61 protein-coding genes and 1 tRNA gene (1 of these 62 only partly in view) are annotated in these 54,297 nt (G+C 62.4%); 37 read left to right on the top strand and 25 right to left on the bottom strand.

What is annotated here, in order from left to right:
* On the bottom strand, positions 1-689 hold the 5' portion of the coding sequence (gene rocF, locus NKH80_RS23645; protein WP_352993838.1) for an arginase. The gene continues 232 nt to the left of window position 1, outside the view; 689 of the gene's 921 nt are visible here — the first part of the coding sequence; the start codon lies at positions 687-689; its stop codon lies beyond the left edge, outside the window.
* Between the two features lie 128 nt (positions 690-817).
* On the opposite strand from rocF, the gene NKH80_RS23640 reads away from it, so the two are divergent.
* Both NKH80_RS23640 and NKH80_RS23635 read left to right on the top strand, forming a co-directional pair.
* A complete protein-coding gene (locus NKH80_RS23640) occupies positions 818-1,255 on the top strand; it encodes an Lrp/AsnC family transcriptional regulator (RefSeq protein WP_352476949.1) in 438 nt (145 codons plus the stop codon).
* 208 nt (positions 1,256-1,463) lie between these two features.
* The gene (locus tag NKH80_RS23635; protein WP_352993835.1) at positions 1,464-1,787 is read left to right on the top strand and encodes a hypothetical protein; all 324 of its coding nucleotides are present in this window, start codon (positions 1,464-1,466) and stop codon (positions 1,785-1,787) included.
* 41 nt (positions 1,788-1,828) lie between these two features.
* On the opposite strand, the gene NKH80_RS23630 is transcribed toward NKH80_RS23635, so the two are convergent.
* The 6 genes from NKH80_RS23630 to cyoA all read right to left on the bottom strand — a co-directional run bounded on the left by NKH80_RS23630 (position 1,829) and on the right by cyoA (position 7,667).
* A complete protein-coding gene (locus NKH80_RS23630) occupies positions 1,829-2,050 on the bottom strand; it encodes a hypothetical protein (RefSeq protein ID WP_352993832.1) in 222 nt (73 codons plus the stop codon).
* A gap of 155 nt (positions 2,051-2,205) precedes the next feature.
* On the bottom strand, positions 2,206-3,381 hold the full coding sequence (locus NKH80_RS23625) for a DUF3182 family protein (RefSeq protein WP_352993827.1): 1,176 nt from the start codon (positions 3,379-3,381) through the stop codon (positions 2,206-2,208).
* 293 nt (positions 3,382-3,674) lie between these two features.
* Positions 3,675-4,103, bottom strand: a complete 429-nt coding sequence (gene cyoD, locus NKH80_RS23620; RefSeq protein WP_352993824.1) for a cytochrome o ubiquinol oxidase subunit IV — start codon at positions 4,101-4,103, stop codon at positions 3,675-3,677.
* Entirely contained in the window at positions 4,100-4,738 is a 639-nt protein-coding gene (cyoC, locus tag NKH80_RS23615; protein ID WP_352993821.1) for a cytochrome o ubiquinol oxidase subunit III, read from the bottom strand. Before cyoC ends, cyoD begins: the two co-directional genes overlap by 4 nt.
* Entirely contained in the window at positions 4,735-6,741 is a 2,007-nt protein-coding gene (gene cyoB, locus NKH80_RS23610; protein ID WP_352993818.1) for a cytochrome o ubiquinol oxidase subunit I, read from the bottom strand. Before cyoB ends, cyoC begins: the two co-directional genes overlap by 4 nt.
* 2 nt (positions 6,742-6,743) lie before the next feature.
* Positions 6,744-7,667 carry a ubiquinol oxidase subunit II gene (cyoA, locus tag NKH80_RS23605; RefSeq protein ID WP_352993815.1) on the bottom strand — a complete coding sequence of 308 codons (924 nt, stop codon included), beginning with the start codon at positions 7,665-7,667 and terminating at the stop codon, positions 6,744-6,746.
* A 637-nt stretch (positions 7,668-8,304) separates the two neighbouring features.
* Here cyoA and NKH80_RS23600 point away from each other — a divergent pair.
* The 13 genes from NKH80_RS23600 to NKH80_RS23540 all read left to right on the top strand — a co-directional run bounded on the left by NKH80_RS23600 (position 8,305) and on the right by NKH80_RS23540 (position 20,428).
* Positions 8,305-9,447, top strand: coding sequence for an extracellular solute-binding protein (locus NKH80_RS23600; RefSeq protein WP_352993812.1), 1,143 nt, complete (start codon positions 8,305-8,307; stop codon positions 9,445-9,447).
* Positions 9,447-10,298 (top strand): IclR family transcriptional regulator, encoded by an 852-nt coding sequence (locus tag NKH80_RS23595; protein ID WP_254815797.1) that lies wholly within the window; start codon positions 9,447-9,449, stop codon positions 10,296-10,298. Before NKH80_RS23600 ends, NKH80_RS23595 begins: the two co-directional genes overlap by 1 nt.
* A 23-nt stretch (positions 10,299-10,321) precedes the next feature.
* On the top strand, positions 10,322-11,227 hold the full coding sequence (locus NKH80_RS23590) for a sugar ABC transporter substrate-binding protein (protein ID WP_352993808.1): 906 nt from the start codon (positions 10,322-10,324) through the stop codon (positions 11,225-11,227).
* A complete protein-coding gene (locus tag NKH80_RS23585) occupies positions 11,191-11,352 on the top strand; it encodes a hypothetical protein (protein WP_352993805.1) in 162 nt (53 codons plus the stop codon). Before NKH80_RS23590 ends, NKH80_RS23585 begins: the two co-directional genes overlap by 37 nt.
* A gap of 141 nt (positions 11,353-11,493) precedes the next feature.
* Positions 11,494-12,477, top strand: coding sequence for an ABC transporter permease (locus tag NKH80_RS23580; RefSeq protein ID WP_352701066.1), 984 nt, complete (start codon positions 11,494-11,496; stop codon positions 12,475-12,477).
* On the top strand, positions 12,467-13,999 hold the full coding sequence (locus NKH80_RS23575; RefSeq protein ID WP_352993801.1) for a sugar ABC transporter ATP-binding protein: 1,533 nt from the start codon (positions 12,467-12,469) through the stop codon (positions 13,997-13,999). Before NKH80_RS23580 ends, NKH80_RS23575 begins: the two co-directional genes overlap by 11 nt.
* Positions 14,000-14,029: 30 nt before the next feature.
* The gene (locus NKH80_RS23570) at positions 14,030-15,025 is read left to right on the top strand and encodes an ABC transporter permease (protein ID WP_352993798.1); all 996 of its coding nucleotides are present in this window, start codon (positions 14,030-14,032) and stop codon (positions 15,023-15,025) included.
* A gap of 1 nt (position 15,026) precedes the next feature.
* Positions 15,027-15,812: an SDR family NAD(P)-dependent oxidoreductase gene (locus NKH80_RS23565; RefSeq protein WP_352993795.1), complete on the top strand. Its 786-nt coding sequence runs from the start codon at positions 15,027-15,029 to the stop codon at positions 15,810-15,812.
* A 17-nt stretch (positions 15,813-15,829) separates the two neighbouring features.
* The gene (locus NKH80_RS23560) at positions 15,830-16,621 is read left to right on the top strand and encodes a CaiB/BaiF CoA transferase family protein (protein WP_352993792.1); all 792 of its coding nucleotides are present in this window, start codon (positions 15,830-15,832) and stop codon (positions 16,619-16,621) included.
* A complete protein-coding gene (locus NKH80_RS23555; RefSeq protein WP_352993789.1) occupies positions 16,539-17,036 on the top strand; it encodes a CoA transferase in 498 nt (165 codons plus the stop codon). Before NKH80_RS23560 ends, NKH80_RS23555 begins: the two co-directional genes overlap by 83 nt.
* A gap of 2 nt (positions 17,037-17,038) precedes the next feature.
* A complete protein-coding gene (locus NKH80_RS23550; RefSeq protein WP_352507019.1) occupies positions 17,039-17,824 on the top strand; it encodes an enoyl-CoA hydratase/isomerase family protein in 786 nt (261 codons plus the stop codon).
* Positions 17,821-19,587 (top strand): CoA-transferase, encoded by a 1,767-nt coding sequence (locus NKH80_RS23545; protein ID WP_352993786.1) that lies wholly within the window; start codon positions 17,821-17,823, stop codon positions 19,585-19,587. The genes NKH80_RS23550 and NKH80_RS23545 overlap by 4 nt, the downstream gene beginning before the upstream one ends.
* A 7-nt stretch (positions 19,588-19,594) precedes the next feature.
* Entirely contained in the window at positions 19,595-20,428 is an 834-nt protein-coding gene (locus tag NKH80_RS23540) for an SMP-30/gluconolactonase/LRE family protein (RefSeq protein ID WP_352820287.1), read from the top strand.
* 25 nt (positions 20,429-20,453) lie between these two features.
* Here NKH80_RS23540 and NKH80_RS23535 read toward each other — a convergent pair whose 3' ends face one another.
* Both NKH80_RS23535 and NKH80_RS23530 read right to left on the bottom strand, forming a co-directional pair.
* Positions 20,454-20,795: an antibiotic biosynthesis monooxygenase family protein gene (locus NKH80_RS23535; RefSeq protein WP_352820285.1), complete on the bottom strand. Its 342-nt coding sequence runs from the start codon at positions 20,793-20,795 to the stop codon at positions 20,454-20,456.
* A 168-nt stretch (positions 20,796-20,963) separates the two neighbouring features.
* Entirely contained in the window at positions 20,964-21,458 is a 495-nt protein-coding gene (locus NKH80_RS23530; RefSeq protein ID WP_352820283.1) for an EF-hand domain-containing protein, read from the bottom strand.
* 169 nt (positions 21,459-21,627) lie between these two features.
* Between NKH80_RS23530 and NKH80_RS23525 the strand changes: the two genes are divergently transcribed.
* Positions 21,628-21,894 (top strand): DUF3606 domain-containing protein, encoded by a 267-nt coding sequence (locus NKH80_RS23525; RefSeq protein ID WP_352476970.1) that lies wholly within the window; start codon positions 21,628-21,630, stop codon positions 21,892-21,894.
* A 33-nt stretch (positions 21,895-21,927) separates the two neighbouring features.
* Here NKH80_RS23525 and NKH80_RS23520 read toward each other — a convergent pair whose 3' ends face one another.
* Together NKH80_RS23520 and NKH80_RS23515 are read right to left on the bottom strand one after the other, a co-directional pair.
* A complete protein-coding gene (locus NKH80_RS23520) occupies positions 21,928-22,476 on the bottom strand; it encodes a DNA-3-methyladenine glycosylase (RefSeq protein ID WP_352993781.1) in 549 nt (182 codons plus the stop codon).
* Between the two features lie 94 nt (positions 22,477-22,570).
* Positions 22,571-22,792: a hypothetical protein gene (locus NKH80_RS23515; protein WP_352736864.1), complete on the bottom strand. Its 222-nt coding sequence runs from the start codon at positions 22,790-22,792 to the stop codon at positions 22,571-22,573.
* 367 nt (positions 22,793-23,159) lie between these two features.
* Between NKH80_RS23515 and NKH80_RS23510 the strand changes: the two genes are divergently transcribed.
* Positions 23,160-23,678: a metallophosphoesterase family protein gene (locus tag NKH80_RS23510; RefSeq protein WP_352993777.1), complete on the top strand. Its 519-nt coding sequence runs from the start codon at positions 23,160-23,162 to the stop codon at positions 23,676-23,678.
* Positions 23,679-23,752: 74 nt separating this feature from the next.
* Positions 23,753-24,067, top strand: coding sequence for a hypothetical protein (locus NKH80_RS23505; protein WP_352993774.1), 315 nt, complete (start codon positions 23,753-23,755; stop codon positions 24,065-24,067).
* 106 nt (positions 24,068-24,173) lie between these two features.
* On the opposite strand, the gene NKH80_RS23500 is transcribed toward NKH80_RS23505, so the two are convergent.
* From NKH80_RS23500 to NKH80_RS23480, 5 genes are all read right to left on the bottom strand, one after another.
* The gene (locus tag NKH80_RS23500) at positions 24,174-24,407 is read right to left on the bottom strand and encodes a hypothetical protein (RefSeq protein ID WP_352539901.1); all 234 of its coding nucleotides are present in this window, start codon (positions 24,405-24,407) and stop codon (positions 24,174-24,176) included.
* A gap of 204 nt (positions 24,408-24,611) precedes the next feature.
* The gene (locus tag NKH80_RS23495) at positions 24,612-28,568 is read right to left on the bottom strand and encodes a type ISP restriction/modification enzyme (RefSeq protein ID WP_352993771.1); all 3,957 of its coding nucleotides are present in this window, start codon (positions 28,566-28,568) and stop codon (positions 24,612-24,614) included.
* A gap of 21 nt (positions 28,569-28,589) precedes the next feature.
* Complete coding sequence (locus NKH80_RS23490; protein WP_352975412.1) at positions 28,590-31,718, bottom strand: helicase-related protein; 3,129 nt, start codon at positions 31,716-31,718, stop codon at positions 28,590-28,592.
* Positions 31,719-31,938: 220 nt separating this feature from the next.
* Positions 31,939-32,015 (bottom strand) — tRNA-Arg (locus NKH80_RS23485).
* A gap of 162 nt (positions 32,016-32,177) precedes the next feature.
* The gene (locus NKH80_RS23480; RefSeq protein WP_352993768.1) at positions 32,178-33,098 is read right to left on the bottom strand and encodes a zinc-binding dehydrogenase; all 921 of its coding nucleotides are present in this window, start codon (positions 33,096-33,098) and stop codon (positions 32,178-32,180) included.
* A 311-nt stretch (positions 33,099-33,409) separates the two neighbouring features.
* On the opposite strand from NKH80_RS23480, the gene NKH80_RS23475 reads away from it, so the two are divergent.
* The gene (locus NKH80_RS23475) at positions 33,410-34,219 is read left to right on the top strand and encodes an AraC family transcriptional regulator (RefSeq protein ID WP_352993765.1); all 810 of its coding nucleotides are present in this window, start codon (positions 33,410-33,412) and stop codon (positions 34,217-34,219) included.
* 37 nt (positions 34,220-34,256) lie between these two features.
* Here the strand turns inward: NKH80_RS23475 and NKH80_RS23470 are convergent, their stop codons facing one another.
* On the bottom strand, positions 34,257-35,150 hold the full coding sequence (locus NKH80_RS23470; protein WP_352509371.1) for a D-alanyl-D-alanine carboxypeptidase family protein: 894 nt from the start codon (positions 35,148-35,150) through the stop codon (positions 34,257-34,259).
* A 221-nt stretch (positions 35,151-35,371) separates the two neighbouring features.
* On the opposite strand from NKH80_RS23470, the gene NKH80_RS23465 reads away from it, so the two are divergent.
* The gene (locus NKH80_RS23465) at positions 35,372-36,478 is read left to right on the top strand and encodes a hypothetical protein (RefSeq protein WP_352993762.1); all 1,107 of its coding nucleotides are present in this window, start codon (positions 35,372-35,374) and stop codon (positions 36,476-36,478) included.
* Between the two features lie 76 nt (positions 36,479-36,554).
* On the top strand, positions 36,555-37,175 hold the full coding sequence (locus NKH80_RS23460) for a nucleoside triphosphate hydrolase (RefSeq protein ID WP_352476977.1): 621 nt from the start codon (positions 36,555-36,557) through the stop codon (positions 37,173-37,175).
* Between the two features lie 44 nt (positions 37,176-37,219).
* On the opposite strand, the gene NKH80_RS23455 is transcribed toward NKH80_RS23460, so the two are convergent.
* Complete coding sequence (locus NKH80_RS23455) at positions 37,220-37,501, bottom strand: hypothetical protein (protein WP_352993758.1); 282 nt, start codon at positions 37,499-37,501, stop codon at positions 37,220-37,222.
* Between NKH80_RS23455 and NKH80_RS23450 the strand changes: the two genes are divergently transcribed.
* On the top strand, positions 37,494-37,622 hold the full coding sequence (locus tag NKH80_RS23450; protein ID WP_302893450.1) for a hypothetical protein: 129 nt from the start codon (positions 37,494-37,496) through the stop codon (positions 37,620-37,622). The two genes, NKH80_RS23455 and NKH80_RS23450, sit on opposite strands and share 8 nt — an antisense overlap.
* Before the next feature lie 21 nt (positions 37,623-37,643).
* Here NKH80_RS23450 and NKH80_RS23445 read toward each other — a convergent pair whose 3' ends face one another.
* The 3 genes from NKH80_RS23445 to NKH80_RS23435 form a co-directional block, all read right to left on the bottom strand.
* Positions 37,644-38,348, bottom strand: a complete 705-nt coding sequence (locus tag NKH80_RS23445; RefSeq protein ID WP_352993755.1) for a glutathione S-transferase family protein — start codon at positions 38,346-38,348, stop codon at positions 37,644-37,646.
* A gap of 135 nt (positions 38,349-38,483) precedes the next feature.
* Positions 38,484-39,692: a beta-ketoacyl-[acyl-carrier-protein] synthase family protein gene (locus NKH80_RS23440; RefSeq protein ID WP_254815821.1), complete on the bottom strand. Its 1,209-nt coding sequence runs from the start codon at positions 39,690-39,692 to the stop codon at positions 38,484-38,486.
* 4 nt (positions 39,693-39,696) lie between these two features.
* Positions 39,697-39,951 carry an acyl carrier protein gene (locus NKH80_RS23435; RefSeq protein WP_023677013.1) on the bottom strand — a complete coding sequence of 85 codons (255 nt, stop codon included), beginning with the start codon at positions 39,949-39,951 and terminating at the stop codon, positions 39,697-39,699.
* Between the two features lie 202 nt (positions 39,952-40,153).
* On the opposite strand from NKH80_RS23435, the gene NKH80_RS23430 reads away from it, so the two are divergent.
* From NKH80_RS23430 to NKH80_RS23410, 5 genes are read left to right on the top strand one after another with little or no spacing between them, the layout of a single operon-like run.
* Entirely contained in the window at positions 40,154-40,996 is an 843-nt protein-coding gene (locus tag NKH80_RS23430) for an urease accessory protein UreD (RefSeq protein ID WP_502900990.1), read from the top strand.
* A gap of 28 nt (positions 40,997-41,024) precedes the next feature.
* Entirely contained in the window at positions 41,025-41,327 is a 303-nt protein-coding gene (locus tag NKH80_RS23425) for an urease subunit gamma (protein ID WP_023677011.1), read from the top strand.
* Between the two features lie 19 nt (positions 41,328-41,346).
* A complete protein-coding gene (locus tag NKH80_RS23420; RefSeq protein ID WP_254815822.1) occupies positions 41,347-41,604 on the top strand; it encodes a DUF1272 domain-containing protein in 258 nt (85 codons plus the stop codon).
* A gap of 35 nt (positions 41,605-41,639) precedes the next feature.
* Positions 41,640-42,233, top strand: a complete 594-nt coding sequence (locus NKH80_RS23415; RefSeq protein ID WP_352993911.1) for a HupE/UreJ family protein — start codon at positions 41,640-41,642, stop codon at positions 42,231-42,233.
* A gap of 7 nt (positions 42,234-42,240) precedes the next feature.
* The gene (locus NKH80_RS23410) at positions 42,241-42,546 is read left to right on the top strand and encodes an urease subunit beta (protein ID WP_352993751.1); all 306 of its coding nucleotides are present in this window, start codon (positions 42,241-42,243) and stop codon (positions 42,544-42,546) included.
* Between the two features lie 26 nt (positions 42,547-42,572).
* Here NKH80_RS23410 and NKH80_RS23405 read toward each other — a convergent pair whose 3' ends face one another.
* Entirely contained in the window at positions 42,573-43,067 is a 495-nt protein-coding gene (locus NKH80_RS23405; RefSeq protein WP_352993749.1) for a hypothetical protein, read from the bottom strand.
* 126 nt (positions 43,068-43,193) lie between these two features.
* Positions 43,194-43,577, bottom strand: a complete 384-nt coding sequence (locus tag NKH80_RS23400; RefSeq protein ID WP_023677006.1) for a hypothetical protein — start codon at positions 43,575-43,577, stop codon at positions 43,194-43,196.
* Between the two features lie 179 nt (positions 43,578-43,756).
* On the opposite strand from NKH80_RS23400, the gene ureC reads away from it, so the two are divergent.
* The 7 genes from ureC to NKH80_RS23365 all read left to right on the top strand — a co-directional run bounded on the left by ureC (position 43,757) and on the right by NKH80_RS23365 (position 49,357).
* Positions 43,757-45,469 (top strand): urease subunit alpha, encoded by a 1,713-nt coding sequence (gene ureC, locus NKH80_RS23395; protein WP_502900436.1) that lies wholly within the window; start codon positions 43,757-43,759, stop codon positions 45,467-45,469.
* Between the two features lie 47 nt (positions 45,470-45,516).
* Positions 45,517-46,110 (top strand): hypothetical protein, encoded by a 594-nt coding sequence (locus NKH80_RS23390; protein ID WP_352509365.1) that lies wholly within the window; start codon positions 45,517-45,519, stop codon positions 46,108-46,110.
* A gap of 56 nt (positions 46,111-46,166) precedes the next feature.
* Entirely contained in the window at positions 46,167-46,751 is a 585-nt protein-coding gene (gene ureE, locus NKH80_RS23385) for an urease accessory protein UreE (protein WP_352993746.1), read from the top strand.
* Complete coding sequence (locus NKH80_RS23380; RefSeq protein ID WP_352993743.1) at positions 46,744-47,433, top strand: urease accessory protein UreF; 690 nt, start codon at positions 46,744-46,746, stop codon at positions 47,431-47,433. Before ureE ends, NKH80_RS23380 begins: the two co-directional genes overlap by 8 nt.
* On the top strand, positions 47,430-47,870 hold the full coding sequence (locus NKH80_RS23375) for a DUF3995 domain-containing protein (protein WP_352476988.1): 441 nt from the start codon (positions 47,430-47,432) through the stop codon (positions 47,868-47,870). The genes NKH80_RS23380 and NKH80_RS23375 overlap by 4 nt, the downstream gene beginning before the upstream one ends.
* Complete coding sequence (gene ureG / locus NKH80_RS23370) at positions 47,867-48,508, top strand: urease accessory protein UreG (RefSeq protein ID WP_254815829.1); 642 nt, start codon at positions 47,867-47,869, stop codon at positions 48,506-48,508. Before NKH80_RS23375 ends, ureG begins: the two co-directional genes overlap by 4 nt.
* Before the next feature lie 81 nt (positions 48,509-48,589).
* Positions 48,590-49,357, top strand: coding sequence for a class II aldolase and adducin N-terminal domain-containing protein (locus NKH80_RS23365; RefSeq protein ID WP_352993740.1), 768 nt, complete (start codon positions 48,590-48,592; stop codon positions 49,355-49,357).
* 22 nt (positions 49,358-49,379) lie between these two features.
* On the opposite strand, the gene NKH80_RS23360 is transcribed toward NKH80_RS23365, so the two are convergent.
* Positions 49,380-50,012 carry an HAD family hydrolase gene (locus NKH80_RS23360; protein ID WP_352993737.1) on the bottom strand — a complete coding sequence of 211 codons (633 nt, stop codon included), beginning with the start codon at positions 50,010-50,012 and terminating at the stop codon, positions 49,380-49,382.
* 361 nt (positions 50,013-50,373) lie between these two features.
* Here NKH80_RS23360 and NKH80_RS23355 point away from each other — a divergent pair, with 361 nt between their 5' ends.
* Positions 50,374-51,333 (top strand): sugar-binding transcriptional regulator, encoded by a 960-nt coding sequence (locus tag NKH80_RS23355; RefSeq protein ID WP_352993734.1) that lies wholly within the window; start codon positions 50,374-50,376, stop codon positions 51,331-51,333.
* Between the two features lie 75 nt (positions 51,334-51,408).
* Here NKH80_RS23355 and NKH80_RS23350 read toward each other — a convergent pair whose 3' ends face one another.
* On the bottom strand, positions 51,409-51,594 hold the full coding sequence (locus tag NKH80_RS23350; RefSeq protein WP_254815832.1) for a hypothetical protein: 186 nt from the start codon (positions 51,592-51,594) through the stop codon (positions 51,409-51,411).
* Positions 51,595-51,704: 110 nt separating this feature from the next.
* Here NKH80_RS23350 and gcvA point away from each other — a divergent pair, with 110 nt between their 5' ends.
* Both gcvA and NKH80_RS23340 read left to right on the top strand, forming a co-directional pair.
* Complete coding sequence (gcvA, locus tag NKH80_RS23345) at positions 51,705-52,616, top strand: transcriptional regulator GcvA (protein ID WP_254815833.1); 912 nt, start codon at positions 51,705-51,707, stop codon at positions 52,614-52,616.
* Positions 52,617-52,830: 214 nt separating this feature from the next.
* The gene (locus NKH80_RS23340; RefSeq protein WP_254815834.1) at positions 52,831-54,141 is read left to right on the top strand and encodes an ABC transporter substrate-binding protein; all 1,311 of its coding nucleotides are present in this window, start codon (positions 52,831-52,833) and stop codon (positions 54,139-54,141) included.
* Positions 54,142-54,297: the final 156 nt, after the last annotated feature.

Below are 54,297 nucleotides of genomic sequence, written 5' to 3'. Positions count from 1 at the left end.
AGAAAATCGACGTCGAGGCTGACGTGCAGCATGCCGTTGGCGGCGCTCACCCGTTCGAGAAAGGCGCGAAGCAGTTGCGCAATGCCGTGCTCGTCGATCGAACGCATGTCATGGACCGTCACGCCGGCTCTGCGCAACGCTTCCCTTTCCGCCAGGTCCACGCTGCGGATCCCCAGCGCGCATATGCGAGCCGGGTCCACCTGCGCTGCAAGGCGGGGGAAATAGCCCTCGAAGCCGGGCTGCCCGCTGGCATAGGCCAGCGGCACACCATGCAAATTGCCGCTGGTGGTAGTGTCGAGCGTATGAAAATCGGGGTGCGCATCGAGCCACAGCACGAAGAGCGGCCGGTCGGCATTCGCCGCCCGGCGGGCAATGCCGGCGAGCGTACCGGCTGAAATGCTGTGGTCGCCGCCGAGAAAGATCGGCATCGCATCGGCGCTCGCGGCATAGGCCGTTTCGCTGATTGCTGCCGTCCAGGCGGCTATTTCCGGCAGCGCCTTCACCGCCGCGTTGCCGTGTACGACGGGACGCATATCGGCAGGGACGATCGTTCCAAGGTCGGTCAGCGTATGGCCGAGCTCGGCCAGTGCGGTGGCCAGGCCGGCCGTGCGCAGCGCACTCGGCCCCATCTCGCAGCCCATGCGGCCTGAGCCGGCCTGGATCGGTGCGCCCACGATCGTGCAATGCATTCTCATACCCCGCCAATTACGATGCCTTTATTGAAGCCCGCATCGCTGGCAGAATGAACATGTCAAATTGGCAAATTTGTCGAAATGCCTTACCATAGTGGCATCATCTACTTCCGTTGTGAGCAATCATGGACCAGCTCGACGAGCAGATCATCACCTCTCTGCGGCACGACGCCCGGCGCAGCATTTCCGATCTTGCCGTCGGCCTGGGTGTCTCCCGGGCAACGGTAAGGTCCCGGATCGAGCGACTTGAAAGGGACGGCGTCATCGTCGGCTACACCGTCATTCTGCGCGCCGACGCGGTCGATCAGCGCGTGCGTGGCATCATGATGATCGAGATCGAAGGCCACGCCGCCGATCGCGTCATTCGGGCGCTGGGTGGCTTCTCCGAGGTCTCGACCATCCACACCACCAATGGCCGCTGGGATCTGGTGATAGAACTCGGAACCCAGACCCTGAGCGAGTTCGACGCGGTGCTGAGACGTATCCGCCTGATCCCCGGAATTACCGGCAGCGAAACAAGCCTGCTCCTGGCAACGCCACGCACCACCAAGGCTCGGCTGTGACTTCGAGGAACTGCGCTTGACCTGCAGCGGTAACGAAATCCGCCAAGGAACCTTCAATTGCCGCCGCGGTTAGAGCAGTTCCAGTAAAAGTGTGGAACGGTTTTCCGTTCGGAATTGCGTCAGAGCAAAAGGATAGAGCAGTTCAGCGTTTCCGGGAACAGACGAACCGTTCTAGGCCCGGACAGGCCTCCTTCGAGGGAGAACAATCATGGCTCACGCCCAGCAGGAACTGGTCGAATTCGTTATCAGCAAAGCCTTCAACCCGGTCATGCGGGCCAAACCGGGCGGAAAATCCGATGCCGAGCGCAAGACGCTCGAACACGTCCAGCAGGCCACGAAGACCGAGATTGAGCGCTATCGCCGTTACGGCTCGGCCGAGGAGGTCGCGACCAACTTCAGGCGCGACCTGAATTCCGACGCTGCCAAAAAGTTGCACGCCCAGCTGCGGCGACTGCATCTGCCGACGATCGAGGACATTCGTGACGACTTCCAGGACAAGGCCCGCAAGCTCGGGGTCAAGGCCTCGTCGTAGATCCGCGACAGATCGCCTCGGTGACGTCCGTCAGGCCGTCATCACAATCCATCCTTGGTCGGAGGCCACCCTGACCGAGCTGTCTCGGGGATGTTGTCCGACGTCAGCTCGCCGCGATTGAGCTTTTCAACCGCTTCATCGGCTTCGCTTTCGTCGAGACCGGAAAGCGGCAAGCCATCGACCACGACGGCTTCGTCGCTCTCGCTGTCATAGACCTCCCAGAGGCCTTCCGGATCCTGTCGTTTGTCGTAAACGGTTGGCATGGCCATTTCCGTAACCACTCCGGCAGGCTAGGCCGCTATTGCACGCCCGCCACCCAGGGCCCGGGCCTTTTCTGACTTGCTGCCTGCCCGAAACAAACTCGGGCCATTTGTGGATGTTCCCTGCCGGAGGCGTGCTTGACTTCAACCTGACATGGCTAGAATCGGCCGGCTTCTCCGATCGGCCCTCGGATCGCCTGGGTCACGACGGTGTAACGCGTGATTTGACCCTCCTCCGGGTCCTCCCCGTGGAAATGGATTGCCGCGTTCGGCGGCAGCCGCGCAGTGCTGCCGAACTGCTTGACGGCGGAGACATGCACGATCTGCATGTCGGGGTCGCGCGTCATGGCGTCCATCGCTGCCAGCTCGGCGCTGCTGCTGCCACCGATCCGCCAGCTGGCTTCCAGCACACCCGATCGCCAGATGCCCGAGGAATCGACACCTTGGCCGATGTCGTAGTTGCGTCGCGAAGCGAAGAATCCTGGATAACCATCCATCGCTGCGTCATAGGTCCTCGCCTGCGCCACGGCCAAACCCAGCGCCGGAGATAATCGCAGCTCATCCAGCGCCTCCCATCCGCCGCGCACCACAACCAGATCGGATCCGCCGTAAACGGGCTGTCCGTCGTTGTCGGTCGTCGTCCGCTGGGTGCCGTAATAGCTGATCGACAATTCGTCGATCATGGTTCTGCCAACGCTCAGCGTAACGATGTCGCGAAGCTGCGTTTCGAGAACAAGGCCGTATTCGCTTAGCTCAGACGATGGATATTGGTCCAGCAGCCTTTCGACCTCGCCGACTGTCGCGGCGGTGTGCTGGTCGCGGCCCCGCGAAGCGCGCGGTGGCTTGAACCGGACCAGCCCGAGGTCCAGCAGACGTTGCGCTGCGCGCAGCGCGTCATGGCGTGAAAATGCAGTGTAGCCGGGCAGTACGGCCGCGGCGACGGCGCTGCCGAAGCCGGCGGGCCATTCTTTTGGCCGTGCCGCCGATCCGTCCACCAGCTCGTGGGTTATGGCCTTGGTGGTTGCGAGGCGCCAAGGCACCACCCCGCCGAAGAGATCGTCGGGCCCGTTTATGCCCAGTTGAACCGCATCGGCAGCAAGCAGGCTGTCGTCCGGCACGAAATACAACCCGTCACTGTCACCGCCACCTTCACGCAGGCCCTGGCGGAAGGAAAATCCCTTCAACGCTGCAATCGTGCGCGCGACGGCAGCGACGGTTTCCCGTTCGTGGGCATAGATGGTCTCGCCACCCGGCGCGGAGAATGCGACCACAACACCTTTCGCCCCGCTTGGTTGCCTACCGCTTAGCCCGGTCATGTCGCGCCCTTCGTCCATTGCCGAGCCCATTGCCGTTTCCGCGGCAATGCGTCCGAACAAAAAAACCCGTTGACGCGGCGAATGTTCCGGCCAAGGGCCGGCTGCGGGTTTGACCAGGTGGCTGCCCGGAGCTTCTTGCGGTCGACGTCGAGACGCTGCGTCCCGGCGAGAAGGCCGCCGTGGACGACGTGCTGAAGGAGGCCGCCCCACACGTCCTGGGAGACGCCGACCTCGTCGGCACATTCGAACGGGCTTGAGACCGGAGTTCGCTGTCGCATGAACTGCGGCCGATGGCCGGAATAATCGCTAAATCAGCGGTTCATGCTCATGATCGCGTTCATCGGCATCAAATTGTGGTCGAGATTGGCCATGATCCAGATCGAGCCGCCGATCACCAGAACTACGATCAGCACGCCGAAGGCAAGCGCCAGGGCGTTGTTGGTGTTGTCCGGTCCCGTCGTGATATGCAGGAAGAAGACGAGATGCACGCCCATCTGGGCGATCGCCAGCACGACCAGCGCCACCGGAATGCCGGGTGCCCATATCAGGTTGGTTCCGGGCAACCAGAACGAGGCGATGGTCAGCAGCGTCGCCAGCCCGAGGCCGATCACATAACCACGTAGCCCGGATCCGACCTCGGTGTCGCCGAGGTATTCGTCACCCGGCGCCGTATCGATGTCGTAGCGCTCCAGGCCATGGGTGTCGCGCCGTTGCGCGTGGCGATCGTCTGCATTGCTCATCGACTTGCTCCCAGGAGATAGACCACGGTGAACAGCGCGACCCAGATGATGTCGAGGGCGTGCCAGAACAGGCTGAAGCACATGAAACGCCGAAGAATATCGTCGCGGAATCCCTTGGCGAAGATCTGCGCCATCATCATGAGCAGCCACAGCAGCCCCGCCGTGACGTGAAGGCCATGGCATCCCACCAGCGTGAAGAACGCCGACAGGAAAGCGCTGCCCGTCGGTCCGGCACCACTGGCAACCATATGCACGAACTCGCGCAACTCGAGCAGGATGAAGCTGGCGCCGAGCACGAAGGTGACAGTCATCGCGACATAGAACCAGGCGCTTCGCCGCGCTGTCACGGCAAGGCCGGCAAGACCGCAGGTAAAGCTCGACAACAGCAAAGCGGCCGTCTCGATCGCGACGTTGCGCAGGTCGAACAGCTCGGCCCCGCTTGGTCCGCCCGCCGTCTTGCCCGCCAGCACGGCATAGGCCGCGAAGAAGGCGGAGAACATCACGATGTCGCTCAGAAGGAAGATCCAGAAGCCATAGCCGACGACGATCCGGATCGGGGCCGGGCCGCCGGGTGCATGGCCGTGCCCGCCATGGATACGGTAAGGGTCACGCTCTCGAACGTCTATCGCGGTCATGGCCTTGGCCCCGTGTAGGTAGCCAGTGCCTCGCGGCGCGCGCTTCGGTTGGCGCGGTCGATCCGGGCGACTTCGGCGGCAGAAATGACGTATTCGGGTTTGTCGCGCCATGCGAATACGACGAAGGTAGCGAAAGCACCGAGCGCGCCGAGTGCCACCATCCACCAGATGTGCCAGATGAGAGCGAAACCCATCACGGTCGCAAAGAAGGCGCAGATGAACCCGGTGGGACTGTTGCGCGGCATCTCGATCGGCTCGTATTCAGGCTCGTCGCGCAGGCGGTTTTGCTCGCGTGCCCGCTGCTTGATGCTCCAGTAGGGCTCTTCGCCCTCGACGTGCGGAAGCGCGGCGAAGTTGAAGACCGGCGGCGGCGAGGGCGTGGCCCATTCCAGCGAGCGCCCGTCCCAGGGATCCCCTGTGGAATCTCGAAGCGCCGCACGCTGCCGGATGCTGACGACGAGCTGTATGATCTGCGCGACCACGCCGGCGGTGGTGATGATCATGCCGGCGCCCGCAACCAGCACCCAGGGATACCAGGCCGGCACGTCGAAATGCTGCATGCGGCGGGTCATGCCGAGCAGGCCGACGGCGTAGAGCGGCACGAAGGTGGCGTAGAACCCGATCAGCGTCAGCCAGAAGGCCAGCTTGCCCCAGCCCTCGTGCAGCCGGAAACCGAATGCCTTGGGAAACCAGTAGGTATATCCCGCGAAGGCGCCGAACAGCACGCCGCCGATGATGACGTTGTGGAAATGCGCCACCAGGAACAGGCTGTTGTGGAGCAGGAAATCGGCCGGCGGCACCGCCAGCAAAACGCCCGTCATGCCGCCGATGACGAACGTCACCATGAAGCCCAGCGACCACAGCATTGGGGTCGCGAAGCGGATGCGGCCGCCATACATGGTGAACATCCAGTTGTAGACCTTCACGCCGGTACCGACAGCGATGATGCTGGTGGCGATGCCGAACGCAGCGTTGACGTCGGCGCCGGCGCCCATGGTGAAGAAGTGGTGCAGCCACACCATGAAGGAAACGATGCAGATGAAGAGTGTCGCGGCCACCATCGAGCGGTAGCCGAACAGCGGCTTGCTGGAGAAGGTGGAGATGACCTCCGAGAAGATGCCGAACGCCGGCAGGACGAGGATGTAGACCTCGGGATGGCCCCAGGCCCAGATCAGGTTCACGAACATCAGCATGTTGCCGCCGGCTTCGTTGGTGAAGAAATGAAAGCCGAAATAGCGGTCGAGCGTCAGCATCGCGAGCGTGGCTGTGAGGATCGGGAACGCGGCGACGATGAGCAGGCTGGCGGCGAGCGAAGTCCAGCAGAAGATCGACATCCTGAGGTAACTCATGCCGGGCGCCCGCATCTTCAGGATCGTGGTGACGAAATTGATGCCGGTGAGCAGCGTTCCGACACCCGCTATCTGCACCGCCCACAGATAGTAATCGACACCGACGCCCGGCGAGTAGGCGGTCTCGCTGAGCGGCGGATAGGGCAGCCATCCGGTGCGTGCGAACTCGCCGATCACCAGCGAGATGTTGACCAGCAGCGCGCCGGTGGCGGTGAGCCACAAACTCACCGAGTTGAGCGTTGGAAAGGCAACGTCGCGGACGCCGAGCTGCAGCGGCACGACCAGGTTCATCAGGCCGATGACGAACGGCATCGCCCCGAAAAAGATCATGATGGTGCCGTGGGCGGAAAAGACCTGATTGAAGTGGTCGGGCGGCAGATAGCCGGGCGCCTGGAAGGCAAGGGCCTGCTGGGACCGCATCATGACGGCGTCGCTGAAGCCGCGCAGCAGCATCAGCAGCGCCAGCAGCACGTACATCACGCCAATCCGCTTGTGATCGACGCTGGTGATCCATTCGCGCCACAGATAGGGAAAATGGCCGGCCAGGAAGACCCAGGCCAGCACGCCGAGGATTGCCAGGGCGACGACCGCCGAGGCGATCATCGGCAGAGGCTGATCGAACGGAATGACGTCCCAACTCAATTTTCCGAGCATTGTCAGCCTCCTGTCTTGGACGATACGCCCGGCTCGGGGCGACCGGCCTGGGGACCGGGCGCGGGCGGAACGCCCTGCGTCGCGATTTCATGGAAAAGGTCCGGCTCGACCGAGCGGTAGGTCGAAGGCGGCACGTCCAGGCTCTGTCTGGCCAGTTCCTGGTAGCTGGCCTTGTCGAGTGGCTGTCCCTGGTTTCGCGCCGAATTGACGAATGCATCGAAGGCGTCCGCCGCGACGGCATGCAGCACGAATTGCATGCCCGGAAAACCGTCGCCGCTGAAATGGGCCGACCGCCCATAGAATTCGCCCGGCTGATCCGCCTGCAGGTGAAGCTGTGTCGTCATGCCGTTCATCGTGTAGATCATGCCGCCGAGCTGAGGCACGAAGAACGCGTTCATGACGCTTGCCGAGGTGAGCGAGAAATGCACCGGCCTGCCCGCCGGCACCACAAGCCGGTTGATGCTCGCGACATTCTGCTCGGGGTAGATGAACAGCCATTTCCAGTCGAGCGAGACGACCTGCACCTCAAGCGGCTTTTGCTGGGAATCCAGCGGCTTCATTGGATCGAGGTCATGCGACCCGATCCAGATGATGCCGCTCAGAAACAGGATGACGAGGATGGGGATCGACCAGACCACCAGTTCGATGCGTCCGGAATAGGCCCATTCCGGCAGATACCGCGCTCTTGTGTTGGTTTCACGGAACCACCAGGCAAAACCGAGCGTCGCCACGATCGTCGGGATGACGATGGCCAGCATGATGGCAACCGAATTGAGCAGGATCGTGCGCTGCGCGGCGCCGACTGGCCCTTGCGGGTCGAGCACGCCGCCCTGGCAGCCGGCAAGCAGCGCGGCAACAAGCATCGTCGCGCCGACGCGGCCAGGACGGATGGCGGCACAATTTCGAACGATCGCCCTCAGCAACATGAGATCTCGCCGTGTCCTGAAAACCGATTGGAACGTTGCAGGCAGCGTGGCTGCCAACCCCGAATGTGCGCGCCGGTGTGCTCCTGGCGACAGTTTCTTCACGCACGGGGCCCCGGCTCGCAGAACCACATGCGGCGAATGTCATCGTTAAGCGGTCGACCTGTCGAGAACCCCTCCAAATCCTAAAAACCAGCGGCAAATCCCAAGCAACCAGAGCCAAATCCTAAGAAAACCAGAACCAAATCCCTAAGAAACCAGAAACAGTACCCAGATCGAAGTTATCGCCAGAAACGTGGCGAATGCCAAGGCGGCAAACCGGTTCATCGCCGCGCCCATAGTTGGTCCATTTAGTCCGCTCCCTGCGACGTGGCTGCTGATTCCAGTGATGCTGCTCTGGAGGGCTGCGCCAACCGAACGAATGTTCGTCGCGAAAGTTCCCAAAAAACCGGATCCATCACAGCCATTGGTTGCAGGGCTGGGCGGCAATGCGAAGCGCACCAGGCGAGGTTGGGCGACTTTCCTGCCAAGCGGAGGCGAGGATCCGCTTTGCGTATGTAAAAACTACTTGTCTAGGTGAAAATTGTTGCCTACTAATCGGTTGGGCCGGCGCATGGCCGGCTCTGGGAGGAATTTCGGCATGATAAGACTGCGCGGTCTCGCGTGGGATCACCGACGCTGCTGGGGTCCGCTCGACGCCAGCATCGGGCCGTATTGCGCCGCCAATCCCGGTCTTGAGATCGAATGGGACCGCCGCAGCCTCTACGAGTTCGGCGAGGGCGCGCTTGGTCCGGTGCTCGGCGCCTATGACCTTGTCGTGTTTGACCATCCGTTCATTGGCGATATTGCCGAAGGCGGGCTGATGCTGCCGTTTGATTTGTCGGCTGAGCAGCGCCGCGGTTTCGAACGGGATTCAGTTGGCGCATCCTGGCAATCCTACGCAAGGGACGGGCGCCAATGGGCGTTGCCGATCGATGCTGCCTGCCAGGTTGCCTCGTATCGCCCCGATCTCCTGGAGCGCTACGGACCGCTGCCGCGCAGCCATGACGAGGTGCTGGAGCTCGGCTGGCGCGCCTTGAAGGACGGCAAATGGCTTGGGCTGCCGTTGGTGCCGACTGACGCCATGTGCCTGCTTTTGACGCTCGGTGAGCCCCGCGAAGACGGCGACGAGTTCATTGCCAGGAAAAAAATCGAGCAGGCCGTCGGACAATTGCGCCAGCTTGTGGCGCTGTCGCATCCGAACTCGCCGAAATGGAACCCGATCCGCTGCTACGATCATATGATCGCGCATGACGACGTGTTCTACGTGCCGTTCGCCTTCGGCTATGTGAACTACGCCTCCAGGGCAGACAGGCCGTATCTGCGCTTCGCCGACGTGCCGACGCCGCGATCCGCCGGCGCCTTGCTCGGCGGTGCCGGCATCGGCGTCAGCGCTCAATCGAAACACAAGCAGGCAGCCATCGATTACGCGCTGTTTCTGTGCTCGCCCGGCTATCAGCGCGGCGACTACGTGAAATCCGGCGGACAGCCGGGATCGCTGGCGGCGTGGCAGGATGCCGAGGTCAACGCTCTCTCAGGCGGCTTCTTCGCCTCGACGCTGGCGACGATCGAAGCTTCCTATCTGCGCCCGACCCATCCGGGCTTCATCAGCTTCTTCCGCCAATGCGCCCCTCACGCCGCGGCGGCCATCACCGGCGAATTGCCGGCGGCGGAGCTCGCGGACCGGCTGAACCGGCTCTATCGCGAGACCAGGCATGGCCAGCCGCAACGGAGCGTCGCGTAATGGCCACCGATATTGCCCAGATCGTCGACGAAGGCGAAAGCGGCCGCAACGGCTACCGCGTGCCCGCTGTGGAGAAGGCGCTCGACATACTGGAATTCATGGCTGCCAGCGGCGAGCCGCTGACCCAGACCGAGATCGCCACCGGAATGGGGCGCTCCATTCACGAGATCTACCGCATCCTGCTGCTGCTGGAGAAGCGCGGCTACATTTTCCGGACGCAATCGGACCGCTTCCGCCTGTCGCTGAAGCTGTTCGAACTGGCGCATATGCATCCCCCGGTGAACCGCCTGGTCGAATGCGCGCTGCCGGTGATGCGCGGCCTGGCCGCCAATGCCGACCAGAGCTGCCATCTGGTCGTCCGCGAAGGCGAGAGCGCACTGGTCGTGCTGCAGATCGATTCGCCTTTGCCGATGCGTTATTCGGTTGCCCTTGGCTCGCATTTCCCGATCCTCGAAACGAGTTCCGGCGCGGTGCTGCTGGCGCATTCGAGCCGCGCCGAGCGCGACCGCATCGTCGAGCGGATCGTCGCTGCAGGCGAAGGCCAAGGCAGCCGGGCGGAAATCGAAGCGCGGCTGAACGAAGTCGCAAGGCTCGGCTATGAAATGCGCGCCTCGCTGGCTGTCGAGGGCTGCATCAACATCTCGACGCCGGTGCGCGACCATACCGGCGCAGTCATTGCCGCGCTCACCGTCCCGTTCCTGCCGCAAAAGGCTGCGCGCTTCGATCGCAGCACCGTCTTTGAGCGGACTAAGGCGGCGGCCGAGACGATATCGGCGGCGCTGGGCGCGGGCGAAGCTGCCGCCTCTTCACGTGCCGACCCGGAACGGCGGGACTATCCGTTCAGCAACTGACAAGAAATACAGGGAGAAGAAACATGAACTGGTCCAAATCGATGCTGTTTGCCTCGGCGGCCGTGCTGGCTCTGAGCGCCGCCGCTGCACAGGCCGAAAACATGCCGAAGCGCATCGGCTACGTCACCAACTACGCCACGCATGAGTGGTATCAGAACGTCATCAAGGGTATGCAGGCCCGCGCCAAGGAACTCGGTATCGAGCTCGAGGTGCAGGACGCCAATCTGGATGTCGCCAAGGAGGTCTCCGCCGCCGAAGATTTCATGGCCAAGGGCGTCGACGTCCTGATCATCACGCCCGTCAACGAGGAAGGCGTCGTGCCGCTGCTGCGCCAGGCGAAATCCAACAACGTTCCGGTCGTGCTCGAAGGCAATCCGGTTAAGGGCATGACCACAATGGTCGCGATCTGCGACTACGACACCGGCTACACCGCCGGCGTCGAAGCCGGCAAATACGCCCAGGAAAAGCTCGAAGGCAAAGCCAAGGTGATGAATGTCGGCCTGCCGCTGCTGTCCGCCACCGTCCTGCGGTCGCAGGGTTTCATGGACGGCCTGAAGACCATCATCCCCGACGCGGTCATGGTCCACGACCTCGACGGCGGGGGCAATCCCGATCGCGCACTCGAAGTCTCTTCGGCGGCTCTTGCCAAGAACGCCGACATCAACATCATCTACGGCATCAACGATTCCTCCTCGCTCGGCGGCCTTCAGGCCTGGAAAGCGGCCGGCAAGCCGCAGGACGGCCTGCTGACTGTCGGCACCGGCGGCGAAGGCCTCGCCTTCACAATGCGATGCAGAACGAGCCGTCCTACCGGATCGAGGCCGCGATGTTCCCGGAAAAGGAAGGCTACACCGCCATCGATGCAGCGGTTAAGCTCTTCAACGGCGAAGAGGTGCCGGAACACATCGTCAGCCCGACCGCGCCGATGAACGGTGACGACTGGAAGAAGTTCTACGACTACGATGGCACCATACGCAAAATCAAATGGGATGCCGTCAATGCGCTTCAGCCACCGGAAAAATGCATGAAAACGTCCGCCGATCTGAAGAAGTAAGGATTCCGGGTAGCCCTTCCCACACGGCGGGAAGGGCAGCGGATCGGATATGCCGACGGCAAAACAGGGCAACCGTCCTGTTTTGGCCGGCAGGTTTCGAAACGGCGACGGCACCGATACGGGCCCGGAGATGAAATGGACATGAGCGAGCTTACGCAATCCTCTGCGCCAAGGCGTTTCATCGGCGGCCAGCTGCTGGGCAGCAGCCAGCTGGTGCTCGGCGTGATCCTGGCCGTGCTCTGCATCGCCATTTCGATTGCGGCGCCGCAATTCTATTCCGAGGCCAACATCATCGCCATCCTGCGCCAATGCGCGCTGGTGCTGATCGTTGCCTCCGGCATGACGATGCTGATCATCACCGCGGAAGTCGACCTGTCGGTCGGTGCATCGCTGGCTTTTGTCGGCTGTATCGGCATGGCCGTGCTCAATTCAACACACAGCCTGACGCTCGGCCTGCTGGCGGCACTCGCCTTTTCAGGCGCGGTCGGTCTGTTCAACGGGCTGGTCGTCACCATGCTCAAGGTGAACTCGCTGATCGCCACCATCGGCACCATGATGATGCTGCAGGGCGGCGTCTATCTGTTCACCCGCGAGGCGGTGCAGAACCACCACCGACTTGCCGGCTTCACCGATCTCGGCGCCGGCTATATCGGCGCGATCCCGCTGCCCGTGGTCGTTGCCGCGGTGATTTTCGCGCTGGCCGCGGCAACGCTGCGCTTCACCACGCTCGGCCGTTATCTCTACGCTGTCGGCGCCAACGAGCGCGCGGTTCGTCTCTCCGGCGTGCGCTCGCAACGCTTGAAAATTTTCGCTTTCGTCGTCACCGGCCTTTGCGTCGGCATTGCTGGCATGATCCTGTCGTCGCTGATGAATGCCGGCCAGCCGACCGCCGGCCGCGGCTTCGAGCTGACGGTGATTGCCGCCGTCATCCTCGGCGGCACCAGCCTGCTTGGCGGCCGCGGCTCGCTGCTTGGTACGTTGCTTGGCGTGCTGGTGCTGAAGGTCATCGACAACGGCATCATCATTCTCGGCTGGAACCAGGATCTGCAGATGGTGGTGCCCGGCATCGTCATCATCCTGGCGACCTATCTCGACATCGTGCGGAACAGAGCCAATGTCGGTTGATTTCCTTCACCCCGACGAAACCGTGGCTGTCGACAAAAGCGTGCCGGCGCTGGAGATGCGCGGCATCGGCAAGCGTTTTCCGGGCGTGATGGCGCTGGACAATGTCGACCTGACCCTGGAACCCGGCAAGATCCATGCATTGATGGGCGAGAACGGCGCCGGCAAGTCGACGCTGATCAAGATCATGGCCGGGGTCTACGGCAAGGATGCCGGCACCATCCGGCTGCGCGGCCGCGAGGCCGACATCAAGTCGCCGCGCGACAGCCTGAAAGAGGGCATCAAGGTGGTGTTCCAGGAGATCGCGCTGATCGCCGAATTCAGCGTCGCCGAGAACATCTTCCTCGAAGGCTATCCGACCGGCAAAGGCGGCTCGATCGACTGGAAGAAGATCCGTGCCGATGCGGCCGCCCTGTTCAAGCGTATCGGCTTCAACGTCGACCCGGCGTCGCGCACGGGATCGCTGCCGGTCAGCCAGCAGCAGATGGTCGAGATCGCCCGCGCACTCGCCCATGAAGCACGCGTCGTGGTGATGGACGAGCCGACCTCCTCGCTGACGCCGAACGAGGTCTCGCTGCTGTTCACCGTCATTCGCCGGCTGGCCGCGCTCGGCATCGCCGTGCTCTATGTCAGCCACAAGCTCGACGAGGTCTTCGAGATCGCCGACACCGTGACCGTACTGCGCGACGGCCGTCACGTCTCGACCAGGCCGATCGGCGAGCACACCAACGATACGCTGATCCAGGACATGATCGGCCGGCGCATCGAAAACCTGTTCCCGCGCAAGCGCGGTGCACCAGGCAGCAAGGTCGCCCTTTCCGTGCAAGGACTTAGCACGGCGAAGAAGCTGAAGGACGTGTCGTTCGAAGCGCATGCCGGCGAAGTCCTCGGCTTCTTCGGCTTGATGGGAGCGGGCCGGACCGAGCTCGCCAAGGCCATCGTCGGCTACGATCCGATCACTTCCGGCACGATTTCGGTCGATGGCAGCCCGCTGCTGCCGCACGACACGCACACCGGCGTCCGGCTCGGCATCGGCCTGCTCACCGAAGACCGCAAGAGCGAAGGGCTGATGGGCGAGCTGCCGGTCTACCAGAATGCCAGCCTCGCCTCGCTCGGTGCCTTCGCCAGGATGGGCTTCGTCGATAAGGCAAGCGAACGCAAAGCGGTGCAGGACTATGTCGACCGCTTCCGCATCAGGACGCCGAGCTTGTTCCAGCAGGTCAAGAACCTGTCCGGCGGCAATCAGCAGAAAGTGCTGATCTCGCGCTGGCTGATGCGCGGTCTCAAGGTGATCGTCGTCGACGAACCGACCCGCGGCATCGACGTCGGCGCCAAATCGGAGATTTTTGCGCTCATCGACCGGCTCGCCGGCGAGGGCCTGGCGGTCGTCATGATGACGTCCGAAATGCCCGAGCTGCTGGGGCTTGCCGACCGCATCGCGGTGATCTGCGAAGGTCGCCTCACCGCGATCATGTCCCGCGACGAGGCCACGCAGGAGAACATCCTCAATGCGGCGATCGGCTAAGACGATGACGCTCCGCAAAGGGACCAAGTGATGAGCCTGGCAAGCACCGACACCACGAAATCTGCGCCGTCCATGCTGGCGCGGCTCGTCGCACGGCAGGAAGTGGCATTGCTCCTCTGCCTCATCCTGGTGATCGCGTTCTTTTCCTTCACCGCCGAGAATTTCTTCTCTGTGCGCAACATCACCAATGTGCTCGGTCAGGCTTCGCTAGCGCTGACAGCCGGCATAGGCTGCGCCATCGTCTTCATCTCCGGCGAGGTCGACATCTCGATCGGCTCGCTGCTGGCGACGATCGCGCTGCCGCTGATCATCATCATGAACGACACCAACTCGCTTGTGCTCGGCATCAGCGGCGCGTTGCTGTTCGGGCTGATCATCGGCGTCGTGAATGGTTATCTGACGGCCTATGCCGGCATCAACTCGCTGATCGTGACCCTGGGCACGATGTTCATCATGCGCGGCGGTGTCTACCTCTACACCGGCCAGCGCGCCATCCCCGATGATGCAGCGCTCGACAGCTTCATCGCGCTGTCGGACGGTCGCCTGTTCAACGTCGTTCCCTATTCGGCTGTCATTGCCATCGTTCTGCTCGCCGTCTTCGCCTACGTGATGCAGCACCGGCCGTTCGGGCGGCAGATCTATGCCGTCGGCGGCAATCCGGAAGTAGCGCGGCTGGCAGGCTACGACGTGCGCCGCGTCAAGTTCATCTGCTTCATCATCAGCGCGCTGCTGGCAACGGTAGCCGGCATTATCCTAGCCGCCCGCGTCGGCTCGGCGCAGCATACGGCCGGGCTGAATTTCGAGTTCCAGGTCGTCGCCGCCACCGTGCTCGGCGGGGTGAGCCTTGCCGGCGGCATCGGCAGCCTGACCGGCATGGCGCTCGGCGTGTTGATCCTGCAGTTCCTGTCCAACGGGCTGCGCGGGCTCGGCCTGCCGACCGAATGGCAATTGGTCATCACCGGCATGATCATCATTGCCGCCGTCGCTTTCGACGAAGCGAAGCGCCGGCGCGCCATTGGAGTCTGACATGGATCGTCTCAAAGGGAAAACCGCAATCGTCACCGGCGCCGCCGACGGCATCGGCCATGCGATCAGCGAGGCAATGGCGCGTGAGGGCGCGCACGTCTTCCTCGGCGACATCAATGATGAGAAGGGCGAAAAATTCGCAGCCGAGCTGCGCGCCGCCGGCCACCGCGCTGACTACATCCATTGCGACGTGGCGGAGGAGGCCGACATCGCCGCCCTGATAGACGGCGCCATCGGCAAGACCGGTCATCTCGACATTCTGGTCAACAATGCCGCCATCGCCATCGGCGGCATGCCGGTCCATGAGATGACCGACGAGCAGTGGCACCGGCTGATCGCGGTCAACCTGACCAGCGTGTTCCGCGGCTGCAAATATGCGCTGCCGCATATGATCGCGCAGAAATCGGGCTCGATCATCAACATGGCCTCGGCGCAAGGTCATATCGGGCTCGACGGCTGGACCGCCTATGCCGGCGCCAAAGGTGCGGTGATGGCGATGACGCGTCAGATGGCGGTCGAGTTCGGCCCGCTCAACATCCGCGTCAACTCGATCTCGCCCGGAACCATCAACACGCCGATGAACGACAAACTGATCAAGGAGATCGGCGGCAATCTCGCCAAGGCCTGGGTGAAAATGCATCCGCTCGGTCGCATCGGCAAACCGTCCGAAGTGGCAGAAGCCGCCGTCTATCTCGCCTCCGACGCCGCCGGCTTCACCACCGGTACCGACCTGCGCGTCGACGGCGGCCTCACCGCCGCACCCCGCTACGTACCCGACCTGCTTTGACAACCAATGAGACAAAAATGAACAAGGCCCTCGAAGGCGTCCGCATCCTCGATTTCAGCCATCTGCTGCAGGGGCCGTTCGCCACGCAGCTGCTCGGCGACATGGGCGCCGACGTCATCAAGATCGAGCGTTCAGGCGCCGGCGACATGTTCCGCGGCATGACCTTCTTCGCCAAATGGGTCGGCGGCTCCGAAAGCCCGAATTTCCTCGCCTGGAACCGCAACAAGCGCTCCATCGCGCTCAACCTGAAAAGCCGCAAGGTGCATGCCATCATCATGGACATGGCCAAGAAGGCGGACGTGGTGGTGCAGAATTTCCGCCCCGGCGTGCTCGCCAGGCTCGGCTATGGCTACGAGGATTTCAAGGCGGTCAACCCCGCCATAATTTATTGCTCTGGCTCCGGCTATGGCGAGGAAGGCCCCTATGTCGAGCGTCCCGGTCAGGACATGCTGATCCAGGGGCTGTCCGGGCTGATCTCCAACACCGGCCGCGGCGATCAGGCCCCTGTTCCGGCCGGTGCCGGCCTCGCCGACCAGATCGGCGCCATGAACATGGTCTACGGCATATTGTCGGCGCTCTACTATCGCGAGAAGACCGGCAAGGGCCAGAAGATCGAGGTCAATCTGCTGGCCGGGATGCTGGCGCACCTCAATCAAGAATATGTCGCCGTGCTCAATTCTCGGCGAGGATTTCGTGCGCCCGAATTCAGGCATCGGCCACCCCGGCATGCAGGCGCCGTTCGGTATCTACCAAGCGAAGGACGGTGGCTATGTGTCGATCGCCATGAGCCCGTTCAAGACGCTGTATGAAGTGCTGGAGGCGCCGCAGCTTGCTGTCTACGATGATCTGAAGACGCTGTTCGACAAACGCGACGAGGTGTTCGACAAAGTCAACGCCGAAACCAGGAAGTTTGCCACGCAGGACCTGCTGGCGCGGCTGCTCGCAGCCGACATCTGGTGCGCCGAGGTGAAGGACATAAGGCGCGCAGCCGAGGACCCGCAGGTTAAGCACCTGGGCATGATCACCAGCTACGATCATCCGCGCGGCGGCAAGGTCAGGGTGGTCGCGCCGGCTGTCAAGATGAGCGAGACGCCGGCTACCATAGAGCGGCCGGCGCCGCTGGTCGGCCAGCATGGCCGCGAGATACTGGCCGAGTTCGGCCTCTCCAGCGGCGAGATTGCAGCGCTTGAGGCGTCCGGCGATATGACCGTGGATGCTGCCTGACGATGAGCGTTTACCAGACACTCAGCTTGGAAATATCCGGGCGCGTCGCAGTCGTCACCTTCCGGCGCGCCGATCAGCTCAACGCCATGAACCGGCTGATGCAAAGCGAGATCACCGAGGTTTTCGAGGCGCTGTCGCAGGATGACGGCGTCGGCGCGATCGTAGTGACCGGCGAGGGGCGCGGCTTCATGGCCGGCGCCGACATCAAGGAATACGCTGCCCAGACAGCTATCGAGTTCGACGCCTTCCAGGCCGCCGGCACGCGCATGTATGCGGCAGTCGAGAACAACCGCAAGCCGGTCATCGCCGCGGTCAATGGTTTTGCGCTCGGCGGCGGTATGGAGTTGGTGCTGTGTTGCGACATCGTCATCGCGAACCAGTTCGCGAAGCTCGGCCTGCCGGAGATCAAGCTAGGGCTGGTCCCCGGCGGCGGCGGCACGCAGCGCAGCGTCCAAAAGCTCGGCCGCAACCGCGCCAACCTTTTGCTGATGACCGGCGCCATCGTGCCGGCTTCCGAGTTCGTCGCCGCCGGGCTGGTCAACGAAGTCGTCGACGCCGAAAAGCTGATGCCGCGGGCGCTGGAACTCGCCGGCATGATAGCCGCCGAACCGGCTGCCGCGATCGAGGCATTGAAGGCGCTGACAGCGCACGCAGTGTCGGGCGACTTGGCGGGAGGCCTTGCCATGGAGCGCGACGTACTGGGCCGGCTTTATCGTAGCGAGACCGGCCAGCAGCGGGTGAAGGCGTTCGCCGAAAAAAGCGCCGCGCGGCCGAAGGCTGGGCAATGACATCCCTGGTCAAGCCGAACCGGCCGCGCTTCACCGATGTCGAGAGCCTGGCCGCGATGGTCGGCGGCGGCGATGTCTTCGGCGTCGGCGGGCATCATTTTGCCCGGTTGCCGATCGCCCTGCTGCGCGCCATCGCCCGCTCGGGCGTCAAAGGCCTACGCTATGTCTGCTGGGCCGGCGGCCTGCCGCTCGAACTGCTCCTCGAAGCGGATGCCGTGGCGGAGATCGACATCTGCTTTTCCAGCCTCGACATTTTTGGCTTGCCGCCGCGCTTCCGCGCGGCCGCCGAGACCAATGCCGTGCCGGTCCGCGACTGGACGGCGCTGGCCATGATCCAGGCGTTGCGGGCGGCGCAGCAGAACCTGCCGTCGATGCCGTTTCAGCTTCCCGAGGGCTCGGACATGCTGGCGCGCGTGCCGGGCGCGATCGCCGTGCCAGATCCCATTGCCAGAACCGAGATCGGGTTCATCCCGGCCTTGCGGCTCGACACGTTCGTCGTCCATGGCCAGCGCGCCGACGAGAGCGGCAATGTCCAGATCATCGGGCCGCGGGCGCTGGATTTCGCCATGGCCGGCGCGGCGCGCCAGGTGCTGGTCACGCTTGAGGAAATCGTCCCGGTCGGGGCGCTGCGCCATGACGGCCGGCAAAGCATTTTGACCCGCAATCAGGTGTCGGCCATAGCGCTGGCGCCGGGCGGCGCCTATCCCGCCTCCTGCCTGCCATTCTATGTGACGGATTATCAAGCGTTGGCGGGGACGTTCGCGGCCAAGGAAACACCTTTGTCGGACAGCCTGAGCATGCCTTCGGAAGGCGTGCCGGAGCGGGTTCAAGACGCTGCAAAAGTCCGGGCTGAGACAGTCCTCGCCATGCCCGGGCTCGTGCACGGTGAAAAGCAGGCGTCCATCGACGAGATCATCGCCGCCCGCATCGCCGCCGAACTCGACAATGACAGCTTTGCCAGTGCCGGCGCGGTGTCGCCGCTGGCCAATGTCGCCTATCGGCTGGCCAAAGCGACGCACGCGCCGGACATGATCATCGCCACCATGAGTTGCGGCCATCTCGACATCGCGCCGAGCCCGATGATCCTGTCGCTGATCGAAAGCCTCGATTGCGAAACGGCGGTGGCGCATGCCGGCGGCGACGACACCTATTCGACCTACTATCAGGCCGGCGCAGTGACGCATGAGATCGTCGGTGCCGCGCAGGTCGATCGACGCGGCCGCGTCAACACCATAGCCTTGCGCAAACGCGATGGCAGCGCCATCCGGCTGCCCGGGCAAGGCGGCATGGCCGATGTCGCCAACATGCACCGCGATTATCTGCTCTACGTCCCCCGCCATTCCGTGCAGTCGCTGGTCGATGCGGTCGAGATCGCCAGCTCGGCGCGCGGACTGTTGACGCAGGCCGAACGCGAGCCGATGGGCTACCGGACCGGCGCGGCGCTAGTGTTCACCGACCTTTGTGTGTTTCGGCTCGACCGGGAGAGCCGGCAACTGGCCGTCATCGAGACCATGCCGGGCGTGACGCGCCAGCAGATCCAGGATGCCACCGGATTTGCTGTGATATTCGCTGCCGATTGCCGCAACGTTCCGCTGCCCGCGAACGAAACGCTCGATGTCCTGCGAAACCGGATCGACCCGCTCGGCCTGCGGCGACTGGAATTCGTCAGCGCCAAGGAGCGCGGCGCGCTGATCGCCGAGATACTCGCGGCCGACCGCATCATGGTCGAGCGCTGCATCGCCGCGCAGGCCGCAGGAGGCTGAAGGTCCCATGGCAAAGCCGTTGCTCGAAATGTCGGCCGCCAAGATCTTCTTCGACGGCATCTTCACCAACCCGCGCGTCGCGCATCCTGAAGGCGTGGCCATCCATAGCGACGGCTCGATCTGGTGCGGCACCGAAACCGGCGACCTGTTGCGGCTGGCCGCCGATGGCAGCTCGGTCGAACGGATGGGTGGCACGGAAGGCTTTCTGCTTGGCATCGCTTTCGATAGCGCAGGCAACTGCTTTGCTTGCGATCTCAGACATGCGGCGGTCTTTCGCTGGGATGCCGCGGTGGCCGAGATGCAACGCTTCGCTTCGGCCGGCATCCGCGTGCCGAACTATCCGATCGTCGACGAGGCGCGCGGCTGGCTCTATGTCTCCGATAGCCTCGGCGAAGACAACCGCTCCGGTATCTTCCGCTATGATCTGAAGACCGGCGAAGGCGGCCTGTGGTGCCGCGAGGCCATGGCCTTCGCCAACGGCATGGCGATGGCGCCGGATGGTAATGGGCTTTACGTCGTGGAAAGCCACGCGGCCTGCGTCAGCTATGTGCCGATCCGTGCCGACGGCACGGCAGGACCTCGCCAGCTCGTCGTGGACGGCGTGAACAACGTCCCCGATGGCGTCGCCGTGGCGCCGGACGGTTCGCTGTTCATCTCGTGCTACGAGCCGAGCCGCATCTATCGCTGGCGACAGGATAGCGGGCTCGAGGTGCTGATCGAGGATCCGGCGGCAACCACGCTCGCCCATCCCACCAACATCGCCTTCAAGGGCGATAAGCTCTACACCGCAAATCTCGGCCGCTGGCACATTACCGAGATCGACCTGACGGCGATTTCCTAGATCAAGCGGGCGGCGCTCACCAGGGCTATTGCAGGCGACCGTGACTGGAGCGGATGCGCAGCACCTGCACCCTCGACGGCAGCTCGATCAGGAACTCTTCGTCACGCTCCAGATGGTGGATCTTCGTCGGATCGCCGCCGGTGAACGCCGCCATCGCCTCGACGTTTTCCCAATAGGAGATCGTCACGAATTCCGAATGGCTCGGCGTGTCCTCGCGAAAGGTCTGCACGCCCAGTGCCTTCTCAATCAGCGGCTTGATGCCGGCTTCGTAATTGTAACTCTCGTAGGCATCCGCCTTTTCAGGCACGGTTCTGCCGCGCCAGATACGGGCGATGGTCGGAGTTTTCTCCGTAATTTTCTCTGTCATGGCAACGAATCCCTGCTGGTCTGATTGGTCCGCCGGCGTTCGAAGGCCAGCCAAGGAACGGATCTCCCCGGCTGGCAGCCTCGTATCCCATTGCCAGCGACTTTTCATCTTCCCCGGCCGACATAGGTGGCGCTGCCCGGCTAGGCCTCTTGCCGACCGGTGGGAGACTTACTCCTGGTCCTCGGCGCCGCCTCCGTGGAAGAAGGACCGGATTTCCTGCATGTCGACGCTGCCGTCACCGTCCTCATCGACGGCGTTGAATATCCGCCCGACGAAATCTTGGACTTCTGCCTGAGAAAGCGCGCCGTCGCCATCGGCATCGACTATGGCGAACATCATTCGCATCCTCGCGCCATGCATCCCCCGTCCCATGCCACCGCCGCCACCCGTCTCCCAATCTCGGTCAGGCGTGCCCATCCTGTAGTCGTGATGCCGGCGGTCGCGACCACGCCGTTCCGCCCGGGGCGCGCGATCCTCTTGCATTCTCTCCTCCAACATCTCGGTCATCATCTGGCGCATCATATCGCGCATGGCATCCTGGCTTTGCCCGCTCATTCCGGGCGCCGGAGCTGCGGGCGCGGGCGGGCTCGTCTGGCCGAATGCCGGCGCGGCCAACATAGCCAGCGCCGCGGCAATTACAGTGGTTTTGCTTGCGAGCGTCATCGTAATCTCCATCGGTATGAATTGGTGGCTGCTGCATCCAAGCCAAACCGGCTGCTCGCCTCATGGTTCCTGGTCAGTCGGCTCGACCGCGCAAAAGTCCGCCTGGTGGCGGCAACGAAAGCCGCTTGCCCACGTTGCCGTTGATGCAAAGCTCCACCAGGAGGAAAAAATGGCCGACGATAAGAGCAAGCGGGATTTCCGCGACCGCGATCGCGTTTCGGCGGAAGACGACCGTGAAGTCGAGTATTTTGCCCAGCAGAACGGCATCACCGCCGACCAGGTCCGTCAGCTGATCAAGAGCTTCGGCAATGATCGCGGGCGCCTGGTCGAAGCCGCGAAGGCGTTGCGGGGGATTTCACCTGCCGGAGCCGACGAGGTGACCAGGGAAGCCCGCCAGCAGGCGACACCCATGCATCTCGGCAAACCCGACGAGTGATGCCAGGCAGTTGCTCTGCCGCTGCCGCAGGCGTCAGAACTTGCGGCTCAGATAATCCGAGCCGCGCAGCCCGAACCGCCACTCGGCATCGACAGCCTTGGAAATGCCGATCCGGCGGCCTGTAAGAATGGCGCTGGCGTCGCCCGGCTGCCTGAATTCGAATGGCGGCACGTCCAGCGGCAGCCCGTCATGGGATTTGTCGATTGCCAGCGCCTGGCAAAGGCGACCCGGTCCCGAACAAAGCAGCCGGGGGTCGTCAATGCCGCGATTGGCCCGCATCACCTCCAGCCCGGATTGCGGTTCGATTGCGCGGATGAGCACGGCACTGCCGGGCAGGCACACGGCATTGAGGCACCAGTGCAGGCCATAGGAGCGATAGACATAGGCGCTGCCTGGGGTGCCGAACATTGCGCCATTGCGCACCGTCCTGCCACCGAAAGCATGCGAAGCCGGGTCATCGGGGCGATAGGCCTCGGTCTCGACGATGATGCCGCCAACGCCGTGCAAAAGCAGCGTCGCGCCAATCATGTCGCGCGCCACGGTGGTGGCGTCTCGGGCAAAGAATTCCTGGTTCGTGGTCAACGTGCACCGGACTGATCGCGCCTCAACCTGGCGCGTCAGCAAGTTCCCGGACCGGAAGCAAAATGTCCAGCCACTGCTCTCGGATCTGCGATATTCAGCGCAGCATGGCTGCGCCGATGAAAACCGCCGCGGCCAGCACGACGATGGCGGCAATCACCAGCACCGGCCCATATCGGCGCGGCTGGACGTCGGGCTCATCCTTCAGCGGACGCATCGCATTGGCATAGCTCGCCTGGTTGGTGAACTCCGGCTTTTCATGAGGCGCAGACCGATCCTTTGCCGGAACGCTGCCGGCCGATTCCGCGTCCGTTTCCATGGGAGCCGCGGCTGGGTCGATTCCCGGTGTCTTATCCCCTCCGCGCCCGGCGTCGATATCGCCCCGCGCTTGAGCCGGGCTTCGCCCAACGGGTGCTGCGTCGGTCATCGTCGAGGTCCTTTCAGAGCATCGGCCTCAAGCATTCTAACCTGCGTCTCATTTCAAAGTTCCCCCGTTTCAAAGTTCCCCTTCTTAAAGTTCTCCCTTCTTAAAGTTCCCCCTTCTTAAAGTTCCAACAAGCGGAAGCCGCCTAGGCCTGTTTACAGGAACAACCGACGATCGAGCGGGTTGAGCAAGCATTGGGGAGAGCAACATGGACTTGGTGCGCCACGCGCCCAGATCGGCAGTTCGAAACAGGCTCCAGCGCATGATCTACTTCACCGCCGACACGCATTTCAGCGACCCGCGCATTTTGCGCATCGACCGCCGCCCGTTCGGCTCGCTGGCGGAGCATGATCGGGCGCTCATTGCGTTCTGGAACGAGACTGTCGGGCCGGAGGACGAGGTCTGGCATCTCGGCGATTTTGCCAGGGGATCGGCCGCGTTCGTGTCGTCGCTTCTGGCGTCTCTTCATGGCAGCAAGCACTTGATCATCGGCAACAACGATGCTGCGGCCACCATTGACGCGACGGGTTGGGCGAGCACGCAACACTACAAGGAGCTGACGCTCGGCGGCAGCCTGCTGATCCTTTGCCACTATCCTTTTCGCACCTGGAACCAGATCGGCCGGAGGTCGATCGACCTGCATGGCCATTCGCACGGCCGGCTCACCCCGGTCACACGCCAGTATGACGTCGGTGTCGACAGCTGGGATTTTCGTCCGGTCACGCTTCCCACCATCCTCACCAGCCGCAGCCGCCGGCCGGCGCGGGCAAAACCCGGCTGAAGTCGGCTGGCCGCAACCGGAACCTCTGCGGAGCTGAGGCGTTCGAAAAATTGCAAGGCGTAAAGGCAACGGCAATGGCTCAGAAGATCACGACAGGCGCGAACGACCGGCCGCGCAATGAAACCATCGGCCAATCCGGCGAAGGCCTGCCGGACGATAGCAGCAGGCCGCTCGAGGTCGACGAAGGCTCGGTCGCCCGGTTGAGAAACAAGCTGCAGGGCAAGTCCCGGCAGGCCGCTCAAACCAACATGGACGAGGTTCCGGCAGGCGTCCCCGGCGCTGGCGAGAACATTTGCCGGCGCTGTGCAGGGTCAGGCATGATCGACGGCCAGACCTGCCCCGAATGCGGCGGAACCGGCAAGGTGATGACGCCGATAGGCGGAGGCTGAGCAATTCCAGGAAAAGTGTGAAGCGGTTTTCCGTCCGGTATTTACGTCAAACAATAAGATAGACCGGTTCTGCGTTTCCGCGGAACGATGAACCGTCCAGCGCCGGTCAGATCGCCGGCACCCACTTCCAGAACACGCCTTCTTTGCGTTCGGGGTAGTGCTTGAACTCGCATTCGAAGCGCCAGCCGTAATTCTTGGCGGCGGCAAGCGCCTCCTTGCTGACCGGGTTCATGCCCGTCCCCGGCGCGAACCAGTCCTCCAGCAAATCGTCAGGTATGTAGGCGCCGATCCTCAACGGCAGCTTTTCGAGAACGACATCCATTTCGGGCGGTGCGGGCACGGGGGCGTCTCCTTCGAAATCTGCTGATGAAGAAATCGTTCGAGGCCGATTGAGTTCCAGAGCATCAGTGAGATCGGGGGGTGGCCGTGGTGACGTCCGTCTGCAGAGATGTGGCTGAAGTTTAGGGATCGACAGATCGCAGGTTGGCGCACCCGGCGGATGAAGAGAGCCTCTCAGCTCGCTGGCAGGCACGCGTCGTGACCTCTATGCCTTTGCGAACCGTTGACGAGTGTAAGTGTGTTGTTCGCTCGGGTTCAAACTGACGGAAGCATTGCCCCGACGAATGAAGAACTCGTGTTTACCTTGGAACTCAAGGAAGGCGGGTTCCTGCGACGCTTTCACGTCTACGACGCACACTTTCTTTCCTCCAGGCGCATCGGCAAATCGCATCACAATGTGCTGGGCGTAAGCCACACCGATTGCGCTGGAAAAAACATTCAACAATGTCTGCTCGAATACGTCGAGGCTGCCCTTGGTGATGCTCAAGTCATCGTCCAGCCCGTGTATCTCCTTGTCGTCGGTCACGCCGATCACAAGTGTGCCGCCGCCTGAATTCATAAAGGCCACGAGGGTCTTGAGGACGCTTTTTTGTAAATCCTTATTCTGCTTTCGCTCGCGCACATCCCATTGGAATGTGCTTTTGAACTCAAGCTCCCTGCTCTCGTCGGCCTGTATGATTTCCTCGACCGTTGGCGGCGGTGGAGGGGGTATGTAGAAGGCTTTGGGCCATCCGCCATGGACATCGATGACACGGTCAATCTCGGCCATAGTAAGGCGCGTTTCCGTGAGGGCAGTGACGACGCGGCGGTAATGGAGGATGTCGTCATCGGTCAGAATATGGCCGGCTGATGGGTTCTTGCCGCCTTTGGCAGCGCGGTCTTTCAGCCATTTCTCGCAGACCTTATAACCGCCAACATAGAAATCCCATGTTTCGCGCGGCACATCCTCGAACCAACGCGATGCATTAATCATCACCTTTCCATTCGTGTATTGCGGGAAACCCTTTTCAATATGGGCTTCACCATGGCCGGCGAAACGGATTTCCGGGTTCTGCAGCGCGGGTGCCTCATCCGGTTTCAGGAGATGCAGAGCCACGAGCGCACGGCCGAGTGGCACGAGGGCGGCGAAGGTGTCTCGGTCCTTAGGCGAAGGGATGCGCGGGAAATCGGATTTCAGGAATTCGGCATATCGCGTGCGGTAGCCGGTTGAATGTAGAACAGTGTAAATCCAGTCGAACAGATCGCGCGGGCCGAAGGTCTTGTCGAGGTCACCTCGTCCATCCCATACGGCGGCGCTTAGGCTCCCCTGCTGACGGCGCTGCATGCCGTCTTCATAAAGCAGGTCGACTGTCGCAGCGAACGCAACTGCATACTTCCCATTGACGTTCGGGCGGCGGTATGTTTCGCCAGCAGAAGGTTTGAGCCACAGGGGGAGCGTATATGTATTAGTCGAACTCTTCGACGAAAGGAATATTTTGTCTGTTCGCCGTGTGCTTAAAAAGACATGGGCAAACTTCGAGTCGTTCACTAACCTGGAAGTCAAAAGAGCTATATTATCGATATCGAAATTTCCTTGGACTTTCTCCTTTAGAATCGTCATAACGCTTCGATTTACAATAGAGTATCGATAGTCGAAAGGCCTGAATGCCACTAAAGAAATATCACCTTTCCATGACGTTCCCAGTGCATATTTGACTGCATCACTATAGTTCCACTGATTAGTAGAACACATTCTAAACTCGTTGCTGATCTGCTTGCGAGATGAAGAGATGGATAAATCGTGCATTCTTCCAAAAAGTTCATCTTCAGAAAATGCGACTGCAAAATCATCTTGCTGCGTAGCGAAGCCCGTAGACCAATACTTTTCCTTATCGTTAGCGCGATCACCTGTGCCAAAAATTGTCGGCAAATCAGCGAATACCTCAAATTCTGACTCAAGGCCGCCGCGGCGCCAAAAAAAGTAGTTCGGCGCCGTCGGATGTACTGCATGCCTTTTGAGCTCTTCGATTGTGGCGCTACGCATCCAGCTCTCCTTCTGTTCAAAGGTTCCTTCAATGCTTTGGTAGCTTGCTAACGCCCCTTCGTTGGGGATGCTTAAACGGCTAAAAAGGCCGATAGCCACACCAGTAATAATCTCGAAAATTGGTTCATCGATGCCATCAACCGAATCTCTCCGGAGGCTACCGTTCAAGTCAGTGCCAATAAGTCGAGAGAACTCATTGAAGAGTGAGTGTCGCAAGTCTCGCGGTTGAGTGCCAAGCAAATAACCATGCCCCGTTATAAGTCCGACGATACCAGCGCTGGATTTCCCTATATAATACTGAGATAACCGTATAAATTTAATATAATCGTTTGAAAGCCCTTGAATCTGACTCTCCTCTTGCCTAACATTTCTTTTGTAATCTTCGCAAAGAGCGAGAATCCAATTGCCGTTGTTGTATGATTTTACTGAATAGGGAGGGTTACCCATCACCACCGTAAAAGCGGATTTCGCCTTGGCGTCGTTAGCCGCCTGGGCCTCATGCGCCAGCGCCTCCGCCATAAAGACGAACTCCATATCAAGATCTCGAGCAGGCTCGAGGGCGTTAGTCAGGAAAACCCGGGCGCGTTCATCAGAGCCGAACTGATAACCGGTATTTAGGAGCGCAATGCCGATCTTCATATGAGCGATGGCATAGGGTGCCATCATTAACTCGAAACCGGTCAATCTCGGCAGTAGGTGCTCGGCGACATACGCGTCCCAAAGGGTCTGTATTACTTGTTCCCCCTTGCCTTCGCTTTTCCAGAGCGCTTTCATCCTTCTATCAATCAAGTCGATCACTTCGACCAGAAAGGTTCCCGTTCCCGTTCCCGGGTCCAGGATCTGCACAAATGGCGCGTCGGACTTCACATGCGCCGGGATACGGATCTTGTCGTTACGCGTAGCAAGCTCGCCCCAGGTAGTTGTGTCGGCCAGACCTAGCGGCAGATCGAAATCGCTGCGCAGCAAGTCATCTACTACCCGCACAATAAAGTTAACCACCGGTCTCGGCGTATAGAATACTCCGCGCTGCATGCGCTTCTTCGGGTCGTACTCTTTCAGAAATAGCTCGTAGAAATGAATGACGGGATCTTCTTTGGGATTACGATCGCCGAAATCGCGCAGGACTGCTGCCATGTCCGTGTGCTCGTCTGTGAGCAGGGTCACCACGTCCCGAACGCCAAGCTCATCAAAATCGATGTCCTTGCGTTTGTCGCGACCGCCGAGGGACAGAAAGGTACCAAATAGTTCACGCAGGAAAGGGTTGGTTTTTGGAACCATGTCGACAAGATTGTCGGCGACTAGTCCGCCTGACGGCCGCGAAATGTGGGCGGCCAATAGACCGTATGCGATGGTCTGGGCAAACATGTCGGCAAAGCCGTCAGCGTCCAAATCCTGAATCAGATTCTTGCGGAAGGCCTCCAGCATCGTGCGCATAGGCCCCTTGTCGTTTTCGGCCGCGAGCAATTGATTGGCGCGAGCGCGGATGTTGGTTGCCAAGGCCGCCAGCCTGATTGCCAGATCTTTCGATGTTTTGATCACTTGGCCGTGGCGCAACTCGAAAGCCGCCGACCAGCTTGCTCGCCAGACGTTTAGATTACTTGTGTCATCTGGCCAGCGAAGACGGTGCTGCAGCAATTCTGCGGCGCGTGCATTGTGCAATCTGGTGTCTTTGCCATTCCAGCCCAGAACGTTCAGTACCGGAAGATCGCCAGTTTCCGCCCCATCGGCAAAGTGGGCGATGGCGATTTCACGGTCGCCCGATTTGCCAAAATTGGTGACGAAAATCAGATCGTGTAGTTTCCAGGATTGGCGGTCGGCAGTCTGAGCGCTGGAACGTTTTTTGACCACCAGTGCCCGCAGCATGCGCCGCAGTACCGTCACCGAAATACTCTTGTCTTCGAACGAGATGAAGAAGATGCCCCAAGGCTGACCCGTTATCAGTGGCCGCAGCTGGTGGATCTCGCGGATCTTGGCAATTTCGTCTACTTTAAGCCCGAGGTCTTCAGCGTCGTATTCGTAGACAATGTCGTCGAAACCGTAATCTTGACCGATCGGCCATTCCAGATTGTCACGCAGCAGGTCGACCAATTTCGGAAAACTAGTCACTCGCGCCAGTTGTGTGGCAGTAATGTCGTTCATCGATTGCCCCCGAAACCCGCCCTAGCCGAGTTCCATCCATGCCCTAAGTATAGGCTTGACGCCCAATGGTGCCTGCACCTTGCGCAGGTATGTCTTGGTAATGTGCTTTTCGACCAGCACGCGAATATCGGACAGAGCCGGTCGCTCCATCTTCGTTAGCCGGGGTGTTTCGGGCGCGGAGCGGATCAGGTCGATGATGCCCGACGCCTCCTCCCTGACGACGCCCGCGAAGAGATCGTAGAGATACCATTTCACGTCGCCGCTGTTCGTAGTCCACTCGTCTTCGCCCGACTTTGAGCTCGCATCCTTGTCATAGCCTGGCCGCGCGTAGCAGAAAAAGACTGCCTTGCTCCCGGGCTTCGGATGCTCCTTGCCTGAGAAGATACCGTCAGGAAATGCCATAACCGTATCGGTCAGACCTGAGTGATGGCGCAACAGGTCCTGCCATTCCAGATGCATTGTCTCGTCGGCAGTGATCGTGCCTTCCATTTGCTCGTCGAAGTTCCTCAGATCCTCGTAGTCATCGTCCTCGCTGAGGAGTTTACGCCCCTCGATGCCAAGCGTTTTTGAAATGCGGAGCGTCTTGTGCGACACCCTTTGATAGAGACGCAGAAGGTCGTCGAGCTCGCCAGGCGGCAGGAAGTTCCAATACCCTACGGTGCCCCGCAACAACTGCTGGTCTGGATGATCCCTGACGATGCGCTTTTCGATCTCCGGGTTCATCCGCCGATCGACACGGCCAATGCGTTGCATCAGCCGCACCGGGTTCCAATGGAGATCGTAGTTGATCAGCCGTGTTGCGTCCTGAAGGTTGAGGCCTTCGGACAGCACATCGGTCGAGATGAGTATTCGAATTTCTTCCCGGCTGGCTTTGACCAGGGCTCCACGGGAGCTTTCGTTGTAATATGGTGAAAATCGCTCGATGATCCGAGCGCGATCTCCCGACGTGTTGCTATCGATTTGATCGACGCCCTTGATGCCGGCCAGTTTAAGCTGCTCCGCCAGGTATCGCGCCGTGTCGCCGAATTCGGAGAAGATCAGCACCTTGTGCTTGCTGGCCACCGGGTCAGTGTTCAGAAGCTTGATCAGCTCAGTGAGCTTCTTGTCTTGCCTCGGTTTGAAATTTTCAAGTTCATTGAGAAAGTCAGCAATCTGTTCAAGATCCTGCAGCGTATCCTGCAGAATCTCGTCAACGGCGAAATCGTCGCGGGGGAGCTTTTCGACCGCATCCAGCAGCTCAGGGGTGACCAAATCATCCTCCTCTTCCTCGGACAGGAGGTCGAGTTGTGGAGAATAGTCCAGCAGTTTGGCGTTCTTGCGCTTCCAGCGCTCCAAGGAAGACTTCTCGTGCGCCGTCTCGGCATGCACCTCAGCCCACGCAAGCAGCTTCTGAAGCAGTCCCCAGCACGACTGCCGAAAAGCTTCAGCCGAGCTTTCGAACCGCTTCAAGAAGCTCGTCCGAATGAGTGCAACCACCTGCTGCCGCCGCCCGCGTTCGAGCGCTGGGATAACATCAGGATCTCCGCCTTTATAGTAGGCGTAAGGATTGTAGATGCCGAGAACGAAGAGCGGGGCTTGCTTCTGGAAGGCGACTGCCACCATGTCCAGGAGTTTCCCATATGTCTGCTTGACCGAATAGTTGATTACTTTCGGTTTGCGAGGTTCGGGAAATAGAACTTCGCCGGGACCCTCCCTCACCATGCTCTCCTTCACATAGCGCCGGCTGCGCTGGACGACGAGGGCATCGAACAAAGGATCCGCGAACAATTTGGGTGCGGCATCTGCAAGATTGAGGTCCAGCGGTTCTTCGCCTGTCGTACCGTAAATCTCCTTTTCGATAGCCTTCTCAAGCTGCCGGATGTGGCCGGGGAGCGAATGGATACCGAGTGGCGCCTCGGCGAAATGGTCTGTTTTGTGTTGGGAGAACAGCTCAACCATGTGCTGAAAATCGAGAAGACTGTTGTTGATCGGTGTGGCGGTGAGAAGGTAAATCTGCTTGCCCTTGGCTATATCGTAAAGCCGCCAGTAGCGTGATCTGCGGCCTTCACCCTCGCTGCCCCTCGTACCGGTATTCCGGAAATGATGCGCTTCATCGACGATGATAACATCAGCTTGGGTTCTAACTTGCTCCAGCTCATCCGCCATCTTGTCACGCATCAGGTCAGTGTGGCTGAAGATCTTGAGATGACTGAACCCCTTGAAGACATCGGGCAGGCGCTTTGCCAGCTCTCGCTCCCAAACAGGCCCCTTTGCCGCTTTGGGCACGAATAGCGCAACATTCAGCTGTTCGTGCTTCACGAAGCGCTCGATCAACATCAGCCCGACGAAGGTTTTGCCAAGGCCTACGCCATCACAGAGGAATGCTCCGCCATACCGTTCGGCTCGCTTTAGAAGAGAGGCATACCCGTCGCGTTGATACTTCGCCAGAACGGGATAAATCGATGAAGAATTCGTCTCCCATTCGCCGGCGGTCTCCTCGTGCCCCTCGAAATACTGCTGTAACGCCCGTGCGTAGACATCGAAAGGAGAGTAGCTACGAGTATGGCGCTCCACCACTGACAGGATGTCGGGCGTAACGTCTTCTGCCTCCTCCCAGCGCTCTTCAAACCACTCTTGCAAAACCGCCACCGGAGTGCCTGTGATTTGGACGTTCAGCTCAATGTTTTCAGTTAAGCCCGGCAATGTGAGATTTGACGAGCCAACAAGGGCCGACGACCCCACGACCTCCAAGATTCCATGTGTGATGTAGGCCTTCGCATGGAACTTGTCTTTTCGATACACTCGGCATTCAATTTGACCTGATGCGATAGCGGTGACAATCGACCCGACTCCGCTCAGGAAGTGGTTCTTTAGCTTCTCCTGCTCTACGCTGAAGTCCAACTTTTGCTGGATGCGCTCGAGCCCAGCTTCGAACGCCCTTTTGGTACGTCGCGAGACATCATCCCCCATAAGGATGCGTATCTTTCCAACCTTCTGCCATTCGCCTTCCAAGGCCAGCAAGGCGCCGATCTCAAAATAGCCCGTTGCGATATCAATCGCCTTCGAGATCTGGCACCAATCGCGCAAGTACCTGAGAGCTTTCCATTCCTCGGCACTATTGTCGACGATGAATAGCTCACTGCCTGACTTGTGACTCGATCTCTTGGGCATTCAGCATTCCGCCGTTATGAGACTGGATCGCAACCTATTGCGTCATTATTAGGCGAAGCAAGCCTACTCTAGGTGCCTTGTGCATCCTGCGCCTTGCAACCACAAGCCGCCGGAGAATTGAGCGCGGAATGGTGAATACAACATGCGTGTTACCTCAACCACACAACGGAAAGCAAAAGAACGGGGTCGAAACAAAAACTATAGATAATTCTGTGGAGTTTGGCGCACCCGACAGGATTCGAACCTGTGACCTCTGCCTTCGGAGGGCAGCGCTCTATCCAGCTGAGCTACGGGTGCCTTCAGGATCGGCGATCCCAAAAACGAACCAGCCGGTAAACCGGCCAGCCACGGCTTCTTAGCGGAAGCAGGCGCCGGCTTCAACGGGCAATCGCGGACGGACTCACGTTGCCGTAGCGGCCCCTGGGATAGATACCTGTCCCGTCCGGCGGCCGCGGCTGCTCATTCGGTTACGGTAAGCACCGCCTTGCCACTGATGCTGCGCTGCCGCAGCGCGTCGAGGGCCTGGCCGACGTCCCGCCACGGCACGGTCAGGACCACGCGCGTTTCGAGCTGGCCGGCTGCGATCAGCGCGAGCAGCGAGGCGATGTCGGCGCCGACCTCCGGACCGGACGTGTAGTAGGCGAAGGTCTGAAGCCGCGCGCCCTCGTGACCCGGCACGAACTGGCGGAAGCCGATGGGCGTGAGTTCGCCGCTGCTCGAGCCGAAAATGACGACGGTCCCGCCAGGCGCCACCCGTTCGATCGCGTGTGCGAGGCTATCGCCGCCGACCGACTCGGCAATCAGCGAGAACAGTCCTTCGGCCAGCTCGACCGTTTCGACGACCCGCCCGGCTCCCAGGTTGCGGAGATCCGCGGCATGCCGGGAGGCGGCGACCGCCGTCACCAACGCGCCCTGCCGGCTGGCGAGCTGGACCTGGAAACGGCCGACCGCGCCGCTTGCGCCGGTAATCAGGACCCGCTGGCCGGCCAGCTCGCCGCCAAGGCGCAGGGTCCGCAGCGCGGTCGTGCCTGCGACCGGAACAGTGGCGGCGGCAACGAAGCTGACGTCGTCCGGCAGGATGGCGAGGTGGTCGGTTGGAACGGCAACATTTTCGGCCCACCCCGCCTCGTCGACCAGAGCCGCAACGCGGGCGCCGACGGCCGGCCCGGAGCCATCGGCCGCGGCGCGCTCGACAATTCCGGCGACGTCCTGGCCAGGCACCCAGCCGTTCGGGCGGATGTTGAGCAGGCGCAGTTCGCCGCGGTTCAGCGAGACAGCCCGGACCGAGACCAGCGCCTCGTGCGGGGCGGGCTCGGGTTCGTCAAGCTCGGCGAGCTTCAACCCTGTGGCGCTGTTGAGAGAGGTGATTAAAGCGAGCATGGCGTCATGCGTCCTTGCTGCGGCGTGCCATGCCTCGGACGTGCCCGGCTTGGCGGGGCAGGCGCGGGGCGGAGGATCTCGGAGCCCAGCCGCACGTCGATGCAGCGGGCCGAACAGGCCAAGCTGTCGCCGTCTCCGATGGCCGCTGACGATGCGATCCACCGCCCGGTCTTTCAGCACGACCGCCGGGCGTCTGAACAATCTTTCTCATCGTCTTTGCAGGCTCCTGACTCATTCGCGGTCGGAGCCTATCGACTTTGCCGATGGAATAATTTAGCTATCATGTCACATGATCGCTAAAATCAGTCAATATGAGACAGCCGCTTCGCTACCCCTGGCCGAATTTCAATCCCGATGACGTCCTTGCACCGGCAATTGCCGTGCGCGTCGACGTTCCCGAGACCAGGGCCGAGGTGCCGGACCATCGCCACCGCAAGGCGCAACTCGTCTTCGCGCTGGGCGGTGGCGTCACATGTCGCGTTCCCAGCGGCCTGTGGATGGTGCCGCCTCATTGCGGGGTGTGGATTCCGGGTGGCATGCAGCACAGCAACGTCGCGACCGCCAATGCTCGGATTTTTTTCGTCTATATCGAACCGGGAGCTGCCGACCTGCCGGACCGGTGCTGCACGCTTTCGATCTCGCCGTTGCTGCGCGAGCTCATCATCGAGCTGGCGGATCGCGGTGAGGACGATGATAGGAGGGGCGAGCTCCTGACCAGGGTACTGCTCACCGAACTGCCGCGCATGCCTGTCCAGCAGCTACATTTGCCGATCTCGTCCGAGCCGCGCTTGAGGCGCATCGCCGCGGCGCTGGCGGAAGATGCTGCCGACCGAAGCACCCTGGCGGAATGGGCCAATCGCGTCGCGCTCAGCGAGAGCAGTCTCGCACGTCTCGTGGTCAAGGAGACAGGGCTGACCTTCGGGCGCTGGCGCCAGCAATTGCACTTGATCGTCGCGATGCGCGAGCTGGCCTCCGGCGCCAGCGTGCAGCAGGTTTCGGCCGATCTCGGCTATGAATCGGTCACCGCCTTCATCACCATGTTCAAGAAAGCGCTTGGCAAGCCACCGGCAAAGTATCTCAGCAGTGTCGCGCAAAACGGCGGTTCTGCGTTTGTCGCCTGATGAGCCCCCGATCCGCCGCCCACCCGGACGTCAACCCTCACTGCTGCTCGGCATACAGCAGCCGCGTCGTCGCATTCGCCGTCGCCGTCGACAGGCTGCGCTGGATCAGCGCCTCGACGTGGTCGTTGCGCTGGCGAGCGCTGTCGGCGCCCATCACCACGATGATTAGCCTGTGCCCGTCTGCATTATAGGAGGTGACGATGTTGAAGCCCGAAGCTCTGATATAGCCGGTCTTGATGCCGTCGACGCCGCGCACCCGGCCGAGCATGTCGTTGTGGCCGCGCACCAGCCTGCCGCGGAACATGAAGTCGCTGTCGGAGAAATAGTGGAAATGCTGCGGGAAGCGGGTGTGCAGCGCCATACCGAGCACCGCCATGTCACGCGCCGTCGTGTGCTGGTCGCCATCCGGCAGGCCCGAGGCGTTGCGGAAGACGGTGCTGCTCATGCCGATCTGGCGCGCCTTGGCGGTCATCATGCCGGCGAACGCCTCTTCGCTGCCGCCGAGATATTCGGCAACGGCGACCGCCACGTCATTGGCCGATTTGACGACGATGGCGCGGATCGCCGAATCGACGTCGATCGTCTCGCCGCGCCTGAACCGCAGCTTGGTCGGCGGCTGCCGCGCGGCGTTGTCCGATACAGGAATTTGCGTCTCCTTGCTGATCCGCCCCGACTCCAGCGCCTCGAAAAGAAGGTAGAGCGTCATCATCTTGGTCAGTGACGCCGGATAGCGTGGCGCCGTGGAATTGACCTCGAACAGCGTCTTGCCTGTGCCGGCGTCGATGACCATCGCGGCATATTTCTGCGGCGGCGCCGGCACGGCCAGCACGCTGTCGGGCGGCGTCACCGTCGTGCAGCCGGCAGCAAACAGCAGCAGCGCCAGCACCGCGACGTAATTGTGGATGAGCGAAAAGAAGCGCAAGGCGGACAAGTCAGTTCCGAAGGCAGGCTGTTTCTGAGACGAGGCGAAGCTATCCTACCGCAAAGGCGCAGTCCATTTGGTTAATATCGGTCGGGGCCCTGGATTGGTGCCCTGTCCACAGGCCGACATGGCCGCTGTGCCGAGCCGGCTGATGAGAATTGCCGGCCACCACGCTTGCGCAACCGGCGGCGAGTGGGCTTTGTTGGCCCCGGCAGAATCGGTAGGTGCACATGGATACGGTCACGATCACGGCAAAAGGCATTTCGGTATCGGTCGATCTTGCCGTCGGCCATCTCGCCGACATGGCGGTCGATATCGATGGCCGTCGGCTGAAGCCGCTGCATCGCGCACCCTGGGTCGGCGAGCCGCGCGAGACGCTGCCGAAAGATCTGCCTGAAGGTACCGTCCACCTGTCCGGCGATTTCCTCTGCGCGCCGTTCTCGGTCAGCGACGTCGAAGCGGCACCTTTGCATGGCTGGCCGGCCAATAGTCGCTGGGACGTCGTCGACAGCGCGGCAACGGTCGATGGCTGGCGCGCCGTCTTGCGGCTGCAGCGCCGGGTCATCGGCGCAACCGTCGACAAGATCCTGATCGTGCGCGACGATCATCCCTTTCTCTATCAGGAACACGTCTTTTCCGGCGGGGCCGGCGCCATTCCGGTCGCCCATCACCCGATGACGGTGATGAAAGCCGGCGGCAGCCTGGCCTTCTCGCCGAAGCGCCTTGCCGCGACGCCGAACGAAGCGCCGGAGCCCGATCCGGCCCGCGGCCGCTCTTTGCTCGCCTACCCGGCGCGCAGCACCGACCTGACGCGCTTTCCCGCCGCCGACGGCGGCACGATCGACCTGACCGCCTATCGCATGGACCAGCTGCGTGAGGACTTCGTCACGCTGGTCGAGGCCGACCATGGCGGACCGGGCTGGACCGCGCTGGCGCGCCAGGCGGAAGCCGACCTCGTGCTGGTGCTGAAGAACCCGGCCGAACTGCCGGTCACCATGCTGTGGGTCAGCAATGGCGGGCGCGATTACGCGCCATGGAGCGGCCGCCACCGCGGCGTGCTCGGCATCGAGGACGGCCGCACGGCCGTCGGCCATGCCGCGTCGCTCGGCGACAACTGGCTGAAGCATGAAGGCGTGGCGACCGCCTTTGCCCTTGCCGAAGGGCGCCGCTTTTCGTTCCGCCATGTCATCGGCGCGCTGCCATGGCCGTCCGGCGAGCCGCCGCGCGACGTCACGACCTCGCCGGGCCGCATGCGCATCCTGGCCGGAGACGGCGCCGTGCGCGACATCGGCTTCGACGGCGATTTCCTGCGGATCGGCCAGTCCAGGCCCGATTGAAGGCCTGGCACAAGCCGCGTTTGAAATTTTCGAAAACTGCCGCCAAAATGCGCCAGAACCATCTTAACGGATGCCAATGTCTGAGATCGCCCATCTCGCCGCTACCATTTTCAAGCGCGCCGGCAAGGCGCCGCGCTTCATTGTTGCCATTGCGGGTCCGCCCGGCGCCGGCAAGTCGACATTGTCGGCAGGCTTGCATGACCTGCTGCCGGAAGGCACGGCGGAAGTCGTGCCGATGGACGGGTTCCACTACGATGACGTCGTGCTCGAGCGGCGCGGCCTTCGCCAGCGAAAAGGTGCCCCGGAAACCTTTGATTTTGCCGGCTTCGAAGCGCTGCTTAAGCGCATCCGCGCTGGCGAGCCGGATATCGCCATCCCGGTGTTCGACCGCAGCATGGAGCTGTCGCGCGCCGCCGCTGCGATCATCGCCGCCGAGACCAAATTCATCCTGGTCGAAGGCAATTACCTGCTGCTCGACGAAGAGCCATGGACGCGGCTGGCGCCGCTGTTCGACTACTCGATCTTCGTTGACGTGCCGCGCGCCGAGCTCGAGCGCCGACTGCTCGAGCGATGGCACGAGCACGGCCGGTCCGACGAGGACGCGCGCGCCTGGATTGCTTCCAACGACATGCCGAACATCGATCGCGTGCTTGCCCGTCGGCGGCCCGCCGACCTGGTGGTCGGTGGACAGGCCTGATCTGGTAAGGACTGTTCGGCCGGAACCTTAACACTTTCAGGCCGTTATCCCGGACACGGCAATTGTGCCGCATGAGGGAACGGTTCGATGGAAACCATGGCAAGAAAGCCTGCGCCCGCCAAGGGCAAGGTAACACGATCAAAAATCACTCGAGCGAAAACCAGCGCCGGCCCGGCCGGGGCGGCCCGCTCCAAGGACGCGGCAAAGCCCACCTTTGGCAAGGCGGCGCCGAAAAAGGTGATGCCTGCCGCGGCCAAAGCCGCTGCACCCAAGGCCAAAAGGTCGGCAAGCAGCAGAGGATCGATCGCAGGCAGCGCAATGCGCACCGTTAAGGCAACGGCCAATGTCGCCGCCGGTGCCGTGCTTGCGACCGCCAAAGGTGCGGCGTCGCTTGCCGCTTCCGTAGTCGGCAAGGGCGGCTCGAAACCCCGGACCAAGGCAAAATAGCCGGGGCAGTCAGGGTTCTGATCAGGCTCTGGCCGGAATGGCGAGGCCCCTCTGCACCGCCGGCCGGGCAAGGCCGCGCTCCAGCCATGCGCCCACGCCGGGAAAATCGTCGAAACCGACGAGGTCCCGCGCCTCGTAAAAGCCGATCAGATTGCGCACCCATCCAAGCATCGAAATGTCGGCGATGGTGTAATCGTCGCCCATGATCCAGCTGCGGCCCTTGAGCCTCGTTTCGAGGACGCCGATCAGCCGTCGCGACTCGTCGCGATAACGCTCCAGCGGGCGCTTGTCGGCGATTTCGCGCCCGGCGAATTTGTGGAAGAAACCGACTTGGCCGAATATCGGCCCGATGGAAGCCATCTGGAAGAACACCCACTGGATCGTCTCGTAACGCAGCGTTGCGTCTGCCGGGACCAGCTTGCCGGTCTTGTCGCTGAGATAAAGCAGGATGGCGCCGGATTCGAACAGGCCGATCGGCTTGCCGCCCGGGCCGTCCGGATCGATCATCGCCGGGATCTTGCCGTTCGGGTTCAAAGACAGGAATTCCGGCGTCCAGCTCTCGTTCTTGCCGATGTCGACGGCATGCGGCTCGTAGGGCAGGCCAAGTTCCTCCAGCGCGATCGATATTTTCACCCCGTTCGGCGTCGGAAACGAATAAAGCTGGATGCGGTCGGGGTGGCTCGCCGGCCAGCGCCTGGCGATCGGAAACGCGGACAGATCGGTCATCGAAACTCCTGGTCGGGGACCGCGCCGAGCGGCATGGTCATGGCGGGTCGCAGTGAGTTAGGCGCGACGCCTGGCGCGATCAATATGCGCATGGAAAGTTTCACCGGCCCCGGTGAAGGGATCGCAAGGGTGTGGTCACACGGCCTTGACCGCCAGCACCGCATTGGTGCCGCCGAAGGCGAAGCTGTTGCTCATCGCGGTGCGCACCGCGCGCTCGCGTGCCACGTTCGGCGTGATGTCGAGATCGCAGTCGGTGTCGGCTTCCCGATAATTGGCGGTCGGCGGCACGATGCCTTCGCGGATCGCCATCACGCAGGCGATCATTTCCAGCGCGCCGGATGCGCCGAGGCAGTGGGCATGCATCGATTTGGTCGAGGAGACAGAAAGCTTGTAGGCATGGTCGCCGAACACGCGTTTGATCGCCGCCGTCTCGATCTGGTCGTTGGCCTTGGTGCCGGTGCCATGCGCGTTGAGATAGTCGACGTCCTCCGGATTGAGCCCGGCATCGACGAGGCAGAAGCGCATCGCCGCCTCAGGCCCTTCGATAGTTGGCGCGACGATGTCGGAGGCGTCGGCGGAAAGGCCGACGCCGGCGATTTCGGCAAGGATAGCGGCGCCGCGCGCCATGGCATGCTCATACGTTTCCAGCACTACCATGCCGGCGCCTTCGCCGAGCACGAGCCCCTGGCGGTCGGCCGAAAACGGCCGGCAGGTGTCCGGCGACAATACCCGCAGGGCCTCCCAGCCCTTGAGGATGCCCCAGACCAGCGGCGCATCGGTGCCGCCGGCGACCATGACGTCGGCCCGGCCGAGCCTGATCTGATCGACCGCCGAGGCAATGGCGTGGTTGGATGACGAGCAGGCAGAGGTGATGCCGAACACCGGTCCACGCAGACCAAGATTCATGCTGACATGGCCGGCGGCTGCGCCCGGCATTACTTTCGGCACGGTGAAGATGCCGGCGCGGTTCTTGCCTTCGAGCAGGATGGCGCGATAGTTCTCTTCGATTGCCTCCCAGCCGCAGACGCCGACGCCGACGATGGTGCCCATCCGGTAGGTGTTGGCCGCGTGCGGGTTCAATCCCGCCTGCTGTGCCGCCTCCCGCGCGGCGATCGTCGCCAGAAGGCTGAAGCGGTCCATCGACACGACCTGCTTGCGGTCGATGCCGTGCTCGGGAAGCGCCTTGATTTCGCAGCCGACCTTGACCTTCAGATCATGCAGCAGCGGATTGTCGATCGCGCCGATTGCCGAACGGCCGGCGCGCATCTCATTCCAGATTGCCGGTGCATTGGTGCCGAGGCCGCATAACCCGCCGATGCCCGTGATGACGATGCGCTTGTGCATTCAGTCAGGCTTTTTTCGCGATCAGCGCGCGAACCGCCTCGACCATGTCGCCGACATTCTTCAGATTGCTCCAGGCATCGACCGTGTTCATCTCGATTTCGATGCCATACTCTTCCTCGAGGTCGAAGATGATCTCCGTCAGTTCCAGCGAATGGATGCCAAGCGCGGTCAGTTCGGTACTGGTGGTGATTTCCTCGCCGCCCGGCTCGGCATGAGCCTTGATCTTGGCGATGATATCGTTTGCCAGCTGGTCAGCCATTCGGTTTCTTCCCCAACTCTGTCGTTTCCCGACGCCAACTGATCAGCGCCCCTTTTGTGCTCGATTACGCCGTCATCGTCGCCTTTTACCCCCGCCAGGCGCCGGTGACCGTACCAAGGTGGCTCCCTCTATAGAAACCGAAACGCTGTCAAGCAACAAGCTATATATCGACAAAGCCGCCGCAGTGCTTAACGTTGGTGTCGTGGACACGATCGCAAATAGCTTGACCTCAGTGCCGCCGGCCCAGCGCGTTGCCGGCGTTGCGCGGCTTGGCTGCGACTGGAACGGAGGCCGCACGCGTCTTCGGCGCCTGTACCAGGACGGCGCGGCCAAGATCCGCATGCCGGCAGTCTCGGCCGATCCGCTCGAAGCCGTCCTGATCAACACCGCCGGCGGGCTGACCGGTGGCGACCGTCTCGCCTGGGAGGTCGATGTCGGTGCCGGCGCGTCCGCAACGATAACGACGCAGGCCTGCGAGAAAATCTACCGCGCCGCATCCGACCGCGCCGAAGTGCGGGTGCAATTGAGCGCCGGCGAAGGCGGCCACATTGCCTGGCTGCCGCAGGAAACCATCGTCTTCGACCGCTCGGCCTTTGCCCGCACGCTTGACGTGGAGCTTGCCGCCGGAGCCGAGGCGCTGATCCTGGAAGCTACCGTCTTCGGCCGCCTGGCCATGGGTGAACGGGCTTGGCAAGGCCAATTCCATGACCGCTGGCGCGTCCGCCAGGACGGGGCGCTGATTCACGCCGAGGAGTTCCGCATCGGCCCCGACATTGCCGTCACCTTGAATCGTCCGGCGGTTGCCGGTGGCGGCATCGCGGTGGCGACGCTGCTGATGGTGTCGCCGCGGGCAGAAGCTTTGCTCGAGCCGGCCCGGGCCATGGTCGGCGGCCAGGGCGGCGTCAGTTTCTGGAGCGTGCGGAAATCTGGCAAGCTTCTTGCTCGGCTGTTCGCCGAGGACGGCTACCAGCTCCGCAAGCGGCTGGTGCCGCTTGTCGAATTGCTCAACGGACGGGCGGGCCTGCCCAAATTATGGTCACTCTGATTTCGATTGTACCACTGCAGGAAAACGCATGAATCTGACGCCGAGGGAGAAAGACAAGCTGCTGATCGCCATGGCGGCGATCGTGGCCCGCAAGCGGCTCGAACGCGGCGTCAAGCTCAACCATCCGGAAGCGATCGCGCTGATAACCGATTTCGTCGTCGAGGGTGCCCGCGACGGCCGCGCCGTCGCCGAGTTGATGGAGGCCGGCGCCCACGTCGTCACCCGGGCCCAGGTGATGGAAGGCATTGCCGAAATGATCCACGATGTGCAGGTCGAGGCGACGTTTCCAGACGGCACCAAGCTGGTGACCGTGCACGAGCCGATCAGATAACGGTGCCAAGGAGAGGAAAATGCTTCAGCTGCGTCCGAACTGCGAATGCTGCGACAAGGATCTGCCGCCCGATGCGACGGACGCGGTGATCTGCACCTTCGAATGCACCTTCTGCGCCGACTGCGCACAAAACGTGCTCGGCGGCGCCTGCCCGAATTGCGGCGGCAACTTCTCGGCTCGCCCGATCCGTCCGGCAGCGCTGCTGACGAAATATCCGGCCTCGACCAAGCGCGTCCTCAAGGCAGAAGGCTGCGGTCCGGCCCGCAAGGCGGCGTGAGAGGCATGATGATCTCGAAGATGGAAGCTACGCCGATGATCCCCGCTACGATGAAATGCACGACGCTGTCGGCGGCCCTGCTGCTGGCGGCAGCTATGCCGGCCTATGCCCATGTCGGCGTCGGCACGGTTTCGTCCTTCACCGCCGGCTTCTCCCACCCGCTCTCCGGCCTCGATCATATGACGGTGATGATTGTCGTCGGCCTATGGGCGGCGCTCAGGGGCGGCAAGGCGATCTGGGCATGGCCGCTGGCTTTCGTCGGCGTCATGCTGGCCGGCGGCGCGCTCGGTATGCTGCATGTGCCGATGCCTTTCGTCGAGCCGGCCATATTGGCGTCCGTCGTGGCACTCGGGCTGCTGGTTGCGCTCGCCGTCGATCTTCCCGTCTCGGCCGGCGTCGCCGTCATCGGCCTGTTTGCGCTGTTCCATGGTTACGCCCACGGCACCGAGGTGCCTGAAAATGCCGCTGGGCTTGGCTATACCGCAGGCTTTGCCGTTGCCACCGCGTTGCTCCATGCCGTCGGCATCACGGCTGGTCTCGGCCTCGGCTGGCGCTTCAATGGGCTTGCCCGCGCCGCTGGCGCCGCCTGTGCCGCGATTGGCGCCGGCCTCGCCTTCGGCATCCTGTGAGGCCGTGATGATCCCCGGCGAAATCATCACGGCGAGCGGCGAGATCGAACTGAACAAGGGACTGCCGACGGTCACCATGAAGGTGGCCAACAGCGGCGACCGGCCGATCCAGGTCGGCAGCCACTATCATTTCTTCGAGACCAATGAAGGACTGAGATTCGATCGCGACAAGGCGCGGGGCATGCGCCTCGACATCGCCGCCGGCACCGCGATGCGCTTCGAGCCCGGCCAGGAGCGCGACGTTACCCTGGTGCCGCTCGGCGGCAAGCGCAAGGTCTACGGATTTCAGCAGAAGATCATGGGCAAGCTGTGAGATCGAAGGCGTCGAGCAGTTTCGGCTCAGCCGGGCGGCTTGGCCGCCGCATAGATGACGACCTTTCCCGAATCGTCGAATTCAACCGCCAGAACGTCCTCGGTCTGCACTCGCCGCGAGTCGATGGCGTTGAACAGCAATGCGTTCGCCTCGATCTCCTTGCGCAGCTCGGCAATGTCGTCCCGATGTTGCCTGACCTTGCTTTCGATCGCCGGCGGCGGGCCGCCTTCGGTGCGCGCGGCGTCGGTAAGAAACACGATATCGACCTTGTCGAGCTTGGATGTCTTTCGCACGGCAGCGATGTTCTCACGCGTGCGGTCGATCGCCGAGCTGACCCTGCCGGCTTCCGCATTTGTCTCGGTCTCCTCCTGGCCGACCTCCGAGCCGACGATCCGGTTGACGGTCTCGGCGCTGTCGAGGCTCTGCGCGTTCAGCGCGGCGTGCGGAATGCTGGCGGCCAGAAACGCGGTCGCGGCAATGCCATGCAGCCATCTCGTGTCGGAGAAGGTGGTGATCGCCATCGCTCGTTCTCAGGGTCCTTTTCGAGGCTTGTGTCAGGGCGACAGGACCGAAACGAAACGTCCCCCGTGAAGGTTCCCTTTGCGAGGCGGCGGGCTGACCGGGCGCCGGCCCGCCGCCTTGTCTCGTCAGCTCGCTTTCTTGGTGATCAGCGTCAGCGCGCCATTGGTGCTCATGCTGGCGGCGATCACCTGCGCCGAGGTGAGCCCCTTGGCTTCGAGTGCGGACTTGACCTGCGGTGTCGCGTCGATCGAGCCGCGCAGTTTCTGCAGATCGGCGTCGCTGCGCTTGGCGATCACCTCGTTGACCTTGGCTTGAGTGTCCGCCGGCAGATCCTTGATGTCGACGACGTTGATCGCCTGGATGGTGGGCGCCTGTGGCTGCGCTCCGGGCGCGGCAGGAGCAGGCGCGGCCGGCGCCGGACTGGGCTGCTGCGCAGGCTGTTGCTGGGCGCTGGCGGCGGTTGCGAGCACCAGCGTGGCGGCGGCTGCCAGAAGGGTCGTTTTGCGCATGGATGTTCCTTTCCATCGATTGGCAAATGGTCGTTTTGGGGTGACCCGGCCACCTCAAACGCCAAATGGGATCGGAAAGTGTCGCTCAGCGGGTCATTGCGTGATCATAGGATGGCAGCAATGTGGGGCCCGCCTTCGACAAGCGGTATTTTCGGGCTGTATTTCGGGAGCAATTGCTGATGGCTAAAATCACCCGCGCCGCCTATGCGCAGATGTACGGCCCGACCGTTGGCGACAAAGTCCGGCTCGCCGACACCGAGCTGTTCATCGAGGTCGAAAAGGATCTCACCGTTCACGGCGAGGAGGTGAAATTCGGCGGCGGCAAGGTCATCCGCGACGGCATGGGCCAGAGCCAGGTTTCACGCGCGCAAGGCGCGGTCGACACCGTCATCACCAATGCGCTGGTCGTCGATGCCACCGCCGGTATCGTCAAGGCCGACATCGGCTTGAAGGACGGCCGCATCGTCGCGATCGGCAAGGCCGGCAATCCGGATACCCAAGGCGGCGTCACCATCATCATCGGTCCCGGCACCGAGATCATCGCCGGCGAAGGCAAGATCCTGACCGCCGGCGGCTTCGACGCGCATATCCACTTCATCTGCCCGCAGCAGATCGAGGAAGCGCTGATGTCGGGCATCACCACCATGCTCGGCGGCGGCACCGGCCCGGCGCACGGCACGCTGGCGACCACGTGCACGCCGGGGCCGTGGCATCTGGCGCGCATGATCCAGTCTTTCGACGCCTTCCCGATGAATATCGGGCTGTCGGGCAAGGGCAACGCGTCGCTACCTGCCGCGCTCGAGGAGATGGTGCTCGCCGGCGCCTGCTCGCTGAAGCTGCATGAGGACTGGGGCACGACACCGGCTGCAATCGACTGCTGCCTGTCGGTCGCCGACGATTACGACGTGCAGGTGATGATCCACACCGACACGCTGAACGAGTCCGGCTTCGTCGAAAACACGGTCGCGGCGATCAAGGGCCGCACCATCCATGCCTTCCACACCGAAGGCGCCGGCGGCGGCCACGCGCCTGACATCATCAAGGTCTGCGGTCTGCCCAACGTCATTCCGTCCTCGACCAATCCAACGCGTCCCTACACGGTCAACACGCTGGCCGAGCACCTCGACATGCTGATGGTCTGTCACCATCTGTCGCCGTCGATCCCCGAAGACATCGCCTTTGCCGAAAGCCGCATCCGCAAGGAAACCATCGCCGCCGAAGACATTCTTCACGACATCGGCGCCTTCTCGATCATCTCGTCGGACAGCCAGGCCATGGGCCGCGTCGGCGAAGTGGCGATCCGCTGCTGGCAGACCGCCGACAAGATGAAGCGCCAGCGTGGTTCGCTGCCGCAGGAGACCGGCAACAACGACAATTTCCGGGTCCGCCGCTACATCGCCAAATACACCATCAATCCGGCCATCGCGCATGGCCTGTCGAAGGACATCGGCTCGGTGGCGGTGGGAAAACGCGCCGACCTTGTGCTGTGGAACCCGGCCTTCTTCGGCGTTAAGCCGGACATGGTGCTGATCGGCGGCATGATCGCCGCCGCCCCGATGGGCGATCCCAACGCCTCGATCCCGACGCCGCAGCCGATGCACTATCGGCCGATGTTCGGCGCCTACGGCAAGGCGATGACCAATTCGTCGGTGACCTTCGTTTCGAAGGCCGCGCTCGACGCCGGCCTGCGCGGCAGGCTCGGCGTCGACAAGCAGATGGTGGCGGTCGAGAACACCCGCGGCGGCATCGGCAAGCATTCGATGGTGCTCAACGACGCCACGCCGCATGTCGAGGTCGACCCCGAAACCTATGAGGTCCGCGCCGACGGCGAGTTGCTCACCTGCGAGCCGGCCACCGTGCTGCCGATGGCGCAACGCTACTTCCTGTTCTGAACCATAGGCGTTAGAACGACCGATGTAGAACATGCCGCGCCAGGCCTATGGACCAGCAACTCCCCTACGCCCACGACATTTTCCCGCATATCCGCATCGTCCTGGGCATGGTGATCGGCCTTGGCGTCACCCGGCTTTTGTCGGGGCTCGCCCGCATCGTCCAGCATCCCGGCCAGTACCGGCTCTATCCCGTGCACCTCGCCTGGGTTGCGTCGGTGCTTTTAATGCTGGTGCATTTCTGGTGGTGGGAGTTCGGCCTTTTCCAGATCGAGAATTGGACCTTCGGCAAATACCTGTTCATCATCTTCTACGCCGTCACGCTGTTCCTGCTCTGCGCGCTGCTGTTTCCGGACTCGATGCTGGACTACACCAGCTATGAGGATTTCTTTTATTCGCGCCGGGCCTGGTTCTTCGGCCTGCTGGCGGCGACCTATCTGCTCGACGTGGTCGACACGCTGCTGAAAGGGCCGGCGCATTTCGCCCATTTCGGCGTCGAATATCTGATCCGCACGCCGGTTTTCGTCGCGCTTTGCGTCATTGCGGTCCTGCTGCGCGACCGCCGCTTTCACATCGCCTTTGTCGCCGGCGCGCTCGTCTATCAGGTATCGTTTATCCTGCGGCTCTTCGACACGATTGTTTGAGCGCCATTGGGGCGGCGGACGCGATAGGCTAGGCTTTTGGGAGAGGCAGTTTTTACATGAAGCTCGATATTCGCACCGACTTCACCAAATTCCCGCGCGCCGTCGCCGTCCTGGCCGCAGGCGAAGCCGGAACCACCACGCCATACGACCGGGCGGTGCTTGCCCATGACGAGCGGCATCTGCGCCGTCGTGCCATCGAAACGGCCGGTAGCGACAAGGTGCTGGTCGACCTGCCCGAACCGGTGACGTTGAACCATGGTGACCGGCTGGTGCTGGAGGATGGCCGCCACATCGAGATCATCGCGGCCGAAGAGCCGCTCTACGATATCAGGGGCAGCGACCCGATCCATCTCGCCGAGCTCGCCTGGCACATCGGCAACCGCCATCTCGCCGCCGCCATCGAGGCTAACCGCATCCTCATCCTGCGCGACCATGTCATCAAGGCGATGCTGGAGGGATTGGGCGCCATTGTGAGCGACGTCTCCGAACCGTTCAAGCCGGTGCGCGGCGCCTATTCCGCGCATGGCGGGCACGGCCATGCCCATGCCGAGGCACATGCGCACAGCCACGCCGAAGCGCATTCCCATAGCCATAGCGGCTCGCATTCCCACAGCCATTCGCACGACCATGACCATGACTGACCGGCCTTCCAGCGTTGCCCAGCCTTCCAATATTGCTTTGTTGCGGCTGATGGCGTGGCTGTCGCCTTCCTTCCCGGTCGGCGGCTTTTCCTACAGCCATGGCCTGGAACAAGCCGTGCATGCCGGGCTGGTTGCCGACAGCAAAGACCTCGCCGCGTGGCTGGACACGCTGGTCGAAATGGGTTCGGGCTGGAATGATGCGGTGCTGTTTGCCGAAAGCTGGCGCAGGGCGCGCGAAACCGGCGATCTCGATGAAATCGTCGCCCTTGCCGAAGCTCTGGCAGGCTCGCGCGAGCGTCATACCGAGACGATGCTGCAGGGCGCCGCTTTCCTGAAAGCAGCCTCCGCCTGGCCGTGCCAGGTGCTGGATCGCCTGCCGACCGAATGTGCCTATTGCGTTGCCGTCGGCGCTGTTGCCGGCGATCACGGCATTTCGCTGCGGGACGCCCTGGCCGCCTTCCTGCAGGCCTTCTTCTCCAACCTTGTTCAGGCCGCGATCCGGCTCGGCGCCGTCGGCCAGACCGGCGCCACCGCGCTGCTCGCCGGCTTCGAGCCGCTTGCCCTGGCTACGTCCGACCGCGCTGCCGGCTCGACCCTCGATGATCTCGGCGGCTGCGCTTTTATCTCCGACATCACGGCGATGAAGCACGAGGCCCAGTATTCGCGGCTGTTCCGCTCATGATCGTCCTCGCTTTCGCCGTCTCGCTCGTCCTGCTGCTGATCACAGCACTGCATGTCTATTGGGGCATTGGCGGCATCTGGCCGGGCAGGGACGCCGCCTCCTGCGCTCGTGCGGTCATCGGCTTTCATGGCGTCGACGAGATGCCGGCACCCTTCGCCAGCTTCGCCGTTGCCGCCTGCCTTGGCCTGGCGACACTGTGGCCGATGGCGCTCGAGGGCATCTTTGCCACGCCGTTTCCCAAAGCCGGGCTTGCCGCCACGTCGCTGCTCATCGCGCTGGTTTTCCTGGCGCGCGGCATTGCCGGCTTCACGCCCTGGTGGCGCCGGCTGACGCCCGAACAGCCTTTCGCGCGGCTCGATCTGCGTTATTATTCGCCGCTGTGCCTGCTGATCGGGCTTGCCTTCGCCATTCTTGCCGTCACGGAGTTCCCCGCATGATATCGCCCAACGGTCCTCTTCGCATCGGCATTGGCGGCCCGGTCGGCTCGGGCAAGACGACGCTTACCGAAAAGCTCTGCAAGGCACTGCGTGACGAGTTTTCGATCGCCGTCGTCACCAACGACATCTACACCAAGGAAGACGCCATGATGCTGGCCAGGTTGCAGGCCCTGCCCGAGGATCGCATCGTCGGCGTCGAGACCGGCGGCTGTCCGCACACCGCCATCCGCGAGGACGCCTCGATCAATCTGCAGGCGATCGCCGAGATGACCAGAAAATTCCCCGATCTCGACATCGTCTTCATCGAATCGGGCGGCGACAATCTCGCCGCCACCTTCTCGCCGGATCTTGCCGACCTGACGCTCTATGTCATCTCGGTTTGCCAGGGCGAGGAGATCCCGAGGAAGGGCGGACCGGCGATCACCCGGTCCGATTTCCTGGTCATCAACAAGAGCGACCTTGCGCCCTATGTGAACGTAAATCTCGACATCATGGAACGCGACGCTGCCCGCATGCGCGGCAAGCGGCCGTTCGGCTTCACCGACCTGTCGCGCGGCAAGGGGCTGCAGGAGGTGATCGATTTCATCGTCGAGCATGGCGGGCTTCGGGTCGGCGCGGCCACCAGCACGGCGGCATAACGGCGCTCGCCTGTACCAAACGAAACCGGTTGCGCGTGTTCCAGCCGCGCGGCATCCTTGCTTCTTTCACGGAGGTTTACGATGAGCATCACGCGCCTGCAGAAGGAAGTGCTGACCAACCTGCCGTTCTATGAGGAGCGCGTCGACCTCGCTTGCGCCTTCCGCTGGACGGCGCGGCTCAACATGCACGAGGCGGTGGCCAACCATTTTTCGCTGGCGGTCAACGACGATGGTTCGCAATTCCTGATGAATCCCAACCAGGTGCATTTCTCGCGCATCAAGGCGAGCGATCTGCTTCTGATCGACGCCAACGATCCCGACACGCTGGTCGGCCCGAATGCGCCCGATCCGACGGCGTGGGGCCTGCATGGTGCCATTCATCGCAACGTGCGTCATGCGCGCTGCGTCATGCATGTCCACTCGATCCACGCCACCGTGCTTGCCTCGCTCGCCGACTCGACGTTGCCGCCGGTCGACCAGAACTCGGCAATCTTCTTCAACCGCCATGTCGTCGACGCTCATTATGGCGGGCTGGCCTTCGAGGAAGAGGGCGAGCGCTGCTCGCAGCTTCTTGTCGACCCGAAGGTCAAGGTGATGGTGATGGGCAACCATGGCGTGCTGGTCATCGGCGACAGCGTCGCCGACACCTTCAACCGCATGTTCTATTTCGAGCGCGCCGCCGAAACCTATATCAAGGCGCTGTGGACCGGGCGGCCGCTGCGGGTACTGTCGGATGAGATCGCCGAGAAAGCGGCAAGGGAACAGGAAAACTATCCCGGCCAGGCCGAACGCCACCTTTCCGAACTGAAGGCGATCCTCGACGAGCAGGAGCCTGCCTACCGGAGTTGAGCGCGGTCCCGCCGGGCCTGGCTTAAAGCCCGAGTTCGGCTCGCAATTCGTCGGCGCTGTTGATGATTATCGCCCCCGGCGGCCCCTCCATGGGCGCCTCTGGCCAGAAGATCGTCTTCATTCCCGCTGCCAGCCCCGCCGTGGCGCCGGTCACGCTGTCGTCGACCGCCACGGCCTCGGTGGGATCGACGTCGGCCAGCCAGGCGGCGCGCAGGAAAGGTTCGGCATGCGGCTTGCCTTCACGCACGTCGTTCCGGCTGACCGTCTTCATGCCGGGATAGACGAGGCCGACGGCGCGCAGATTGGCATCGACGATCAGCCTGTCCGAGTTGGAGACCACCGCTTGCGGTACGCCAAGCGCGCGCAGCTCGTTGAAGATCTCGATCGCGCCTCTGCGCGGCGTCAGCGTTTGGGCCATCGGCAGATAGTGATCGTATTTGCGCACGATCCAGTCGTCGAAAGGCAGGTCGAGGCCGAACTCGTCGCGCAGCATTTCGTAGACTGGCCATGCGGCGATGCCGAGCACGCGCTCATGCAGGTCGGCCGGCGGTATGATGCCGACACTGTGCAGCGCCGCGATCAGCGCCGCTTCGTGCAGCGGCTCGCTGTCGACCAGCGTGCCGTCCATATCCCAGAAAACCGCTTTCGGCGTCATGCAAGGCTCCATTCTCAAAAATCCCTTAAAGCGTTTGGCGCGGGAGATAAACCGCGGTGTCCCCGCTAATGCATGTCGCGCAACAGTGTGCAGCGGTTTTGCGATACGGACGTGCATAGAAAGCAAGAATCTAAAGCGCATCGCATAAGGCCGATTGAACGCGAGCGCTTTGGACCGAGATTGTGCGACCTCGACAGCCTTGCTGTTGCGGCGAGACTGGGTCGACCCGACACTTCGCTCCAAACACCCAAGTCTCAACGCTAAGCAATTGCTCTTGCAATAGGCAATTGCGCGCAAGTTCATTCCCTGCGAAACTACGGCGCTCCGCCTCTTATGCTCGGCGGGGTTGGGAGGCAGGAACTTGAATTCGCGGCAGGATAGCGGCGGCAACAGGCTGGACGATGCGGCGCGCGCCGGCTGGCTTTATTACGTTGCCGGCAACACCCAGGACCAGATCGCCGCCACGCTTGGCATCTCCCGCCAGACGGCGCAGCGGCTGGTGTCGCTCGCAGTCTCCGAAGGATTGATCAAGGTGCGCGTCGACCATCCGATCGCCAATTGCCTCGACCTTGCGGCACGGCTGAAATCGCGCTTTGCGCTTGAGCTGGTCGAGGTGGTGCCCAGCGACCCTTCCTCTTCCTCCACCGTCATCGGCGTCGCCGAGGCTGCGGCGGCCGAGATCGAACGGCGGCTGCGGTCGCCGACGCCGATCGTCATGGCGATCGGCACCGGCCGCACGCTGAAGGCCGCGATCGAGCAACTGCCGCCGATGGAATGCCCGCAGCACAAAGTGGTGTCGCTGACCGGCAACATCTCGCCGGACGGCTCGGCCGCCTTCTACAACGTCATCTTCACCATGGCCGACAGGGTCAAGGCGCGCTCGTTTCCGATGCCTTTGCCGGTCATCGCCTCCTCGCCGGAGGAGCGCGAGATGCTGCTGAGCCAGCCGATGATCCAGCCGACGCTGGCGCTTGCGGCTGAGGCCGACGTCACCTTTGTCGGCATAGGCGATCTCGGCCCGAAGGCGCCGCTTTACGAGGACGGCTTCATTTCGGAGGGTGAATTAAAGGCGTTGCAGAAGGCCGGCGGCCTCGCCGAGATCGTCGGCTGGGTGTTCGATCGTGACGGCCGCATGATCGAGGGTATTACCAATGATCGGGTGTCGTCGGCACCGCTGCCGTCGCGCGAAAAGTCGCTGGTGATCGCGCTTGCCATGGGCGACCGCAAGCTGCCGGGCATCTTCGCCGCCGTCAACCGGCGGCTGGTCAACGGCCTGATCACCGATGAGCGGACCGCCGCCGCCTTGCTAGCGGGCGCATGATCTCCGAGCCGCTGGCGGTCGGAAACGATCATGTGAAATCGAAACGCATCTGAATCCCCGATAAAACGAGCGTCACTACTGGTGCCGGCCGCAAGGATCGTTGCCGTCGAGAAAGCCCATGTCGCGCTGCAGATGCGGCGGCAGCTCCCGGACGTCGAGATAGGCCCGTTTCCGCGCCGCGTGCCTTGCCAATCCCCGCGCCAACCGTGAAAACCAGCCATGGGCTGGAGCAAGAAGCAGCTTTTCCTGTATTGTGGTCATGATCGTGAGCCTTCGCTATCTCTAGGCGTAATTGATCTTCAATACGGAATATCGGTAGGCCCGGCCGGTGCCGCCAATCAAACGTCGATCACTGCCCATAAGGAGGGCTTATGCCGGAGCTCAATTCACGACAGCTGGTTTCGCAGCTTCCTCCGCTTCAGGCGATCCGGGTATTCGAAGCGGTGGCGCGGCATCTCTCGTTCACCAAGGCCGCCCAGGAGCTTGGCATGACGCAGGCGGCGGCAAGCTATCAGATCAAGCTTCTGGAGGAGCGCGTCGGTGCGCCCCTGTTCTTGCGCCAGCCAAAACAGATCGTGCTGACCGAACCCGGCCAACGCCTGGCGCCCGCGGTCAGCGAAGCATTCGCGCTGTTGAGCGGCGCCTATGCCGCCGCACGCACCGGCGCCGACGGCGTGCTTTGCGTTTCGACGCTGCTGACCTTTGCCTCCAATTGGCTGGCCCAGCATCTCGGTTCGTTCCAGGTAGCGCATCCGTCGCTGGCGGTGCGCGTCGATACTTCGAACAGGGTTGTCGACTTTGCCAGAGAGGATATCGACATTGCCATCCGCTCCGGCGGCGGCAACTGGCCGGGCGTCGAGACCCATATGCTTTTCAGGGCCGATTTCACGCCGGTCCTTAGTCCAAAGCTCGCAGCAAGCATCGGCGGCGTCAAGGAGCCGGCCGACCTGCTGCGGCTGCCGATCCTCGACCCGGGCGACATCTGGTGGCGGGACTGGTTTGCCGCCGCCGGCCTGCCGGTCGAGGAACTGGCCAAGCGCCCCGGCACCAGCATGGGCGCGCAGGCCTATGAGGCCAATGCCGCGATTGCCGGCCACGGCGTGGCGATCGTCACCAAGGCGCTGTTCAAGGCCGAACTTGCCGACGGCCGCCTGATCCAGCCCTTTGATCTGGTCGGTGACGACGGCCACGCCTATTGGCTGGTCTATCCGACGGCGCGGCGCAACGTGCCGAAGATCCGCGCCTTCCGCGATTGGATCCTGAGCGAGATCGCTTGCCAATAGGCTGAATCCCAGCAAGCCCGACAGCAAAGCTCCGGGCCCAATCAGCCCGGCTGAAATCCTTCGTCAGACATGCCGCAAACGTCCCAGCTTGTCGCCGCACGAGACCCGGCGTGCTGCGCTGCAGCAACGAATCCGTCTTGACATAATTCATCGCAGGTGAGTAATTGCCCACAGCCAAGGCAAATGCTCATCTTGGTTTATGGGAGGAATTTTGATGAAACTTCGCACGTTCACCCTAGGCCTGTTCTCGGCCAGCGCCCTCGCTTTCGCCGCGCATGCCGAATCCATCACCATCGCCACGGTCAACAATGGCGACATGGTCCGCATGCAGAAGCTGACCGACGACTTCACCGCCAAAAATCCCGACATTCAGCTGCAGTGGGTCACGCTCGAGGAAAACGTCCTGCGCGAGCGCGTCACCACCGACATCGCCACCAAGGGTGGCCAGTACGACGTGATGACCATCGGCACCTATGAGGTGCCGATCTGGGCCAAGCAGAACTGGCTTTTGCCGCTCGACAAGCTCGGCGACGATTATGACGTCAAGGACATCATCCCGGCCATAGCCGGCGGCCTGTCGGTCGACGGCAAGCTCTACGCAGCGCCGTTTTATGGCGAAAGCTCCTTCGTCATGTACCGCAAGGACCTGATGGACAAGGCCGGGCTCAAGATGCCCGATGCACCGACCTGGGACTTCATCAAGCAGGCCGCCGACAAGATGACCGACCGCGCCAACGGCGTGAACGGCGTCTGCCTGCGCGGCAAGGCCGGCTGGGGCGAGAACATGGCCTTCCTGACCGCCATGTCGAACTCCTTCGGCGCGCGCTGGTTCGACGAGAACTGGAAGCCGCAATTCGACCAGCCCGAATGGAAGAACACGCTGCAGTTCTATGTCGACCTGATGAAGGCCGACGGCCCCGAGGGCGCGTCGTCCAACGGCTTCAACGAAAACCTGGCGCTGTTCCAGCAGGGCAAATGCGGCATGTGGATCGACGCTACCGTCGCTGCGTCCTTCGTCTCCGACCCGAAGAACTCGACCGTCGCCGACAAGGTCGGCTATGCGCTGGCCCCGGACAATGGCCTCGGCAAGCGCGGCAATTGGCTGTGGGCCTGGTCGCTGGCCATCCCCGCCGGCACGCAGAAGGCCGACGCCGCTCAAAAGTTCGTTTCCTGGGCGACTTCGAAGCACTATCTCGAACTGGTCGCTTCAAAGGAAGGCTGGGCCAACGTTCCGCCCGGAACGCGCACCTCGCTCTACAACAACCCGGAGTACCAGAAGGCGGCGCCTTTCGCGAAAATGACGCTGGATTCCATCAATGCCGCCGACCCGACGCACCCGACCGTCAAGCCGGTGCCCTATGTTGGTGTCCAGTTCGTCGCCATCCCCGAGTTCCAGGGTCTCGGCACCACCGTCGGCCAGCTCTTCTCGGCCGCCCTTGCCGGCCAGACGAGCGTCGACGACGCCTTGAAGCAGGCACAGGACGCCGCCACCGCGACGATGACCGAGGGCGGGTACATCAAATAAGGCGCCTCCCGGTGCCGGTTGCCCATGGCAGCCGGCACCGGGCCCCCGGAACCCCCGTTGGGGGGCGCCCGTTTAGCGCGGGGAAAACTTTGGCGGCCGCGGAGGGGGGCCGGCCTGGGGAAATCGCCGGCCCGGTGGGGGTGGCGGGTCCTGTTT

This window comes from Mesorhizobium sp. M0904, assembly GCF_040319475.1.
In the GTDB taxonomy this organism is placed as follows: domain Bacteria; phylum Pseudomonadota; class Alphaproteobacteria; order Rhizobiales; family Rhizobiaceae; genus Mesorhizobium.
Note: the sequence above shows the minus strand (reverse complement) of the source record. Positions and strands in the feature narration are given on the sequence as shown.

Coding starts and splice junctions, on each gene's coding strand:
- NKH80_RS23640 (WP_352476949.1), top strand. CDS start 818: ATGGACCAGCTCGACGAGCAGATCATCACCTCTCTGCGGCACGACGCC.
- NKH80_RS23635 (WP_352993835.1), top strand. CDS start 1,464: ATGGCTCACGCCCAGCAGGAACTGGTCGAATTCGTTATCAGCAAAGCC.
- NKH80_RS23630 (WP_352993832.1), bottom strand. CDS start 2,050: ATGCCAACCGTTTACGACAAACGACAGGATCCGGAAGGCCTCTGGGAG.
- NKH80_RS23625 (WP_352993827.1), bottom strand. CDS start 3,381: ATGGACGAAGGGCGCGACATGACCGGGCTAAGCGGTAGGCAACCAAGC.
- cyoD (WP_352993824.1), bottom strand. CDS start 4,103: ATGAGCAATGCAGACGATCGCCACGCGCAACGGCGCGACACCCATGGC.
- cyoC (WP_352993821.1), bottom strand. CDS start 4,738: ATGACCGCGATAGACGTTCGAGAGCGTGACCCTTACCGTATCCATGGC.
- cyoB (WP_352993818.1), bottom strand. CDS start 6,741: ATGCTCGGAAAATTGAGTTGGGACGTCATTCCGTTCGATCAGCCTCTG.
- cyoA (WP_352993815.1), bottom strand. CDS start 7,667: ATGTTGCTGAGGGCGATCGTTCGAAATTGTGCCGCCATCCGTCCTGGC.
- NKH80_RS23600 (WP_352993812.1), top strand. CDS start 8,305: ATGATAAGACTGCGCGGTCTCGCGTGGGATCACCGACGCTGCTGGGGT.
- NKH80_RS23595 (WP_254815797.1), top strand. CDS start 9,447: ATGGCCACCGATATTGCCCAGATCGTCGACGAAGGCGAAAGCGGCCGC.
- NKH80_RS23590 (WP_352993808.1), top strand. CDS start 10,322: ATGAACTGGTCCAAATCGATGCTGTTTGCCTCGGCGGCCGTGCTGGCT.
- NKH80_RS23580 (WP_352701066.1), top strand. CDS start 11,494: ATGAGCGAGCTTACGCAATCCTCTGCGCCAAGGCGTTTCATCGGCGGC.
- NKH80_RS23575 (WP_352993801.1), top strand. CDS start 12,467: ATGTCGGTTGATTTCCTTCACCCCGACGAAACCGTGGCTGTCGACAAA.
- NKH80_RS23570 (WP_352993798.1), top strand. CDS start 14,030: ATGAGCCTGGCAAGCACCGACACCACGAAATCTGCGCCGTCCATGCTG.
- NKH80_RS23565 (WP_352993795.1), top strand. CDS start 15,027: ATGGATCGTCTCAAAGGGAAAACCGCAATCGTCACCGGCGCCGCCGAC.
- NKH80_RS23560 (WP_352993792.1), top strand. CDS start 15,830: ATGAACAAGGCCCTCGAAGGCGTCCGCATCCTCGATTTCAGCCATCTG.
- NKH80_RS23555 (WP_352993789.1), top strand. CDS start 16,539: ATGCAGGCGCCGTTCGGTATCTACCAAGCGAAGGACGGTGGCTATGTG.
- NKH80_RS23550 (WP_352507019.1), top strand. CDS start 17,039: ATGAGCGTTTACCAGACACTCAGCTTGGAAATATCCGGGCGCGTCGCA.
- NKH80_RS23545 (WP_352993786.1), top strand. CDS start 17,821: ATGACATCCCTGGTCAAGCCGAACCGGCCGCGCTTCACCGATGTCGAG.
- NKH80_RS23540 (WP_352820287.1), top strand. CDS start 19,595: ATGGCAAAGCCGTTGCTCGAAATGTCGGCCGCCAAGATCTTCTTCGAC.
- NKH80_RS23535 (WP_352820285.1), bottom strand. CDS start 20,795: ATGACAGAGAAAATTACGGAGAAAACTCCGACCATCGCCCGTATCTGG.
- NKH80_RS23530 (WP_352820283.1), bottom strand. CDS start 21,458: ATGACGCTCGCAAGCAAAACCACTGTAATTGCCGCGGCGCTGGCTATG.
- NKH80_RS23525 (WP_352476970.1), top strand. CDS start 21,628: ATGGCCGACGATAAGAGCAAGCGGGATTTCCGCGACCGCGATCGCGTT.
- NKH80_RS23515 (WP_352736864.1), bottom strand. CDS start 22,792: ATGGAAACGGACGCGGAATCGGCCGGCAGCGTTCCGGCAAAGGATCGG.
- NKH80_RS23510 (WP_352993777.1), top strand. CDS start 23,160: ATGATCTACTTCACCGCCGACACGCATTTCAGCGACCCGCGCATTTTG.
- NKH80_RS23505 (WP_352993774.1), top strand. CDS start 23,753: ATGGCTCAGAAGATCACGACAGGCGCGAACGACCGGCCGCGCAATGAA.
- NKH80_RS23495 (WP_352993771.1), bottom strand. CDS start 28,568: ATGAACGACATTACTGCCACACAACTGGCGCGAGTGACTAGTTTTCCG.
- NKH80_RS23490 (WP_352975412.1), bottom strand. CDS start 31,718: ATGCCCAAGAGATCGAGTCACAAGTCAGGCAGTGAGCTATTCATCGTC.
- NKH80_RS23480 (WP_352993768.1), bottom strand. CDS start 33,098: ATGCTCGCTTTAATCACCTCTCTCAACAGCGCCACAGGGTTGAAGCTC.
- NKH80_RS23475 (WP_352993765.1), top strand. CDS start 33,410: ATGAGACAGCCGCTTCGCTACCCCTGGCCGAATTTCAATCCCGATGAC.
- NKH80_RS23465 (WP_352993762.1), top strand. CDS start 35,372: ATGGATACGGTCACGATCACGGCAAAAGGCATTTCGGTATCGGTCGAT.
- NKH80_RS23460 (WP_352476977.1), top strand. CDS start 36,555: ATGTCTGAGATCGCCCATCTCGCCGCTACCATTTTCAAGCGCGCCGGC.
- NKH80_RS23450 (WP_302893450.1), top strand. CDS start 37,494: ATGCGCACCGTTAAGGCAACGGCCAATGTCGCCGCCGGTGCCGTGCTT.
- NKH80_RS23445 (WP_352993755.1), bottom strand. CDS start 38,348: ATGACCGATCTGTCCGCGTTTCCGATCGCCAGGCGCTGGCCGGCGAGC.
- NKH80_RS23440 (WP_254815821.1), bottom strand. CDS start 39,692: ATGCACAAGCGCATCGTCATCACGGGCATCGGCGGGTTATGCGGCCTC.
- NKH80_RS23435 (WP_023677013.1), bottom strand. CDS start 39,951: ATGGCTGACCAGCTGGCAAACGATATCATCGCCAAGATCAAGGCTCAT.
- NKH80_RS23425 (WP_023677011.1), top strand. CDS start 41,025: ATGAATCTGACGCCGAGGGAGAAAGACAAGCTGCTGATCGCCATGGCG.
- NKH80_RS23420 (WP_254815822.1), top strand. CDS start 41,347: ATGCTTCAGCTGCGTCCGAACTGCGAATGCTGCGACAAGGATCTGCCG.
- NKH80_RS23415 (WP_352993911.1), top strand. CDS start 41,640: ATGATCCCCGCTACGATGAAATGCACGACGCTGTCGGCGGCCCTGCTG.
- NKH80_RS23410 (WP_352993751.1), top strand. CDS start 42,241: ATGATCCCCGGCGAAATCATCACGGCGAGCGGCGAGATCGAACTGAAC.
- NKH80_RS23405 (WP_352993749.1), bottom strand. CDS start 43,067: ATGGCGATCACCACCTTCTCCGACACGAGATGGCTGCATGGCATTGCC.
- NKH80_RS23400 (WP_023677006.1), bottom strand. CDS start 43,577: ATGCGCAAAACGACCCTTCTGGCAGCCGCCGCCACGCTGGTGCTCGCA.
- ureC (WP_502900436.1), top strand. CDS start 43,757: ATGGCTAAAATCACCCGCGCCGCCTATGCGCAGATGTACGGCCCGACC.
- NKH80_RS23390 (WP_352509365.1), top strand. CDS start 45,517: ATGGACCAGCAACTCCCCTACGCCCACGACATTTTCCCGCATATCCGC.
- ureE (WP_352993746.1), top strand. CDS start 46,167: ATGAAGCTCGATATTCGCACCGACTTCACCAAATTCCCGCGCGCCGTC.
- NKH80_RS23380 (WP_352993743.1), top strand. CDS start 46,744: ATGACTGACCGGCCTTCCAGCGTTGCCCAGCCTTCCAATATTGCTTTG.
- NKH80_RS23375 (WP_352476988.1), top strand. CDS start 47,430: ATGATCGTCCTCGCTTTCGCCGTCTCGCTCGTCCTGCTGCTGATCACA.
- ureG (WP_254815829.1), top strand. CDS start 47,867: ATGATATCGCCCAACGGTCCTCTTCGCATCGGCATTGGCGGCCCGGTC.
- NKH80_RS23365 (WP_352993740.1), top strand. CDS start 48,590: ATGAGCATCACGCGCCTGCAGAAGGAAGTGCTGACCAACCTGCCGTTC.
- NKH80_RS23360 (WP_352993737.1), bottom strand. CDS start 50,012: ATGACGCCGAAAGCGGTTTTCTGGGATATGGACGGCACGCTGGTCGAC.
- NKH80_RS23350 (WP_254815832.1), bottom strand. CDS start 51,594: ATGACCACAATACAGGAAAAGCTGCTTCTTGCTCCAGCCCATGGCTGG.
- gcvA (WP_254815833.1), top strand. CDS start 51,705: ATGCCGGAGCTCAATTCACGACAGCTGGTTTCGCAGCTTCCTCCGCTT.
- NKH80_RS23340 (WP_254815834.1), top strand. CDS start 52,831: ATGAAACTTCGCACGTTCACCCTAGGCCTGTTCTCGGCCAGCGCCCTC.